This window comes from Pseudoalteromonas luteoviolacea S2607 (assembly GCF_001625575.1).
In the GTDB taxonomy this organism is placed as follows: domain Bacteria; phylum Pseudomonadota; class Gammaproteobacteria; order Enterobacterales; family Alteromonadaceae; genus Pseudoalteromonas; species Pseudoalteromonas luteoviolacea_E.
In genome coordinates, this window is the sequence record NZ_AUXV01000003.1 from 57,672 (window position 1) to 115,342 (window position 57,671).

42 protein-coding genes (1 of these 42 only partly in view) are annotated in these 57,671 nt (G+C 40.8%); 15 read left to right on the forward strand and 27 right to left on the reverse strand.

The window, feature by feature from the left end; translation table 11 throughout:
• Positions 1 to 248: 248 nt before the first annotated feature.
• The 6 genes from N480_RS02550 to N480_RS02575 all read right to left on the reverse strand — a co-directional run bounded on the left by N480_RS02550 (position 249) and on the right by N480_RS02575 (position 8,974).
• Entirely contained in the window at positions 249 to 1,109 is an 861-nt protein-coding gene (locus N480_RS02550) for a LytR/AlgR family response regulator transcription factor (protein WP_063370965.1), read from the reverse strand.
• Positions 1,110 to 1,299: 190 nt separating this feature from the next.
• Entirely contained in the window at positions 1,300 to 2,652 is a 1,353-nt protein-coding gene (locus N480_RS02555; RefSeq protein ID WP_063370966.1) for a DUF1501 domain-containing protein, read from the reverse strand.
• An 11-nt stretch (positions 2,653 to 2,663) separates the two neighbouring features.
• Positions 2,664 to 4,610, reverse strand: coding sequence for a DUF1800 domain-containing protein (locus N480_RS02560; protein ID WP_063370967.1), 1,947 nt, complete (start codon positions 4,608 to 4,610; stop codon positions 2,664 to 2,666).
• Positions 4,611 to 4,722: 112 nt separating this feature from the next.
• Positions 4,723 to 5,964 (reverse strand): sensor histidine kinase, encoded by a 1,242-nt coding sequence (locus N480_RS02565; RefSeq protein ID WP_196761437.1) that lies wholly within the window; start codon positions 5,962 to 5,964, stop codon positions 4,723 to 4,725.
• Between the two features lie 130 nt (positions 5,965 to 6,094).
• The gene (locus tag N480_RS02570; protein WP_063370969.1) at positions 6,095 to 6,772 is read right to left on the reverse strand and encodes a response regulator transcription factor; all 678 of its coding nucleotides are present in this window, start codon (positions 6,770 to 6,772) and stop codon (positions 6,095 to 6,097) included.
• Between the two features lie 147 nt (positions 6,773 to 6,919).
• Positions 6,920 to 8,974 carry an alpha/beta fold hydrolase gene (locus N480_RS02575; protein WP_063370970.1) on the reverse strand — a complete coding sequence of 685 codons (2,055 nt, stop codon included), beginning with the start codon at positions 8,972 to 8,974 and terminating at the stop codon, positions 6,920 to 6,922.
• A gap of 136 nt (positions 8,975 to 9,110) precedes the next feature.
• Here N480_RS02575 and N480_RS02580 point away from each other — a divergent pair, with 136 nt between their 5' ends.
• Complete coding sequence (locus N480_RS02580) at positions 9,111 to 9,626, forward strand: DUF2975 domain-containing protein (RefSeq protein ID WP_063370971.1); 516 nt, start codon at positions 9,111 to 9,113, stop codon at positions 9,624 to 9,626.
• 2 nt (positions 9,627 to 9,628) lie between these two features.
• The gene (locus tag N480_RS02585; protein ID WP_063370972.1) at positions 9,629 to 9,838 is read left to right on the forward strand and encodes a helix-turn-helix domain-containing protein; all 210 of its coding nucleotides are present in this window, start codon (positions 9,629 to 9,631) and stop codon (positions 9,836 to 9,838) included.
• A 163-nt stretch (positions 9,839 to 10,001) separates the two neighbouring features.
• Here N480_RS02585 and N480_RS02590 read toward each other — a convergent pair whose 3' ends face one another.
• Both N480_RS02590 and N480_RS02595 read right to left on the reverse strand, forming a co-directional pair.
• Positions 10,002 to 13,283, reverse strand: coding sequence for a two-component regulator propeller domain-containing protein (locus N480_RS02590; protein WP_155732744.1), 3,282 nt, complete (start codon positions 13,281 to 13,283; stop codon positions 10,002 to 10,004).
• 334 nt (positions 13,284 to 13,617) lie between these two features.
• The gene (locus tag N480_RS02595; protein WP_063370974.1) at positions 13,618 to 14,187 is read right to left on the reverse strand and encodes an HD domain-containing protein; all 570 of its coding nucleotides are present in this window, start codon (positions 14,185 to 14,187) and stop codon (positions 13,618 to 13,620) included.
• A 106-nt stretch (positions 14,188 to 14,293) separates the two neighbouring features.
• On the opposite strand from N480_RS02595, the gene N480_RS02600 reads away from it, so the two are divergent.
• The 10 genes from N480_RS02600 to N480_RS02645 all read left to right on the forward strand — a co-directional run bounded on the left by N480_RS02600 (position 14,294) and on the right by N480_RS02645 (position 26,073).
• The gene (locus tag N480_RS02600; protein ID WP_063370975.1) at positions 14,294 to 15,235 is read left to right on the forward strand and encodes a GlxA family transcriptional regulator; all 942 of its coding nucleotides are present in this window, start codon (positions 14,294 to 14,296) and stop codon (positions 15,233 to 15,235) included.
• Positions 15,236 to 15,407: 172 nt separating this feature from the next.
• A complete protein-coding gene (locus N480_RS02605) occupies positions 15,408 to 16,160 on the forward strand; it encodes a MipA/OmpV family protein (protein ID WP_063370976.1) in 753 nt (250 codons plus the stop codon).
• Positions 16,150 to 17,238, forward strand: a complete 1,089-nt coding sequence (locus N480_RS02610; protein ID WP_063370977.1) for an efflux RND transporter periplasmic adaptor subunit — start codon at positions 16,150 to 16,152, stop codon at positions 17,236 to 17,238. The genes N480_RS02605 and N480_RS02610 overlap by 11 nt, the downstream gene beginning before the upstream one ends.
• A complete protein-coding gene (locus N480_RS02615) occupies positions 17,231 to 20,269 on the forward strand; it encodes an efflux RND transporter permease subunit (RefSeq protein WP_063370978.1) in 3,039 nt (1,012 codons plus the stop codon). The genes N480_RS02610 and N480_RS02615 overlap by 8 nt, the downstream gene beginning before the upstream one ends.
• 17 nt (positions 20,270 to 20,286) lie before the next feature.
• Positions 20,287 to 20,952 carry a response regulator transcription factor gene (locus tag N480_RS02620; RefSeq protein ID WP_063370979.1) on the forward strand — a complete coding sequence of 222 codons (666 nt, stop codon included), beginning with the start codon at positions 20,287 to 20,289 and terminating at the stop codon, positions 20,950 to 20,952.
• Complete coding sequence (locus N480_RS02625; RefSeq protein ID WP_063370980.1) at positions 20,949 to 22,325, forward strand: sensor histidine kinase; 1,377 nt, start codon at positions 20,949 to 20,951, stop codon at positions 22,323 to 22,325. Before N480_RS02620 ends, N480_RS02625 begins: the two co-directional genes overlap by 4 nt.
• Positions 22,326 to 22,355: 30 nt before the next feature.
• Positions 22,356 to 22,805 carry a GNAT family N-acetyltransferase gene (locus tag N480_RS02630; RefSeq protein ID WP_063370981.1) on the forward strand — a complete coding sequence of 150 codons (450 nt, stop codon included), beginning with the start codon at positions 22,356 to 22,358 and terminating at the stop codon, positions 22,803 to 22,805.
• Between the two features lie 200 nt (positions 22,806 to 23,005).
• Positions 23,006 to 24,133 (forward strand): glycosyltransferase, encoded by a 1,128-nt coding sequence (locus N480_RS02635; protein WP_063370982.1) that lies wholly within the window; start codon positions 23,006 to 23,008, stop codon positions 24,131 to 24,133.
• Positions 24,134 to 24,252: 119 nt separating this feature from the next.
• The gene (locus N480_RS02640) at positions 24,253 to 24,933 is read left to right on the forward strand and encodes a hypothetical protein (RefSeq protein ID WP_063370983.1); all 681 of its coding nucleotides are present in this window, start codon (positions 24,253 to 24,255) and stop codon (positions 24,931 to 24,933) included.
• 144 nt (positions 24,934 to 25,077) lie between these two features.
• The gene (locus N480_RS02645; protein WP_063370984.1) at positions 25,078 to 26,073 is read left to right on the forward strand and encodes a substrate-binding domain-containing protein; all 996 of its coding nucleotides are present in this window, start codon (positions 25,078 to 25,080) and stop codon (positions 26,071 to 26,073) included.
• A 50-nt stretch (positions 26,074 to 26,123) separates the two neighbouring features.
• On the opposite strand, the gene N480_RS02650 is transcribed toward N480_RS02645, so the two are convergent.
• The 8 genes from N480_RS02650 to N480_RS02685 form a co-directional block, all read right to left on the reverse strand.
• Entirely contained in the window at positions 26,124 to 26,993 is an 870-nt protein-coding gene (locus N480_RS02650; protein ID WP_063370985.1) for a 2-phospho-L-lactate transferase CofD family protein, read from the reverse strand.
• A gap of 194 nt (positions 26,994 to 27,187) precedes the next feature.
• Positions 27,188 to 28,510 carry a Na+/H+ antiporter family protein gene (locus tag N480_RS02655; protein WP_063370986.1) on the reverse strand — a complete coding sequence of 441 codons (1,323 nt, stop codon included), beginning with the start codon at positions 28,508 to 28,510 and terminating at the stop codon, positions 27,188 to 27,190.
• Position 28,511: 1 nt separating this feature from the next.
• Positions 28,512 to 30,461 (reverse strand): transglutaminaseTgpA domain-containing protein, encoded by a 1,950-nt coding sequence (locus N480_RS02660; RefSeq protein WP_081231716.1) that lies wholly within the window; start codon positions 30,459 to 30,461, stop codon positions 28,512 to 28,514.
• Positions 30,451 to 31,401, reverse strand: a complete 951-nt coding sequence (locus N480_RS02665; RefSeq protein WP_063370987.1) for a DUF58 domain-containing protein — start codon at positions 31,399 to 31,401, stop codon at positions 30,451 to 30,453. The genes N480_RS02660 and N480_RS02665 overlap by 11 nt, the downstream gene beginning before the upstream one ends.
• Positions 31,401 to 32,312, reverse strand: a complete 912-nt coding sequence (locus tag N480_RS02670) for an AAA family ATPase (protein WP_063370988.1) — start codon at positions 32,310 to 32,312, stop codon at positions 31,401 to 31,403. The genes N480_RS02665 and N480_RS02670 overlap by 1 nt, the downstream gene beginning before the upstream one ends.
• Entirely contained in the window at positions 32,309 to 32,692 is a 384-nt protein-coding gene (locus N480_RS02675; protein WP_063359116.1) for a response regulator, read from the reverse strand. Before N480_RS02675 ends, N480_RS02670 begins: the two co-directional genes overlap by 4 nt.
• Before the next feature lie 224 nt (positions 32,693 to 32,916).
• Positions 32,917 to 33,807 (reverse strand): hypothetical protein, encoded by an 891-nt coding sequence (locus tag N480_RS02680; protein ID WP_063370989.1) that lies wholly within the window; start codon positions 33,805 to 33,807, stop codon positions 32,917 to 32,919.
• A 259-nt stretch (positions 33,808 to 34,066) separates the two neighbouring features.
• The gene (locus N480_RS02685; protein ID WP_231102215.1) at positions 34,067 to 35,350 is read right to left on the reverse strand and encodes a dicarboxylate/amino acid:cation symporter; all 1,284 of its coding nucleotides are present in this window, start codon (positions 35,348 to 35,350) and stop codon (positions 34,067 to 34,069) included.
• Between the two features lie 596 nt (positions 35,351 to 35,946).
• Between N480_RS02685 and N480_RS25195 the strand changes: the two genes are divergently transcribed.
• Together N480_RS25195 and N480_RS02695 are read left to right on the forward strand one after the other, a co-directional pair.
• Positions 35,947 to 36,102: a hypothetical protein gene (locus N480_RS25195; RefSeq protein WP_155732745.1), complete on the forward strand. Its 156-nt coding sequence runs from the start codon at positions 35,947 to 35,949 to the stop codon at positions 36,100 to 36,102.
• A 2,130-nt stretch (positions 36,103 to 38,232) separates the two neighbouring features.
• Positions 38,233 to 38,946 (forward strand): hypothetical protein, encoded by a 714-nt coding sequence (locus tag N480_RS02695; RefSeq protein ID WP_063370992.1) that lies wholly within the window; start codon positions 38,233 to 38,235, stop codon positions 38,944 to 38,946.
• Between the two features lie 451 nt (positions 38,947 to 39,397).
• On the opposite strand, the gene N480_RS02700 is transcribed toward N480_RS02695, so the two are convergent.
• The 3 genes from N480_RS02700 to N480_RS02710 all read right to left on the reverse strand — a co-directional run bounded on the left by N480_RS02700 (position 39,398) and on the right by N480_RS02710 (position 46,099).
• On the reverse strand, positions 39,398 to 41,476 hold the full coding sequence (locus tag N480_RS02700) for a hypothetical protein (protein WP_063370993.1): 2,079 nt from the start codon (positions 41,474 to 41,476) through the stop codon (positions 39,398 to 39,400).
• Positions 41,477 to 41,713: 237 nt separating this feature from the next.
• Entirely contained in the window at positions 41,714 to 42,898 is a 1,185-nt protein-coding gene (locus N480_RS02705; RefSeq protein WP_063370994.1) for an aromatic ring-hydroxylating oxygenase subunit alpha, read from the reverse strand.
• A 78-nt stretch (positions 42,899 to 42,976) separates the two neighbouring features.
• Positions 42,977 to 46,099: a YncE family protein gene (locus N480_RS02710; RefSeq protein ID WP_081231717.1), complete on the reverse strand. Its 3,123-nt coding sequence runs from the start codon at positions 46,097 to 46,099 to the stop codon at positions 42,977 to 42,979.
• A gap of 969 nt (positions 46,100 to 47,068) precedes the next feature.
• On the opposite strand from N480_RS02710, the gene N480_RS02715 reads away from it, so the two are divergent.
• Positions 47,069 to 47,494: a hypothetical protein gene (locus N480_RS02715; RefSeq protein WP_063370995.1), complete on the forward strand. Its 426-nt coding sequence runs from the start codon at positions 47,069 to 47,071 to the stop codon at positions 47,492 to 47,494.
• Between the two features lie 53 nt (positions 47,495 to 47,547).
• On the opposite strand, the gene asd is transcribed toward N480_RS02715, so the two are convergent.
• The 8 genes from asd to N480_RS02755 form a co-directional block, all read right to left on the reverse strand.
• Entirely contained in the window at positions 47,548 to 48,657 is a 1,110-nt protein-coding gene (gene asd, locus N480_RS02720) for an aspartate-semialdehyde dehydrogenase (RefSeq protein ID WP_063370996.1), read from the reverse strand.
• A 777-nt stretch (positions 48,658 to 49,434) separates the two neighbouring features.
• On the reverse strand, positions 49,435 to 52,149 hold the full coding sequence (locus tag N480_RS02725) for a TonB-dependent receptor plug domain-containing protein (RefSeq protein ID WP_063370997.1): 2,715 nt from the start codon (positions 52,147 to 52,149) through the stop codon (positions 49,435 to 49,437).
• 81 nt (positions 52,150 to 52,230) lie between these two features.
• Positions 52,231 to 53,862, reverse strand: coding sequence for a hypothetical protein (locus N480_RS02730; RefSeq protein WP_063370998.1), 1,632 nt, complete (start codon positions 53,860 to 53,862; stop codon positions 52,231 to 52,233).
• Between the two features lie 196 nt (positions 53,863 to 54,058).
• Positions 54,059 to 55,363: a tetratricopeptide repeat protein gene (locus N480_RS02735; protein ID WP_063370999.1), complete on the reverse strand. Its 1,305-nt coding sequence runs from the start codon at positions 55,361 to 55,363 to the stop codon at positions 54,059 to 54,061.
• 20 nt (positions 55,364 to 55,383) lie between these two features.
• Complete coding sequence (locus N480_RS02740; RefSeq protein ID WP_063371000.1) at positions 55,384 to 55,989, reverse strand: energy transducer TonB; 606 nt, start codon at positions 55,987 to 55,989, stop codon at positions 55,384 to 55,386.
• A 9-nt stretch (positions 55,990 to 55,998) separates the two neighbouring features.
• The gene (locus N480_RS02745; RefSeq protein ID WP_039610430.1) at positions 55,999 to 56,409 is read right to left on the reverse strand and encodes an ExbD/TolR family protein; all 411 of its coding nucleotides are present in this window, start codon (positions 56,407 to 56,409) and stop codon (positions 55,999 to 56,001) included.
• Between the two features lie 16 nt (positions 56,410 to 56,425).
• Positions 56,426 to 56,953 carry a MotA/TolQ/ExbB proton channel family protein gene (locus N480_RS02750; protein ID WP_063371001.1) on the reverse strand — a complete coding sequence of 176 codons (528 nt, stop codon included), beginning with the start codon at positions 56,951 to 56,953 and terminating at the stop codon, positions 56,426 to 56,428.
• Between the two features lie 3 nt (positions 56,954 to 56,956).
• Positions 56,957 to 57,671, reverse strand: partial view of a MotA/TolQ/ExbB proton channel family protein gene (locus tag N480_RS02755; protein WP_063371002.1) — the 3' portion only. It continues 653 nt past the right edge of the window; 715 of the gene's 1,368 nt are visible here — the last part of the coding sequence; the start codon falls outside the window, past its right edge; the stop codon is at positions 56,957 to 56,959.

The following is a 57,671-nucleotide window of genomic DNA, read 5'->3' on the forward strand; positions in this document are numbered from 1 at the left end:
GCCACTGGATTAAGTTTGGGGCGTTTTACCAACATCCTCCATTCGTCCCAATAGCTATTCTTTGATTTTTATAGATATATTTTTTGAAAGGGCAAAAGCGCTGTTAACCAGTACTCGCAATATTTAGTTACAGCGTGTAATAAAGTGTATTATTTGTCATCAATTACAGAGGCCGATTTCAGCGCTAAAAAAACTGTAATCTAGCGATAATAAATGTAAAAGGTATGGGCGATGTCAGAATGTAGGGCTTAACTAAGGGCATCACGCACTGTGGCGCGTTTGCTTTTGCTAACAGGCACCACTTCGCCATTCGACAAACATAAATCACCGTGACCCGAGCGATGGTTCTTAAGTGAATGGCTCTTAGATAGGTTCACAAGGTAAGAGCGGTGACATCTGACAAACTGACCATCATCAAGCAACTGCTCCAACTCTTTTAGCGTTTTCCTAACAAGGTGTACGTTATTATTTGTTTTGATCTCAAGGTAGTTTCCACATGCTTGAACAACGTAGATTTCGTCTTGATTAAGCTCGATGCTTGGATTATCTAACTTCAGTACACTTTGACTGCCTTGATTTGACGGCGCCTGTTCATAGGTTGAAGCTGGCAAACAAGGTGCATTAGATGTTTTTAGTTGTAACTGGTGCGTATGTGCTGGTTTATCGGAAGCGGGCTGCGTTTCTCCGTCAATCCCACGCATCATTTTCCACACCACGACAATCGCAACAAAAGCAATTACATGCTTATGCCAGCTATAAAACAAGCTTTCTTGCCAATGCAACTCTTCAGTGTAAACATCAACAAATGTACTTACGAATAGTGCAAAACCAATTGCGTAAAAACCTGTCACCGTATAATTTAATATCGGTCTTTGCTGATTACGGGACGCATTCAAGACAAAACATATAGGGGGAGTCATTACAAGCCAAACACCAAACTCCTTTAAAGACCAGCCTATGGAAGAGATGATGTCTACTTGTTCTTTTGCAATGAGTAAACTGTGGGCCGTGCAATTTAGACATACTGCGGCTAGCACAAAGAGCCAACCGATTAAAATCAATTGATAATCTTCAAATCGTCTTAGGTTGTTTAGAATCGAATGCCCCATTTTCGCCCCTGCTATCTATTTTTCCAAAACCATTAGATGAACAGAGCCAGTGTACCTTTTTATTGAAAAGTAACAACCTAACTCAGTATTTATTAATTTAGCGTCAAATAGCGGGCTAAAAATAGCCCGTGGCGGAGTTTAAATATTATATAACTGCACCAGCGTGGGCACAGTTATATAGCTTGACGTGTTAAGCTAACAAATTAGGGATTTGACCAAATTTGCTCAAGTTTGGAAAAACATCGTTTAACGTTGTGTCGTCCAAACCAAGCCAACGCCCTAATGAGGCCGCATATTGATCCACAGCCATGGTGGGGATCAAACGGCCACTGCCGGCGTCGAGTTCATGATTGAACTCAGCTTGAGGAATATCACCGAAAATCGTTCCGCCATTTATTGCCCCTCCCATTAAAAAGTGATGGGCTCCCCATCCATGGTCAGTGCCATCGCCATTAATAGCCAACGTTCGACCAAAATCAGATGCAGTGAATAGCGTCACATTATTACTTAATCCCATGCTTTCCATCGCGCCATTAAATGCGGTCAGTGCGCCATCAAGCGCGGCTTGTAGCCTAGGGAGGCTTCTGACTTGTTCAGAGTGCGTATCAAACCCACCCATCGCAACCACAAAAATTTGTCGCTTGGTTTGCAGTTGGTCTCGAATTGCAATGGCTCTTGTAACAGACTCTAGTTGACGACCAAGCGACGTTTTTGGAAACTCTGCAATATTAACCGTTTGACCAGAAATCGCTTGGTTGTACATTGCATTGGCCTCAAATGATTGATTTATTTTTGCACTTAAATCTTGTTCGAGGATGTTATTGGTTTGATGTCCAAGTGCACTAAAATGGGCTTGCACCTCATCATTTCCAGCAAACTGTGCCAACACATCAATGGTCGCAGCCTTGCCATCCGTTACATGATAAGGCGTGGTGTTTGTTCCTGTGACTAACAAGCCAGCGCTTGAAGTTGTGATTGCAGAGAACGTATTCGCCTGCTGTGCGCCAGAGTTAATCAAGGCATCATTGAGCTTACCGGCCCAACCAAACTGTGCACCCTCCGCTTTACCAGACATCCAAGTACTTTGCTGATCATTATGCGAAAATAACCTTGATGGTAACTTGGCGGTCTCAGCTTGTATTTGGCTTGCAGTCACAGGCTCAAGTAAAGGGCCAACATTACCTACAATTGATAGCTTGCCTTGCTGGTATAAATTTGCGATCCCCGCCATTTCTGGAGGTAAAGCAAATTGCCTCCCTGCAAATCTCGCTGGCGTGTTAATTGGTTTTAACCCCGCCAAATCACGTTTGGTTGTATACTGATTTAGTAATGGCTGTCTAATTTGTGCCCACTTATTATAGCTGTCAGTATCGAACGGAATAACCGTATCATGATTGTCCATTCCACCATATAAAAATACACATACTAATGCGCGGTACTCATCACCTTCTACCGCAGTATTTGCCAAAACTTCTCCCATGTTCAAAATAGAAGAAGCAACTACACTTGCACTCGCACATTTCAAGAAATTACGTCTATTCATAGTATTACCTCCTATTTTTGAACCAAATAATCAGGCGAAGACATCACCATAAGAATTGCTAAATGAACACGAGGCAAAAAACCATCATCCTCATCGCTTGGGATTTTGGATAGCGCAGTCGTGATATTTTGTTTAGTTTGATCACTTAACTGCTGAGCACACAATAGCAAGTCTAAATAGGCAACTAACTCAGTAGGGGAGTCTGCAATTTCTAGTAGTGGGTCATAATTGGGTCTAAAACTCTGCAACGCCTCCTGGAGATCGAACTCCACACCTATCTCATCGAATTCCTCTTTTAGTTCATCAACATCGGCTTCTTGTTGCTGACCCATGACAAAGTAGGTCATGAAGTTTATATAGCCGGGAATGGAGCTTGCGTTTGTAATTTGCAATTCAGGCGCAACTAAGCCAAGTTCTGCACTTTTACTGCCCGGCGCTTTATATCCCGGACGAAAGTAATTAAACACGCTCGGAGAACGATAGGGATGTTGTCCTAAATCTGCTGTTGCACCCGTCTCCCATAATTGCGGAATATATTTAGGTTCAATATTTTCCACATTGAATGCCCTTGCCCAATGGGTAAAGCGTAAAATAGGCTCACGTATTTTACCGCCATTTTCTGCCGCTTGCGTTCGAGCTTCTTCATCAAACAAAATTGCGGCGAATGTTGCTGCGAGATCGCCTCTACCTGATGACCCGACACTTGAACCATCAGGTAACTCAAAACTTCCAGACTCAAAGGCATTTACCACGCGCGAAGTATATTCTGGACTTGGGTTTGAAGTAACAAGCCTTTGAATCAACTGTTTACTTACAAAAGGCGCTAAGTTTGCGTGATTAAATATATGATCTAATGCTTGTGTGATAGAGGCCTTTGCACCGGTTCCTGCGGGGATGGTCAACCCTAAGAATACTTTTTCTTTTTCTGAGTGGGATTCAGGAAAGATTTGCATCGGCTTGGTAAATCGCGTGTTGATCAGCTCTTCAGGATCATCCTCATTTAGATTTAAACCCGTAAACACTCTCGCCAAACCAGTAATGTCAGTGTTGTTGTAAAGCTCCACCGGAGCGCCTTCACTATTCAGTTTTACACTGCCATCTTTATTAAGCGCAACGATGCCAAGCGTGAACAGTTGAAGCAATTCTCGAGCGTAATTTTCATCAGGCATCCTGCCTGTTTGTTCATTTCCTTTTTCACTCCCCATATAAGTTAAGTAGTGTCCCATAGCAGGAGAGTAAGTAACCAACTCTAGTATATGGCGATAGTTTCCAAAAGCATTTTGAATCAAAATGTCTTGATAAGCTGCAACGGCTTCTGGAATGTCAGTTAACACTTCACCACCAGCATTTGAAACCACTAAGAGCTCTGACAAAGCAAACGCCACTCTCTGCCTGAGTTGATCTTCACCTGCGATGCTATTTCGCCAAAAAGCCAATGATGTTTGTTCTATGTGAAATAAATTAAATCCATCGTCTGGGTCATCTGGTGCTGCTGCGACTACCGAAGGCAAAACTAGGCTAGCAGGTTGTTCCATTTGCGCTTTGAGCCAATCAGAAGCACTCTTTTCATGCAAGGACACGATTTGCGTAGGTGTTGCGCCAAATGTCGCCTGCTGTATGAACCGAGAAACTTGCTGTTTTGATGAAAAAGTCTCGTCAGACTGAGTCGAATCGCTCTGATCTCCGTTATCCTGATCGGAGCCACCTTGGTTGGAGCCACCTTGGTCGGCATCCCCCTGATCTCCTGAAGAATCTCCGCTGTTATCAGTGTTGCTATCACCCCCTTGACTGTTGTTATTATCGGCATTATTTTGCACTGAAGTTGAGTTTTGGTTAGATGCGTTGTTTGAAACATTACTATTGTTGTTTTGCTCACTGCCTCCACCGCCACCGCAGCCTGTTAACTGGCTGATTAATAGCGCAAAGGTAAAGTACAATATGGTACTTTTTACTGTCATGATCTGGCCCCATGCTTATTATTGTAACTTTAATAAGTGTAGAGCCATATGCCGGTTTTGTGTTTTACACTTGTCATACAACAAGCATACAAAATTGTATTATTAGCAATTATTAATTAGAAGTAGGTACTTCTATGTTAAAAACTGCACCTTTTTGTTCAGGCAATAAATCAAGCCTTGCATCATGAACCTGACAGATTGCCTTAACAATGCTCAGCCCTAAGCCATTTCCGGGTTTGGAGCGGCTAATGTCAGCGCGGTAAAACCGCTCAAAGACATGAGGCTGATCGATTTTCGCGATACCAGGTCCGTTATCACCTATTTGCAATAGCGCAGAGCCGGTGTGGCTTTGTAAGCGTACCCATACATGCGCATCATTGTTACTGTACTCAAGTGCGTTTTCTAACAAATTACAAATCAACTGACTAAGTAAGTCTGCATCGCCAAAGCAAATTACATCATTCACTGTGGAAATTTCCAATATTCGCCCTGAATCTTCAAAAACAGGTAAATAGCTCAGTGCTAAATCGTATATAAGCTCTGATAGATTAAGCTTTACGAACTTTTCTTTATGCTGGCCCGACTCAATGCTGTTAAGACGAACTAAATTATTAAAGGTTGAAATAACGGCAGATAAGTCATTGCTTGCATGGTTCAAATGCGTTTCAATTAAATTTGGATCATTTATGTCATGCTGCATGCTTTGCAATCGGTTTGCCACTCTCGATAACGGTGTTTTCAAATCATGCGCAATGCCCACTGACATCGTTTTCATATTACCGTGTAAATCAGCTATCGCATCCAACATAGCATTTATGCTTTCAGCAATATCGCGATCACAGGATGCTCTTTTGGGCACGGGTAATCGCGTTGAATCAGGAGCTTTTGCAATTTCTATTAGCGCCTTTTTGGTTTGGCTCAATTTTGCCTGATTTTGATACTGTATAAATAAAATCGTACACACCACAAAAACGACAAACAGACTAATGAAATAAAAATATAAACGCCAAATCGCAGCGGCAATAAAACGACTTTCATAGCTCTTTGGCTGTAACATAGTTACATGCAGTGCATCGCCTAAGTCAATCCGAATTGTGAGCACATCAAATTGCTGAGGGCTATCGAAGCTTATTGTTTGCCATGTAGGGTTATCATCCGCATTAAAGCTAAGTTGGCTGCCCAACAACAAACGGTTCGCCTGAACAACTTTAAATAGATTGTCATGTTCGTCTAACCGCTCTAGGCTTTCATTACGACCCCAAATAGGTCTGTCGTCTAACTCTAAGTCATCTAGTATCCAATCCAAACCATGTTCTTCGTACTGGGATTTAAGCTCTTCGCTTAGCTCTGCCAATTCTAATTCCTGCTCTTGAGTAATAGAATTAACAATGAAAGTGCCGCATAGAGCAAAGAGGGCAGAGCAGATGATAAAAATCACACCAGTAAACAAACAGGCGTTTTTAAAGTCGTAGGTTTTTAATCGATTAGTCATGATCAGAAAGAATGTATCCGCTACCACGAATGGTTTTTATCAATTCAGTTTCAAAAGGTTTGTCAACTTTATTTCTCAAACGAGAAACATGCGTTTGAACAAGGCTCGTTTTAGGGTCAAAATTAAATCCCCAGACCTTTTCTAATAACATGGTTTTGGTAACCAATTGCCCCGGGTTCATCATTAAATATTCGAGGATTTGGTATTCCTTAGGGTTAAGATCTAGCGCTTGACCACGTCGTGAAACTTTACGAGCAGTGCGCTCAAGCACCAAATCACCAATGCTGAGAGAGAGGGCTTCTTGCTTAAGGGGCTGGCGTCGCGTTAACGCTTTGAGTCTTGCATATAGCTCTGAAAAATCGAACGGCTTCACTAAATAGTCATCTGCGCCGGCATCCAAACCTGATACGCGATCTACGGTTTCGCTTAAAGCCGTTAACATAATGATAGGCGTCGCAACGTTACTGCCTCTCAAAATACGGACTGCGTCGATCCCATCCATATTAGGTAGCAATCGGTCAAAAATAATGACATCAAACTCTTCAGAGGTCGCAAGTATCATACCTTGTTGAGCGGTACCTACATGATGTGCTACATCACCATTTTGTTCTAAACCACGCTTAATAAAGTCAGCGGTATCAAAATCATCTTCAACAATTAGTACTTTCATATCATCATTAGTTTTCTTTTTTTACAGTGTAACCGATTAAAACCAATGACAGAGATACAATTTTGTATGGAAGGAAAATAAAAAGGTCAGCGTATTGCTGACCTGCATGCGTATTTTGGCTTTTTGAGTTAGCTTTACAATTGACTGTTACAACTTGCTCGTGTCGACTTTTAAAGACGCTAAGTGCGCTTTAATTTCCATATCTACATTTTCCGACTTGGTGCCACCTAAATGCTTGGCAAAGAAGGCTTCCATCGCGATGACTGTTGCAACTTTATTGCTGTGCTTTTTAAAACCGTGTCCCTCATCTTTTGCCAATATGTATTCAACGTGACGACCAGTTTTATGCAACTCTCTAGCTATGTTGTCCGACTCTATTTGCGTTACACGGGGGTCATTTGCGCCTTGGATCAACATCAAAGGGGTTTTAATTCGATCAACGAAATTAATCGGCGAGCGGGATGCCATGTCAACTCTATCTGATTCAATTAGCGGGTCACCAACCGCCTTGAACCAAGTGCCTAAGTAAGGACGGTACACTTCTGGCCAAGACTCAACCAATGTAATTAAGCTAGACGGTCCAACATAGGAAATCGCGGCTTGATATAAATCCGGTGTAAATGTGGTACCCGCCAGTGCGGCATACCCTCCATACGAGGCACCCATAATACCGACACGTTTCGAGTCGACGATCCCTTGTTTGATTAAGAAGTGAACGCCATCGGTTAAGTCCTGTTGCATTAACCCAGTTCCCCAATTACGCTCGCCCTGCATTGTAAACTGCTTACCAAACCCTAAAGAACCTCTGAAATTTGGCTGTAATACGGCATAACCTCTGTTAGCAAAGAAATGAGCGAATGGCACAAAGTAATCACTACTATAACCCCAGTAATCCCTATGCCATGGGCCACCGTGTGGTAATACAATCAAAGGCAAATCAACTTGTGATTGTCGAGGTAGAGTCAAGTATGCTTGGATCTGCTGGCCATCGCTTGCGGTGTAAGTAATACTTTTTCTTTCACCTAACAAGTTAGGATCAACCTTTGGTTTTTGATTCAGTAAATCGATAAATTGTTTACTACTCGCAGAATAAACAAATTTGCGTTTGGGCCTTTGAGCTGATGACACCGAAATATGCCACTGGTTTTGCTGGTGGTCTATCTTGTCGACCAAGATATCAACGTCTTCATCAAAATTAGCATGAATTTGCGACAGCACATTTGTCGCAGTTTCAGTCAACGGGTAGTTTCTTAACCTTCCGCCATAGTAAGAAGCAATCAACGGCTTTCCACCTTGATCAAACACAATATGATGTAAATCTGACTGGTCTAGTGGGTCTTTGTGCGCTGTCGTGATTTTATCAGTAGACAAATCAACTAATAACAGCTCTTGCTTGTCTCTGCCCTGTATATCAGCGCTGATATATGCCGTATTTGAGTCTTTGTCGTAGCTATGAAAATCGAACGTTTCTCCTGGCAATGTTGTCATCACTTCCACCCACTTGCCGTTGCTAAACTTATAAAGTGTACTGGAATTATCCCGGTTTAAATTTGAGCCCAGAATTGTTTGACCTTCGTCATTGATAAATTGCCCATTGAACCCGAGCTTATTTTCGAAGACATTGGTCATTTGTTTTGTTTTCATATTCAAGTGAAACAAATCAATTCTACTTTTATCGTCATGATTAGCTCCTATCACCAGCATTTCTGGAGACGCGCTAAGTTGTGCCTCGAATTCATAATTAACATCATCATGGGGCGTTAACCGCTCAACGGTAGGGGGCAGGGTTAACTCTTCTTTGAAATTTAAACGAAAAATTTGGCTATTCTCATTTCCCTCGAAGTCTCTGAAAACAATTAACTCATTTTTCCTTGAGGACCATTGAAAACCATCAATGCCATCGCCGTAGTTAGTCAAGGGGATTGCCTGACTTAACGCGCCCTCCTGCGGCACCACAAAAAGGTTTTGTGCGCCTTCATGCACTTTCATAAAAGCTATCCATTTACTGTCTTTAGACATCGAGACGCCAAAAATCTCACTTTTATCGAATATTACTTCGACAGGTACCAGGGTATGTTTAGCAGCTTGAAATTCAACCGGTTTCGCCGAGTCAGATGTCGTGCCACAACCAGATAAAAGCAATCCGGTACACACCGCTGCGCTGATAAGTGACTTTTTAATCAAAGAAAATTTGTCTGTCATAGTGAGATACTCCGTAATCAACCTAAAAACATCATTGCATGAATATTTATTATTGTAAAACGATAATTTTATGTTTTTTTACAGCAATATTTTTATGTGTTAATATAAACTGAGTGAAAGTTAGGAGTAGATGTATATGTCACCATACGCATATAAAGTGCAAAAGCTCAGCAAAACCGTCAGATGGTCAATGCTCGGAGTTTCCGCAATTGTGCTGCTTTTTATGGGCTACCAACTGATTTTAAATGGGCAAGTCAGATACATTGATAGCAGCCCATTTATCGCGTTGTGGGAGTCAAATGATGTCAGTCGGACTATCTTGTTTTTACTTTCTGCACCAACACTGTTTTTGGTGTTTTTCAGTATTTACTGGATGAACAAATTACTATTAGAGTTTCAACGTGGTGACTTTTTTAGTCATACATCTTTTCGCTGCTATATCGGGTTTGTTTGGACCAAAATTACTTCCATTTTGTATGGGACGTTGCTTAATTTCGCAATGGGTATGTGGCATTCAAAGTTCTACGCATCGACAGACATAGTTGTAAAGGTAGAGTTCGGATACCTCACTACGCTGATCTTGCTAGCGATTATTGCGCATCTACTCAAAGCTGCAAAAGAACTTGAAGACGAAAACAAAGAGTTTATTTAGTCATGGAAATTATCGTAAATCTTGATGTGATGATGGCCATGCGCAAAGTATCGTCAAAAGAGTTGGCGAAGGCCATTGGTATCACCGAAGCGAATTTGTCTTTATTGAAGCGAGGCAAAGTAAAAGGCGTTCGATTTGAAACGCTTGCAGCAATTTGCAACTACTTAGAGTGTCAACCTGGGGATATCTTAGCGTTTAAAAAAGACGTGTGAATACATTAGCAAGAAACCAAAAAGGCAGTCTACATCTAGCCATTAGTATGCATCAAGTACCACATAGGCTGTTTTTGTGATGGCTTATGTGGCTGCCTTGTATGGTCGCTCCACTTTAGGTGCATTGTCAGTTTCTAAATATCCAGCTGCTAAGCACGTTTACTTACTGCAGTGTATCCAGCCTAATAATGACACTTAATCCCCCAAATTCACTGTGCTGAGCAACAATACTTCCACCGTGACGCACGACTAAGTCCTGACAAATGGCTAAACCCAAGCCGGTTCCACCTTTATATAACGACTTATTCTTCTCACTCTGATACATTCGCTCAAATATTGATTCCAGCTCGTTTTCTAATACACCTGGCGCACTATCAGATAACGAAATTAGTAATTGTTGCTGTGATAACTTCGCCGCAAATTTTATTTTTGCGGGCGACGCGGTGTATCGAAGGCTATTTGATAAAAGATTTGTAAGCACTTGAGTAAGTCGATCTCTATCAGCACTAATAGTTGTGGAACTGGGTAAGTCTAGATCGGTTTCAAAGTGATACCCATGCTGCTGAGATACTCTTCCTTTAGCGTCATTACACCATGACTCTAACCATGATTTAACCAATACATCTTCTAGGTTTAATGCGCGCTCATCGAGCTCTGTACTGGCTAGCTGATCAATATCTGCAACCAGCAAGTTAATATCTCCGATCCTGCGATGCAACAATTGATACGTTTTTTCGGAGTCTTCAAGCAGATTGTACTCGAGACCTTCAATAGACATTTTCAATACACTTAAAGGTGTACGAATTTCATGAGACACTTCTGCTAACAATTGTTTTTTTCTTTCTAATAACGCCTCTGAAAACTCAGCTCTGTCTTTAATTCGCTGTTGCTTTGCCAAAAAGCTAAATCGCCACTGAATAACGACATAAATAAGCAATATAGTAGTAAACAGTAGTAATGAATAAGCCCACCATGTTTGCCACCAAGGCGCTAACAAGATAAACGAATAACTTGTCGGCTCACCGGTCTCGCTCGAAGTAATTGCCCTAACTTGGAATTCATACTGTCCAGGGGTCAGGTGGTTATAGGTAATTTCACTCAAAGAAGCAGGCTCACTCCAAGCTTCACTACTTCCCAGTAAGCGCGTTTGATATAAAACTCTCTCAGGTGTTGCCCAATCATTGTGACTGAACTTAAAAAATATCTGCAATGTGTTGGGGGAAAACTCGACAAACTGCTCAACGGAACTTTTACCAGGCGCATGTTGATGAGGCCCAGAGTCACTTAAGGAGAAAACCTCTAAGATCCTGCTTTGTAAACTGGCATTTAAATCTAAACTGCTCGGGTCGAAATAGGTCACGCCACTACCTGAGCCCCAGTAAAAAGTGTTATCTAAATACACTGCTGTATTTAAAGTAGCGTCTACAGCCAAATAGCCATTGTCATAGGCAAACGAGTCTATTCTTAACGGTAGTGCGTTATCAAATATATGCTCCGTTTTCAGTCGATTATTCCCTCGTTCTGTCCCAATCCACAGGTAATCGTTGTGAACCTTCAACCCCAAAACAATATGGCTGCTCAACCCTTCAGTCATACCAATATGTCTGCCTCTCCACGTTCTTCCTTGCGATTGCAAAACCAAGACACCTCGGCGAGAACCAATATACATAGTGTTATCGTCACTTTGAGCAATACTATATGCCCAATCACTTGCTAAACCAGTCGCTTCTGTGAACCTGTATACATAATCATTTTCGAGGTAGTAGGTCCCGCCACCGTTGGTCACAAACCAAATTCGCTCACTTTTATCTGAAAACACGTCAATAACGTATTCTTCTTTAGCAAGATCCAAAAACTGTAGCGTATTATTACAACTTCTATAAAGCCCTTTCGCCGTTGCCATGTACATACACTGATTTGGCGCCCTAATAATTTGATGGACTATATCTGCTTGTAGACCGAGATCATGCCAAAGGTGCAATATACGCTCATTGCCTAGTACCATTGCGCCTTGTCTACTGCCAACCCAAACTCGGCCCTCATGATCTTGTGCAATAGAGTGAATATATTGATTGTCCAATTTAAGGCTGGGTTCTAACCACTGACCTTTATCTAAGACCTGAATGCCCGTACCGTACTGGCCAACCCATAATTTGGAGTCTATATTGGCTAACGCACTAACACGTTCACGTCGTAAACCGCTGCGCTTTGTTAGCAGCCTAAAACCATTTTCCTTAATTCTATTGATACCTGCACCATAAGTAGAGACCCAAATATGGCCCTGCGCATCTTGCATTAACCCGCGAATATGTTGATCGCTCAAGCCGTTTTGTTTGTTGTAAACGTAAGCACTTTCATTCTTTACCTTAACAACGCCTTTGCTGTCGTCGCCAATCCAAAGTGTATTCTGTATTTCATCAAAAAACAGGGCGGTGACATTGAGTGAGCCAATACCTGATAAATAATGTACGTCTTGGCTCGCCTTATCCAATGCACAAATACCATCGTTGGCTACAGCCACCGTTATTCTATTTGTTGTGTTAGTTATTGACGTGACTGCACCATCACAGCGATTTTCAAAAACAACAGTAGACAGTCGATCTTCCGTAAGACGGTACAATCCGGTTGTCGAAGCAATCCAGAGCTTGCCATTGTCCACAACCAAATCATTTATCTTGCCTATAGGTTTAAGTCCATTAACTTTTACCAGTGTATTATTTCGGAATTTATATAGTGCAGCATTGCTTGAAAAATAGAAGGTATCGCCTAGCACAGCGATACGATTAATCTTTTCTTTAAAGCCTGCTTCCTCAGCCTTTAGAGTGTAAAAAAACTTGCCATCAAAAGTATTTATGCCTCTGTCTGTCGCCAACAAAAATAACCCTGAGTCGGTCATTTTTATATCCCAGACACGGTTATTGCTCAAACCATGCACATCGGTAAAGCACCTAAAATAGTCGGCGATATACTGGCATACTCCCTCACCATTTGTTGCTAACCAAAGTACTCCCTGTGCATCTTGCGCTACTTTGTATACCGATCCCGTAGGTAAACCTTGCCGAGGAGAAAAGTGTCTAATATCAGACAAAGTATTGAGTTCATATTGAGCTGACTTTACTTTGCTCCAATGATTGAAAGGCCTTGCAGGCGTAACTTGATCAAACGTCGCGTTGGGAATTAATTCATATGATATTGTATTGTCTTTAAACTCGTATCGATTTGCGTCTATCCAGCCTACCGATTTTGGTCTATCCAAATCTATTTGTGTTGCAAGTTCAAGAGAGGGCTTACCCGATGGTAATGAAAGCGTTGACACATTCTGCCAAACAGCGGTTTGGACTTTATGTACTTTTACTTCAAAAACAGCGTCGTCGACAGACGTACTTTGTGCCGCAACAAAACACGACACCATCAGACACAACAAAAATACGGCTAGTTGATACAAAAATAGAGTTCCCAAAGCAGGTTGCTTAACATTTATAAGTCGAGTCGTAGCACTAAGTATCTGTATACTGGCCCTTTTTGATGATTTAGTTCTATTCTAGCCTCTTATAGAAGAAATAATAAAGATCAAGCAAAAGAAAGGGAGGCATACTACGAAGAGATATAGTATCACATAAAATTATTTAATAAATGGTAAGGATATCAGGGCAAAGCTTAGTTTTTTGGGTGTGTTTAAACGCGCTCATATGTATAGCAGCTTGCAAATTAATTAAGCGCGCTTGGGCTAAATACGTCTCAATCGATTGCTCGTTTGAAAACCCTCAGCGCTCTCTGGGTTAATTAGAAGATCTATTATATAGATTTTTACAACGCATCATAGGAAATGGATCCCAGGGTTTACGTGATAACTGAATGAGTGTGAATCGCATTAGAGTTTTATGAAACCCCGCGTTAGGTAAAGCTGCTTTTACTGTTTTAATAAAACTTGGCGCTATGCCAAATTTAATTGCACCACCAGAGAAATCCACAAGATCGGCTTTTCTAAATACCTCGGTTAATTCCTCATAGGGGCCGTGGTAGGTTTTAATCAAATGGTGCATATCAATGATGATTTGTACTTCATCAGCAATATTTTCCTGATCGTTGCTCGCCAAGTACGCTCTACATTCATTGTATGAAGGCACGAGATAGTCGACACGCTTGTGGGTCCATAACGCAATATCATGAAACGCAGCTGCTATTTGTAATTTTTCGCTCTGTGCTTGATCTAAATTCTCATGTAAATAATGACAATAATTAAGCATACGCATAACGTGGTTTTTGTAGCCGGTAAAATCTTCTCCAATCGTATTTATGTATTTAGACAAAATTTTGTCTGCTACCGGATAACTCTTTTTTACTCTCATTTTAAGGCCCGTTAAAAGCTATTGATTTGCTATAGAAGTGTACATACGCCAAAAGCTCTGCAACAATGGCCATAAAGACACTTACCATTACTATTTGGCCATATTTATGAAGCATGTCGCGATTGTAGCTTTTGAAGGGATGAGCATGTTTCATCTGTCAGTTCCACTGGCGATATTCTCCGATGCCACTTTCGATAAAAACAGTTTTTCTGTTAAAGTTTGTGCCGAACATAAAGGTCCTATTTCGGTCTCCGGCGGGGTAGATTTATTTATATCGCATACCTTTGAGGCAGCTGCGCAAGCAGACATTATTATTGTTCCTAGTTGGCCACCTGAACAAGAAATAGCAAGCAGCTTTCGTCACCTTCTACTCGATGCTTATAAACAAAAAAAACTCATCGTTGGATTATGCTTAGGCGCCTATGCCTTAGCATATTCAGGTTTATTAGACGGTAAAAAGGCAACAACGCACTGGAAGTTTGGCAGCGATTTTAAAAAACGGTTTCCTAGTGTAGACCTAGATACCAACCCTTTGTTTGTAATCAACGAAAACATAATTACGTCAGCTGGCAGTGCGGCAGCAATTGATTGTTGCCTTCATATTGTAAAAAGTATTTATGGGGTCAAATTTGCAAATCAAATTGCTAGGATGATGGTCTCGCCACCAAGTCGAACAGGTGGCCAAAATCAGTTCATAGAAAGCCCTGTTGTGCACAAGCCAAGCGATACCCGGCTTGCCAAACTAGTTGATATCTTTCAACAAGATTTATCCGATAGCATAACGGTTAAACAAGCAGCGAGCCTGTGTTCGATGAGCGTACGCACATTTACGCGTCACTTTAAGGCCAACTACGGTACAAGTTTTGTTTCGTGGCAAATTATGATGCGTTTGAACGCGAGTCTCGAACTACTGGAAACATCTCAAACGAGTATTTCTACCATTAGCGAAACGCTCGGTTTTAGCTCTGAACAAAATTTTAGGAAACACTTTAAGGCGCAGTTTGATTGTTCTCCTCAAGCTTGGCGAGCGCTCTTCAACAGCAAATAACTAAAGTTACCGTTTAAGGCCAACCCATGCTCTGGCTCCTCTCTGCCTTGGTATTTATAACCCCGGCTTGAAAAAATTTCTGGCTGTAAGTTTCGAGAAAGTTTGTCCCTTTATCCTCTTATTCGTAGACAAATTAAGCCCAACAAACTTATCAAAAAACTAAGGAGAACTTATGAAACTATCTGTATTGGCTTTGGCATCGACATCCGTAATCGCTATCAGCACAGCGGCTATAGGCCAAGAGCAGGACGAAGAGCTTCGTTTTGGCCTCGGGGGCGCAGTTGTAACACAAGATGAAGGTTACAAAGACGTCGGTAGTGAAACACAATTTGTCCCTGCGATAGCAATTGAATATGGTGATTTTAGATTGCTAGGTCCGTACGCGTCATATACATTTTTTAAAACAGATTCATTTGAACTTGCCGCAACCGGTATGCTTCGCCTTGATGGTTATGAACAAGCTGACGGCGATATATTCAAAGGAATGGAAGATAGGGACATGAGCTTTGACTTTGGGCTTGAAGCAGAAATAGACACAGATTTCGGTGAATTTGGCTTAAAGTACACACAGGACGTCACCAATACGCATGAAGGATACGAAGCGACGCTTTCTTATGGCCTGCCAATCATGGTAGAGAAAGGACGAATAGTCCCTTACATTGCTGCAAGTTATGCCAGTGAAGATTTGACCAACTATTACTATGGTGTAAAAGCAAATGAAGCAACTGCAGATCGCACCTTCTACCAAGTAGATAGTGCAACAAACTTTGAAGTCGGTGTCAGTAGTGACTGGTTTTTTGGCCAAAACCATATGATTAAGGCCGATATAAGTTACACGTCATTTGACAGTAGCATTAAAGATTCTCCCCTAGTGGACAAGTCAGGGACTTTCCAAGTTCTTCTGGGGTACGTTTATGTCTTTTAGCCAATTTACTAAAAGTACACTGATTTCCTTAAACTATTTAGTCTTCGCTGCCGTGTTGCAGGGCTGCGAAGACAAAACGGAAATCGTGCCAGAAAAAAAAGCCGTGCAAGTTCGTCATGCAATCGCATATGCAGTTCCAGTCCCACCGCCCAGTAAGGTATTTTATGGCAAGGTACAAAGCAGTAAAGGTTATGAGATAGCGTCATTCAGTAATGGCAGGGTAGAGTCAATGCCTGTAAAAGAAGGAGAATATGTCAAAAAAGGCCAGTTACTTGCTAGGCTATATTCGCCTTCTTTAGAGGCCATAGTATTGCAAAAAAAAGCCCAGCTAAGCGCAGCTTTTGCTGCGTCGGACGACGCACGAAAAGAACTCAAACGAGTCACAAACCTTCATACGCAAAACTTAGTCCCTGTTGCCACGTTAGAGCAAGCTCAAAAAGTAGCTAAAGTGTCTGCTGAGTCTGTATTTGAAGCGAAGGCTTCGCTGTCACAAGCCCTCAATCAACTCGAGGATATTTCAATTTATGCTGTTGAGGATGGTCTAATTGCAAAGCTCTTTGCTAGGGAAGGTCAATTTGTGTCTGCCAGCGAGCCTATTATCAGACTTGAAGAGACTGGTAAGCAAAAAGTTTTATTTTCAATTCCTGAGCAAGACGCTCTCAACCTCAATGTGGGCGATACTGTACACGTTTTAGTGCGAACTTCGAGCCAGGTGCTTACCGCTAAGGTAACAGAAAAAGGCATCCCAAAAATCTCTGGTCCTGCTTTGTTTTCAGTCACTGTTGAGTTAGAAAAAAGTACCGTTCAATCACTAGGCTTGACCGCGAAGCTTATAATCCCGCTAACTGACAGCCGAGTTTACAGTATTGCTGCCAGCGCTGTGCGTTTCACAAGCGAAGGGCAAAGCTACTTGCTGGATAACAGTTTGTACCATTATAAAATAAATTTACTTGCGACCCGAGGTGACAAATTATTGATAAGCGCGGCCTCCTTGCTTGAAGGCGTCGCATTTAATACCGCACCAGAATCAACCCTTGAAAAAAACTTAATGATCGCTAAAGAGGGCGAATATGAGTAGTACGAATGACATAAACGAGCCTTGGTACCAAAACCCTCGGCTCGTTTTAGGGATTATTAGCATCTTTGTTCTCGTCGGTATCGCAGGATGGTTCACTGCGAGTGAGCAAGAGGACCCGCAGTTTCCATATCGAAACGGTTTTATTTCACTCAATGCTAACGGAATGACTATTTCGCAAATTAGAGACAAAGCAGTTGTTCCGATAGAACGTTTGCTCAGTGAAATTGACGAAATTCGGACTTATCAAGCTCGTATAAAAAACGGTAATGCCACAATTGACATCGAACTTGATGAACACATATACAACACCGACAGCATATGGCAGAGAATTAAAAGTGATATAGCAGGCCTCGAGGGGAGTATTGCCCCAATCAATGTATCTGTAAACGATAGAGCTCAAGATACGCAAGGAATCGTGATAGCGATTAACGGACCTCATACACTTGCAAAAAAACGAGAACTGGCCCTAAAACTACGCTCTGAAATAGAGCAAGTTCAAGCTATCAGGAGCGTCAAGTTGGTTGGCGACCCTCAAGAGCAAGTAGTAATAGATTACTCAATGCAAACAATGCACGACACAGGCTGGTCGCCTTTTGAAATCGCTAGTCTATTTGAAAACCCAGAAGGAAAAGCCGCAACATTACAATCAAATGGACTGACTACAAACCTGAGTCCAGTAGGAAAAGTTGACAGCGTTGAAAAAATTAAAAATACACAATTACAGCTACCAGATGGCAGTGCCGTTCCCCTTTCAAGTATCGCAGACATTTATTCCAGAACAAATCCAACTGCACCTGAACAGTTTATTTTGAGAGGGGAACAAGTCGTTGGATTAGCAATTTCTTTGCCTGCTAATACCGTACGGGTGACCGAAGTCGGTGAGCAAATTCTAAAGACAATTGAGCGATTCAATGCGCGTTATACTGACCCCCCCGCTGAAATCGTATTGTTTCAACCAAGATGGACAGATGAGCGAAAATCGGGCTTGTTGACGTCACTTGCTACCGGTTGCATTGGGGTCGCTATTGTATTGATGCTTATGATGTCTGTAAGAACTGCATTTGTCGTTGTGGTTTCTATCCCTACAATCGCACTTTGCGCTCTCGGTGTTTTTACGGCGGGTCAGGGCGTTATTCACCAAATGACCATTGCTGGCATGGTACTTTCTTTGGGCTTGATGGTGGATAACAGCATCGTTTTAGCCGAAAAAATCCTCCAACTCATTGAGCAAGGCAAATCAAAACTCATCGCGTGTAAGTGGGCTGTAAAGGAGCTTTACAAGCCACTTGCAACAGCTACGGTAACTACGATAGCTGCTTTTTTACCGATGCTATTGGCGACAGGTAACGTCGCCGATTTTATTGCTTCGATCCCTATCTTAGTGATCCTGTGCATCAGCTTCAGTTACTTGGTAGCGCTAACGCTTGTTCCCGTTCTAGCTAAGTTTACTTTTAAGTCTGCCCATGTGAAACAACAATCAAAACCCTTCTTTAACATTTGGGGTAGAAACATCTGTGGTTTTGCATTGGAAAAGCCAAAAACGGTTTCCTTGATGTTCGTGGCTACCTGTGTCGCGATGCTTGTTTTGCCTTCTAAAAATGGCGAATTTTTCCCAAAAACCAGCCGCAATCAAGCTTATGTAGACATTCTACTTCCATATGGGACCGATATAGTGCGCACTACGCAAACCGCTACGGCCGTAAGCAAAGCAATTGATTCATTTGCAGAAGTAACCAACGTATTTTCATTTAGTGGATCTTCTGGCCCGCGTTTTTACTACAACTTGGTCCAACAGCCTGGCGAGCGCAATGTCGCCAGAGTTGTATTTGAGGTGACGCCAGACGCTGATGTTTCAGATCTTGTCGAGCGCCTTAATCACTTTTTGCCAGAACAATTTCCAAGTATTTTGGTTGTAGCCAGAGAATTGGGTCAAGGCCCGCCAATTGAAAGTCCTATAGAGCTTAGGTTAATTGGCGAGCAACGTGTTGATTTATACCACGCTGCTGAGCAAATGTTGGCGCTGTTAATGTCTAAACAAGAAACTCAAAATACTAGACGCGCTTTCAGTTATGGCGTACCTCAACTTACAATGCAAATAGACCAACAAGCTTTGAAATCTGTTAATTTAACTGAGCAGCAAATCGCCACATTTATAGCATGGCAAGGGAGTGGACTACATGCATCGACCCTTTTATATAAGACTGAGCCGGTGGATTTAATCATACAAGACTCTAGCTCAACTCAAGATATCGAACAACTTCTTGCTTTAGATGTAATCAATGCGCAAAACGAATTTTTTCCTCTTTCTTTGATTGGTGAGGCACAAGTGAAAGGCATGCTAGGTGTAGAAACAAGGAGAAATGGTAGAGAAGAAATTAGAGTATTGTCAGATGTAAAAGTTGGTGTAGATGAGGAATCTCTGCTTCTTTCGTTACTGCCCGAATTGAGAGATATCGCCGAAAAACACAAGATAACGCTTGAACTCGGTGGCGAGTTTGCTGAATCAGAAGAAGCTAATAATGCTTTACTGCTGGCGTTACCTGCTGGGCTCGTATTGTTATTTATCGCCTTAATATTGCAATTTAATTCTTACCGACTGACATTATTGGTCATGGCAAGTATTCCTCTTGGAGCGATTGGTGCACCGACCATGCTAGCCTTAGTAGGTGTACCATTTGGGTTTATGTCTTTGCTTGGCGTCTTAGCGCTTACAGGAATTGTAGTGAACACTGCTATCTTACTTATAGACAAAGCCATCCAAGATATAAAACGAGGGATAGATAAAAATGTAGCAATCATCAATGCCGTAGAGACAAGGCTTAGAGCTATCATGCTTACTACAGTAACTACTATTGTGGGCATGCTGCCACTAACATCGTCCCAAAGCCCTTTGTGGCCACCGTTAGCCTGGGCTGTGATAGGTGGATTAATTACATCTACGATTTTAATGCTGGTCATTATGCCTATCTGGATGAATTGGCTAATTGATCCAAAAAGGTACATTCAACGAATTAATGAGTGCAATAAATAAAAGGACAGTCAAAGCATATGCGAATTTTAATCACTGAAGATAACAAACAACTTGCACAATTTATTCAACAAGCCATTTTGCAAGATGGGCACGCCGCAGATATAGCAAACTGCGCAGCACAGATGCACAGTTTATTCGACGGTTGGCAATACGACGCTCTTGTTTTAGATCTCGGGTTACCTGATACCGACGGCATAGACGTGATCCGCGAATTAAGGGCAAAAAACAACCCTATACCGATTTTGATACTCACAGCACGAGGTGGCGTTGAAGATAGAATTAAAGGGCTCGACTTAGGAGCAGATGATTACTTAAACAAGCCCTTCGCTATAGATGAGCTAAAGGCTAGACTCAGAGCAATCCTGCGAAGACCAGTCGAGTATGCGGGTAACATACTGACTCGCGGCAACATTGCTGTAGACACGAAGTCTCGACGTGTGCTTATTGACGAGGCCAACATCAGCATGGGTAAAACCGAGGTTGCGATTTTAGAATACATGATCAGACATGCCAGTTTAACTGTCAGTAAGGAGGCGATTTACGATGCCATTTACGCTTTGGGTTTTGAAGTCACAGACAACGCAATTCAGGTCGCGATGCATCGCATTCGCAAAAAGTTAGAACAGGCAGGCGCGAGTGCAGAAATAAAAACGATAAGAGGTATAGGGTACATCCTGTCATGAAACATATAGACATCACCAATACTGACTCACTTGCGCGTAAATTATTTCTGCTTTTTACCGTTTTAGGGTGTGGTGTGTTCGCTTTGATAGCGGGTATTCTATTTTTATTTTCCATAAACTTTGCCAATATTGCCGTAGAAAAAAGCATGCATGGCATGGCGGAAGATATTCCCGATACGCTGCATTTCAACAAAGACGGAGAGCTCATTTACACTGCGACTAACATGGCCAAAAAATGGGGCTACGATGCGTTGTTTAATAACCTCGCATTCAAAGTTTCGGATAGTCAAACTGGTGAGGTCTTACTTACATCGAATCCATATCAAGCAACGTCAGCGGCGCTACTGGCATTACCAAGGGAGATGCCCGAAGGATATTCATTTTCCAACGGTATTGATAGATACCGAATTGCGGCAGAAATACAGGGTAGAACACTATTTGTAGACCTAGCACGTGATGACATGATAGGTGAACTGGCTAACGAAGCCGTACTCCCAATGTTAGGTCAAGTGCTGACGTTGACAATGGTCTCAGCCTTTCTCATATTTATTTTCGTCGGGTATATATCTATCAAAGCTGTTGTTAAGCCAGTTAAGAACGTAGCAGCTCAACTAGACAGCATTGAGCCGTCTCAGCTCGATAGACGCTTGGACAATGAAGGTGTACCCAGTGAGATGTTACCGCTTGTGAACGCTCTAAACGAAACGATGGACAGAGTTGAGACGGGCTTCAATGAACAAAAACGCTTTGTTGCAAATGCGGCACATGAGCTAAAAACGCCATTAGCAGTTTTAAGAACTCGACTAGAGTTAGCAAATTTACCAGATAAGATCGGCTGTGAACTGATGGGTGACATTACCTATATGACTCGTGTCGTAGAACAACTATTAGACTTATCAAGAGCACAAAACCAAAATAGTTACTTGCATAAGCCTGTAAACGTCTCCGACATTGCAAAAGATGTTTGCATGCTCCTAGGGCCTCTTACTTTAACCTATAAGAAAGAGCTCGCTCTTGAAGAAATCGACGAAAATACAACAGTGATCGGCGACCAAGCAGCATTAATCATTATGCTTAAAAACTTACTAGAAAACGCATTAAAGCACGCGTCAGAAGGTGCGCAAATCATCGTCGAAGTCGCAAGTGACAGAATATCGGTCAAAGACTCTGGCCCAGGCATTAAGGAAGAGGACCGTGTAAAATTGTTCGAGCGGTTTTGGCGCAAAGAGCAATCAACATTAACCGGCAGTGGCCTTGGCTTAGCCATTGTCCATGAGGTAGTCGTTGCACATAATGCTCGAATAGATGTAGAGTGCAAAAACGACATGGGTGGTGCGACGTTCCATGTGTATTTTTATGACAAATCAGTTTAAGTAAATACCTCGCAGTAAAAGGAAGTAAAAATGGAAATTCGACAAGCTGAGCCGCAAGATATTGAACAATTAACAGAGCTTATTACGACTGTCTCTGAGCTTGATGTGCTCCCCCAGTTTAATACCCAAGGCCAGCAAGAGTATATGAATAGAGTCATTCCAGATATAGAAACAACCTTCAATACTAAGCTATTTGATACATTTGTCGCGGTAGAACTCGACAAGGTTGTGGGTTTTGCGGCATTAAGGGATAAAAATTACATTACCCATTTATTTGTCGCAAAGGAAGCACAAGGCTTAGGCCTTGGAAAAACGTTACTTGATAAACTCCTTTCACAAACTAGCGCCAAGAATATCTCTTTGCGCGCATCAATTAATGCACAGTATTTTTATCAACACTATGGCTTTGTTGCAACAGAACCCGAAAGCGAGTTTATGGGAATACGATTCGTGCCTATGGCATTGACCAAGCAAACATGATTAAGCAAGTCAAAAACTAAACTTATTAACTGCATTGGCGTCCTCAGGTTGGATTATTTTAGTACTTAAAATGCAATGCAAAATGAAAAGTGGGCCGAAATATAAATCGTATAGAAATGTAGCTTGTTGTTTTTTTTAGTTAAAAAAAATTGGTTCAATTCTTGTAAAGCCTTTCTTAATAAAACTTAAGAGGGGCCTGCATGAAACACATAGCGATTTACACCGATAGTCGAAACCTACAAGAAGTCGCGATACTTATCAGCGAAGCCAATGCACTGGCTGAAATGGGGCATCAAGTTACCATTATCACCAACGTTAAGTATAAAAATGTTAGAAACCTCAAACCAAACGTGACGTTGAAATATTTACCGTCAAGTGGCATATCTGATGTTGTCAGTTTGGCAGCAAATTTCAAAAGCGTGAAAAGCTGTTTGTCGGTATGGTACCAGTACAAGACAGGTAGTTTGTTTTCGATACTCAGCCGAGGGCTTACACTTGCCAAGGTACTCAAGGCCAACAATATCGATCATGTGCATTTTGAGTCCAGCGATAAAATGTATCCCGCGAGCCTAGCCAGCGCAAATTGTGTTGGTGCGTCTATCTCCAGCTTTACTGGCTTTAACAGCCAAAATAGACAGGCCCGATGGGTCTCTGATACATGCAACCTAACAGTATTAGAACTTGAAAGTATGAGACCGACCAAAAACAGAGACGCTATCGTACTGAAGCGAGGGATAGATTTATCCCAATATAAAACTACAATCAAAAACAAAAGTGCAATTAAACTGATATTTGTCGGCAACATCGTTGAAGGCTCAGGCCTGCTGTTCTTGCTAAAAGCCCTTGCCGCGCTCCCTGCTAGAACCGAAGTAGCAATAGATATAGTCGGTAACGGCCCAATGAAAAAGCAATTGGTCAACGCACTAATAAAGCTACGCCTTAATCAAAAAGTACATTTTTTAGGAGAGAAACCACGAAAGTGGTTATTGCAGAATTTACCCAAGTACAGCGGTATGATCACCCCGTACTGTTCTGATGCAGATGTTATTAGCGTCAATAACATTAATTATATTAAAGAGGCTATGGCCTGTAGTTTACCAATATTAACGTCAAACATTACCGTATGTGATGAGTTAACTAGCTCAAGTACTGGCATGAAATGTCCACCCAACAGCGTCGATGCTCTGAAAAACATGCTATTAGCTTTTTTGAAGTTGGGCCCATACCACCAGCATTTGCTCGGTGAGAATGCGCGTAAGTATGCTGAGAAAAATTATAATGTAAAGCACCAAGCGCGAACGCTTTCGCGTTGGATTCAAGCGCTATAGATATTGATTTGAACTATACTTGAGTGAAGTCTGCTCAGTTAATTAGTCACTATAAAGGGGTTTGTATAACCCTTTAGTGGCCAGCAGGGGATTGCAGACAACCATAAAAGGAGGTAGACATGTCTGACTCAATATATAGGGCACTTAAAGGGTTGAGCCGAAAGGAAAATATCAGTCATAACGCACATTCAAACTTACCAAATCAATTTGAGATAAAAATCTACCTTTCTTATCTCACCAGTATTATCGTTGCGATAGTTGTCGCATTTCTTTGGCAAATAACGCAATTAGAGCAATTCAAGCTAACTTCCTTAATTCTGTTGATGCTTGGCTACATCGGAATAATCATTCATCCCGCCATCATATTTTTTTTACGGCGAAAAGAAATAAGAGATAGCATCAAGAACCCACTTGCCGTACTTTACAACAATGCAAAACTAAATGACTGTTTTGATAAAAAGTATATGTCTTTTTTGCACTCAAAGAGTTTAGAAGATTTGGAGTTCACTTTATTAGAAGTAAAAGCAGAGAAAATTGCATTTGAGAAACGCACCTCTTTACTTGTGGGCTCTATAGAGAGAGTTGGCTTTGCGCCAGGTGTGCTTGCTTTGCTCATTTCACTAGACAAACTAAACGAAATTGAACTGGACTGGGTGCTATCTATTGCTTATGCTATTCCAATCCTTTACTTCTTTGGTGCTTTTAGCCATATACTCGCAACAAAACTCGGTAGGCACATCGCCATTATTGAACTTGTTATTGAAAAGAAAAAAGTACAGGTACATAGCACAAGAAATTAATTGCTCTTAGTCACATCAAACTTAATGTTTAGAGCAAAAAGCATACAGGCAAGATATGCACTTTTTCATTGCCTTAGTCCCAAAAAGCGTTAAACTCATAGCATGTGACGCAAGCTAATTGCAATTTTGTCAGGGACTTAGCATTTGAAAATTAGGTTTATTTACCTACTAGGCTGGAGCTTGTTGCCCCTACTGGTATACAGCTCAAACGTTTTTGCACAGCTGACGTTCGCCTTGATTGGAAAAACTAAAAATGACTCATTTTATGAGCAGTCTTTTAAGGGCTGCCAAGCATTTTCGCGTACTGTTTCTGATCTCACTTGTATATATGATGGAGCGGATGATTATCAAGATGTCCGAACACAAGTATTAATAGTCAAAGAGTACATCAATAAGGGTATCGATGGGCTTTTAATATCCACAACAGACTCTAATTTTTTGGTATCTGGCGCTCTAGAATTAGCTCGGGAAAAAGGCATACCGATTATCACCTTCGATTCAGATCTCCTTGAAAAGCACCATAAGTACCGGCTTGCCTATGTAGGCACTAATAACTTCGATTTTGGCGTTGCATTGGGAAAAGCTGCAAAACAGTTTAAAAAGCAAGATCCTCAACCTATTTGTATTCAATCGGGTCACAGAACAACACCAAATTTGAATAAGCGCATACAAGGTGTAAGACATGCGTTATCTGAAGGCAAGGGGGGGAAGCTAGATGGAAGTTCAGGATGGATAGAATATGACCGATGTCCTTTGTATACAATGGGTAGACGTGACGACTCTCTCAGCCAACTTATGACCATTTTAGACTATAAGCAGCCCCCAATATTTTTAGCTGTTGCCGGTTTTGCTCAATTCAATCCAGAGTACTTAACTAAACTCCTTCCTTACAAACAGCGTATTAAAAACGGCATCATCACCATCCTGTCAGCCGACACGGAACAAATCCAACTCAAAGCGCTAAGCAATAACTTATCAAGTATGAATATTGGCCAAAAGCCTTACGAAATGGGAAAGCAAAGTGCGGAGCTCCTTTATCATTATGTTAAAAAAGGCATTAAACCGCTGAATAGTGAATACTACCTTGATTTTCATTACTGTAATCAGTCTAACGTAGCTACTTGTACCGTAAACTATTAAAAAAGCGACTACCCACCTGAGTAGCCGCCCTCGCACGCACCATAAACTAGTTAACTTCTCGTAGGCTCCAAATTAATGCCTGACTGCTGGATCGCGTTAATCGTTGCCAAAGTTGGTACCTTGAACAGCTCGTCCATCATATCTAACGTGTTATTATCGCCAATGTCTTTGGGAGAGTCCGATTTGCTTTCGCGATAATGAAAGCTAAGGATATCCGTAAACTGATTCGATATTGCCACATCGAAAAACTGGTAACCAATCTGTTCTTTCATCCACTCTAAATATCGTGAAGCGCTACACCCTTTTAAAAGCAAGCTACCGGAAATCGGGGTATCAATTAATAATCTGCTCGCGGATGTTTCGAGTACTGCGTTTTTAATATCTTGTATAAGTAATAAAGGAAGAAGGTCGGTGATCGGATTACAGGGTCCAAAAATTAACAAATCGGCATTAGCAATTGCTTCAATGGCACCAACAGGTGAAGATACATCTTTTGATAGAAACACTTCGCGTGGGAACTCAGCCAAGGCGTCGATATTTTTGGTGCCCACAACCGTGTTACCACACTCTGTAATCGCCACCAGATCGGTCGCATAATCCGACATAGGATAAATGCAGCTGCCGCTATTCAGTGATTTGTTAAAGTAGCTAATGGCCTCCGACGGCGTATTGCACATCAGTGACAAAAGCTCTAGGTTTGCAGTATGCCTTGTCTCATCACGCTCTTTATTACAGCACAGTGCAAGACTCATATTTTGCAACGTTTCTAGCTGAGAATAAGATAAGAGTGCACATTTATTATCGATATCAAAACTCGCTTCTGGCGTTGCGCAAATCGCACTCATTGTTTGACATAAGGGCTTGAGCTTTTTCATTATCCCTAGCATTTCTTGGCCTGCGCCAATAAAAACGACCTTCATAGTGTCACCTTTAAAATTAGTTAAACTAACCTTGAATTGCACTATGCATGCCAATTAGTAAAGCGTTGTTTTAGCTTATATTTTATATATTTAAAAGAGGAAAATCGCAGTTTGCTTCTCAATCTGAAAAGTCAATTTTCGATTTAAGAATGAATAGAAAGAACCTTAAAAAAGAGCCCTTACGGGCCCTAGATTCACAATACCATTGCAGCTATCCAGCCAAAGATAAGTAACGGTATGTTGAAATGTATAAAAGTGGGGACTACCGAATCCCATATATGGTCGTGCTGACCGTCTGTGTTTAGACCTGAGGTTGGACCTAGGGTGGAGTCTGACGCTGGCGAGCCCGCATCTCCCAAAGCGCCGGCTGTGCCGACTAGAGCCACAGTTGCCATCGCCGAAAATCCGACCTCTAAAGATAAAGGCACAAACAACGTCGCTATAATAGGCACGGTAGAGAATGAGCTGCCGATACCCATAGTAATTAATAAACCGACTAGTAAAATCACGGCCGCCGCTAGAGGCTTGCTATCTCCAATAACGTCTGCGCATGCAGCGACCAAAGATGCCACGTCACCAGTTTCCTTCATAACAGAGGCAAAACCCTGAGCAGAAATCATGATAAAACCTATCATGGCCATCATGGCGACACCTTTAGTGAATACATCTGAACTTTGATCCCACTTTATTAAGCCAAATAACGCAAACATCATAACGCCAACTAAGCCACCAAGTATCATTGACCCACTCACGTTTTGCGCCAGTAGTGAGCACACAATAGCAATACCACCAGCAATTAGCACTTTCCGTTGGTCTTCGACTTGCAAGTCTGTTTGAGTGTTGCTTGGGCTTTCATCGCTATATTCTCTTGGTTTTCGATAGCTGATGAATACCGCTACGATTAAACCAACCAGCATGCCAACAGCAGGAATGATCATGGCATAAGGCACTGCCGTATTGATGATTTCAAGCCCATTGTCGGTCAAGTTCTTATGTAAAATTGAATATAAATAAATACCCCCAAAACCATAAGGTAATACCATGTACGAAGTTGCTAGTCCAAAAGTCAGCACACACGCAATAGCTCTTCTATCCATTTTCAACTTATTAAAAATAACGATCAACGGCGGAATTAAGATGGGGATAAAGGCGATATGAACAGGGACTAAGTTTTGTGAAGCGACCGCACACCCCATTATCACTAACAAAATTAGCATACTTAAATAAGAGGCCGAGTCTTCATTTTTACTGTTCACAAGGCCCAATAGCTTACTGGCGAGTATTAACGTTAAGCCCGATTTAGAGATAGCAACTGCAAATGCACCAAGCATTGCATAACTTAGAGCAATTTCGGCTCCACCCGAGAGGCCGTCATTAAAAGCATTTAAAGTTTGCTCTAGACCAAGACCAGCGGTTAACCCCGCGACTAAAGCACTCAATGTCATTGCGACAATTACGTTTACCCTATAGAGGGATAGGCCAAGCATTAAAATGACCCCAATAGCTACTGCATTCATATTATTTTATTTTTGCCTTTTTTATTATTTGCCTGTTTAGATAAGACAGCCTTTTGTATTGTGCCGGAGAAAGAGCAATGTTTTTATACCTTGCCGTTTCAAACAACTCATAAAACTCTGTGAGTTCATTTTCAACATCAGGGAGTTTTTGCTTTAATAACTCAACGGACTGCTTTGGTGTTAGACTGCCTGATTGTACCTTACCAAAGTCCAACAGCCTATTATAGAGTCTGATTTCTTTTGGTTGCTTATTCCAATTTCTAAAATTCAAATACGCAAACCACCCGCCAAAAGTTGTGATCAACAATATAATCACAGAAAGTGCGGGTAAGTAATTGTGTTTATTACCGAACAGCATTTTTAGTAAAGAAGACTGCTTCTTATCATCGAAATTAAGAACCCATTGTGTCCAACGAAAATCCAACTGCTCTAACTGTAAACGTAACCAGTTTATAGCTTGAATATTTGAAAATGACGCTAAGCTGATCCCGAGGTTATCCTGGAACTCCTGTTGCAAATCAGCTAAATCAGACAGCGAGCCAAACATTCTATCAGGCGCGACCCAAGATGTGGGATCTAACCTAAGCCAGCCTATTTGAGGCACATAGTATTCTACCCAAGCATGCGCATCATATTGATATACTGCATAATAATTACTTTGTTGATTAAATTCTCCACCCAGATAGCCAGATACTAAACGCGTCGGAATACCTGCTGTTCGCATTAAAAAAGCAGCTGAAGAGGCAAAGTGTCCACAAAACCCTGTCTGAGTAGAAAATAAAAATGCATCAACGTTGTGTTTCTCTGATATCGCTGGGGGCGTTAAACTATAATTGAACCCGCTAGAGACAAAAAATGATTTCATTTTTGTTATGAACTCTTGCGTGTTGTTGCTTTGTTGGTCCCACTGCTGAGCCAGTGCCACAGCTCTCGGGTTGTAACCTTGGGGCAATTGCGTATTAATACCGTATTCCCACCGTGTTAAACGTGCGTCGTCCAAGTCGACAGGCGATACTTCATATTGGGTAGGTTTGTTAGATAACTTTTTCTGGAATATTGTGCCAAAATTGTTAACTCCCATTCCTTTGCTTGCCGGGATCCCATCGCCTAATGTATATAACCACCGGGTACTCGAGGGCTCTGCAATTACAGAGTAGACAGATCCTTTTGGTTGATAAGTTCTTTGCAGGCCAACACCTTGTAATCGTGACATTTGCCATTTTTTACCGTCAAACCTGTCGTGTACTATCGCACGCCAGTAAAACGGTGGCTGAAACATGTCAGCCGAAGGTAACAATGCCCGAAAAGCAAGCTCTGAAGAACGAGACAGCTCTGAGATTTCAAACGGATCTACATTTTCCGACAGACCTGAATTCGCAGATTTCGCATTTGGCAATTGCCAAAATGGTGGAAGCTTGGGCACAAGCAAAACCATTGCAATCGCGAGCGGCAAACTAAAAACAAACTTTTTAACGGAGCTTTTATACGCATGCTTAATAGGTAAATTGTGGGAAATACTAAATAGTTGAGCCAAGTTAAAAAGCAGCAGGGCAGCTACAAACGCAAATGCCAAAATACCTTGTGAAAATAAATAAAAGCAGGGGTAGGTAAAAAAGTTAAGTATATAAGTCGATGTCGCTTGCTTGGTGCAGGTCACTTGCAACATTTTTAATGCGCACGCTCCTAACAACATAGCCACAAACATTTCGATCGTATTTTTCAATCCTAGCGACAGAAATACCACGACTATCACAGTTACGGCGAGTAAATTAACGACGAGCTTTGATGGGTGTTTAACAGCACCTAAAGAAGAGCTCAGTTTAAAAATAGTAATCAAAATAATAGAAATACAAAACACGTAGCCCAAACTTTGGAATAGCAACAGTGATATTGCGCAATAAATCAAAGAGGTTATTAACGTGTTTTGCTTTATAAATTCGTTAGCACTCACTCAATGCCTCCAAACACCGTGTTACATGTGATTCGCCAGACCCCATCTTGATGTATGCATTAGGCAACTTTAGTGCAAACTCGTGACCCTGCTTATCGGCCTCTAGCACTTGATAACATAACTTAGACAACTTGGTTTCTTTGGCACCTTCAACTTTGAAAAAGTCTAACACGTGGCTTATTGACTGCTCTTCGCCCTCGTAATCTTTAACCAATAGCTCTTGGCTCTTTGCAAAATGACGCCAAGATATACGGTTTTTACTCATTCCTTTTTGATATTTTGTGAGGCTACTAAAATCTTCAAAGCTGTCTGAACGCTTTGACTTCACGCCGGTATCGCTATCTGCTTCAAGTGAACTCTGAATATCGAGTTCACATTTGAGGGGAGCAGGGTATACATAAAATTGCTTGTTCGGAAGCAAATAACTCCATACATTCACGAGGCCAAAAGGATAGCTACTCTGAATTTTGAACTTTCCACTACTGTACTTACCCCTTCGTTCAAGGTGTAACTTGATTATCTGGTTTTGTGGTTTTACGTCGAAGTGCTTATTCTGAAAATCTAAATTATCAAACTCGGAGTGAAAGATATTTAGCGAATACACTTCAGCTGATGGTGTGATTCGAAATTTTGCTAAATTATGGTTACCAACAAAGTTGCTTTTAATATCTAGAAGCTCAAGTCGCATACCGTGTAGGTTCATATAACCATAGAATAATGCTGAAATTTGCAGCATTAACATAAGATACGCAACACCAAGTATGAGGTTATTCTGGTAGTTTATACCTATTACAAAATTTAACAGTGCGAAAAATAAAAATAAAAACCCACTTTTTGAAGGGACAACATAGATATTTTCATGGCTAAGCGTGATCGTATTTGCAGAGTGCTTTTTTGTTATAACGCTGTTCAGCCAGTCTTTATATGATCCCAATGCCATCACATAGGCACCGGAACTCGGTTGAAAATCGACTCAATGACCGGTGACTGCTCATTGCAGGGGATATTAAGCCTATGCCCTGCAACGGGGCCAAAGACTGCTTGCACGTCATCTGGTAGCACATACTCTCTGCCTGAGATCAATGCATACGCCCTTGCTGCCAGCCCCAATGCTATGCTCGCTCTAGGCGAAAGCGGATCCCCAAACTCCCCTGAGTCTCTGGTAAAGCTCACTAAATCAATAATGTATTGAACCACCGGCTCTGATAACTCAACAGTCATTACCTGATGTTGTAAATCAGACAACTGCTCTGTCGTTAACTCAAGACTCAAGTCTTCGGATTTTATTGCGCGATCATTGCCCGATAGAATTAAACTCTTTTCAGCTTCAGTATCTGGGTAACCAAGACTAATTCGAATAAAAAATCGGTCCAACTGGGACTCAGGAAGTGGATGAGTCCCAGATTGATGAAGTGGGTTTTGAGTTGCAATTACAAAGAATGGCTGCGGCAAAGCGTAAGTAGTGCCATCTACAGTCACTTGTCCTTCTTCCATCGCCTCTAACAAAGCACTTTGCGTTTTAGGACTGGCACGGTTTATTTCATCAGCTAACAACACCTGACTGAAAATAGGGCCTGAATGAAAATCGAAACTGTGCGTTTGTGTATTAAAAATGCTCGAACCAGTGATATCTGCAGGAAGAAGATCGCTTGTGAACTGAACCCGCTGATAACTTAACCCAAGTACATTTGCCAGCCCATGAGATAAGGTTGTTTTTCCCATCCCAGGTAAGTCTTCAATAAGCAAATGCCCTTTACTCAAGAGGCAGCATAATGCCAATTTAAGTTGCTCATCCTTTCCTAAAATGAGTTTAGAGAGTTTAGAGATTATATTTTGTGAGACTTGATTCATGCGATCATTTCTAATCTTTTCATTACTGTATCGACTTTTTTAGCATTGAATGGTTTAGCAATAAAACCTTTCGCTCCTAATTCCCATGTATTTTGCACATTTTCGAGACTATTATGCCCCGAACACATAATGACATGCGTATTTGGGTACTTATCATTCACATATTCTAAGATCTGCGTACCATCGGTGTCTGGAAGTTCTATATCCAAAAACAATACATTGGGTGCTTTTGACTGAAGTAGAGGTTTAGCTGAAGAAAAATCCTTGGATTCATAGATTTCTTCAAATCCGAGGTTTTCTAATATTTCGATTAAGTAACTGCGTACTTCTTCTACGTCATCTATGATGAGGATTGGTTCTAACGGTCTAACAAGTTCCATATTGTAATACTATCTAAAAACAACTGATTTAATACTAAGGCATGGCGCCAAGGAGAACAATGTTTTATTTCCATCTAAATTGCGTTTTGTATATCTCAACTCCATAATAAAACATTGAATACAATCTACATTTAACTTTAAAGTACAGATATCTTATAAATTCCATATTAAATATATAAATTTCATATAGATACTAAATATAAAAATAGAGTTGATACTTAACTTTATGCATTGTTCTTGATCACTTTATCTTCATAAAACTGCTTAATATACTCTTCGAGCGCAGAATGCTCAGTAGCAGGTAAGTAGTCAGTATGGGCTTCTATAAACTCTTGACTTAAATAAAGCTCTATTAGCACAGAGTTAACTTGCGCTATAAACTTTTCACTCAATGCATTTTTATTACACATAATATGACCGATCACAACTTTTGGTGCATTGGCGATATGATACGACTGAACAGGAAGTTCTTCATTGTTACTGTATCGGTGAAACTCAGCCGGGTAGCTCAGTAAAAAATCTACTCGTCCCAAAATAAACATTCTATGTACCGTTTCATAATGATCGCTCCCCCCACGAATAACCAAGTTTTGCCGATCGACTTTTCGCAATTGCGCATCCAAAAAATCACCATAAGAAAAGTTATCTGCAATCACTATCAATTTGTTTTGAAAAGCTTTGAACATTTCTGGCAGTGACTTTATCTCACCTTTTTCATTAAGGACTGCAGCCATGTTCGTCTTGTTATTGTTAAAGGTGTATAGCTTATGCGACCAATAGAAGTTAACGGGTAGGCTAAATAAAAATTTTGACGTGCGATCAACGGTATCTATTTTATTGACTGTACATGCTGGAAAATCAGCATTTTCCATAATTTTAATCGTGCGATTAAAGCTGGCTTTGGTGAAAACAACTTGCGTCTGCTCACCTAAGTAAGCAAAAACGAGTTTATTCGTTGCGCCAGCAATGTTTTCCGGTTTGCTCTTTGCATTTTTGAATAACTCAAAATCAAGCTGATCATCTAAGTAGATATGTACTTTTTGGGCAGCATGCGCATTAACACAAATACACAGCAGCAAAACTAACGTTTGCTGTATTTTGTTACACCATCCCACTCATTTTCCCCAATGCTGCCCACCTTCTATAAAGTGTAGTGTAAAATCAAAAAAGAGATACTTTTACTCTTAATCATATGAAAATGTTAAAAATAAAGCGTTTTAGATATCACAGCTAAAATAGCGTTCAAAGTTGTTTAATCATAGCAATAGTCAGCAGCTAAATTCCAGAGCGCTTTTATCCGATACAAATATTCACAGCAAGCATCTTGTGATTTATCGCTCTGTTTCACTATTTGCTTTTTAAAGTCAAACTATCTTACCCAACATGCTTTGCAAGCCAACGGTTCATGATAATGCAAGCAGTTAGATCACCTGTGACATTTAATGTAGTTCGGCACATGTCTAAAATACGGTCTACACCAAGTATTAGCGCTATACCAGAAGGGGGAATACCGAAACTTGCCAATACAGAAGCTAAAATCACGATACCTACACCTGGGGTACTGGGTGAGCCTATGGAAGCACCAACGGTTGTGAGCATCAACATGACTATTTGGCTATCTGAAAGGTGAATGCCGAAGACTTGCGTTAAAAATAAAGCCGCAATGACTTGGTAAAGCGCTGTACCATCCATATTTATCGTCGCCCCAAGCGGTACAATAAATTGTACTATTGGCTTCTCAACAGCGAGCTTTTGTTCTGCTATTTGCATTGACAATGGCATTACAGCGGCTGAGCTAGAGGTTGAAAAAGCGAGTAATTGCGCTTCTTTTATGGATTTTAAAAATTGGACTGGGTTGAAACGCCCCACCATACTGACCAATAAAAGATAAACAACCAACAATAAAACAAGTCCGGCGATTACTGTTCCAACGTAGGCTGATACACCCAATAATACATCTACCCCAATGCGAATAGTAATATCACACAGCAAGCCAAATACCGCAAAGGGCGCCAGTCGCATTGCCCAATTAACAATTTTCAACGACAAAGACTGCACTGCTTGAGTAAGATCCAATAGCAGTGTTTTTTGTTTGGCTATTAAAGTTGTTAACGCCACACCAATAAAGCCTGCATACATAACGACAGCAAACATATCTTTATCTAGTGTTGATTGAGTAAAATTAGCAGGGATCATTGCCGCAACTCTTTCGGGTATACTTATAGTTGCCGGCTCTTGAGAGAGGGCTAGGGCCGAGCTCACACCTAAACTGGACAGTAAATCACTATCAACATAACTACCTGGAGAAAACAGACTCACGACCGCGACACCTAAACAAACAGACACGAGCGTAGTGCCCACAAAGTAAGGAAAAATCCGCAAGCCGACCCTTTTTAAAAAGTTCGTATCTTTATTGCCTGCGATACCCAACACAATAGAGGACATAACTAACGGAATTACAACCATTTGAATTAGGGCTAGAAACAATTTCCCTGGTAAAGCCACCCACTGGGCCACTTGTTCTGCACTGCTTGGTCCCAATACCGCCATTCCCTTTGGTGACAATATCAAACCAATCACCACACCCAGTACTAAGGCGATTAAGATTTGAGCCCACAACATTTTTTTATCTGATACTAACCGTTTTAAGTCATTCATTGGTCGCCGCTCCATGTGTCTGCAGTACGGACTCTATCAATAAGTAATGCGTAATAAGTTGATGGTCATCAATGCAAAGAGAGATCATTGAAAGCGGGATCTATTCATGAGGTAAGTAAAGCGGCAGAGCAGTATGAGAACGCCTACTATTTCACAACCGTTCAAACTGAGAATCTGCTGAAATGCTAGAGTAATATTAAGGTAGCAATCTTTTTTTGGCTCCAAAAACAATGTATGCAGCAAAGTACAATTTACGAATACACAAAATAACGCTAACAGTTACATGGATTAGCCGAAGGTTTTTAGAATGGCATCGCAGTATATATGCCACAATCTAATTTTTAACTAAAAACGCAACAAATATGTGGCGTTTGTTTTTACTACACTCCTATTGCATTCATCAAAATTAGCGAGTAACGTAAACTGACAGGTTATTTTTTAATCAATTTACTTTGTGATTAAATCACTAACTTCGTAAAGCTTTAAGTAAACTGAACTTGACCTGCAAATAAAGTAGCCATAACAAGCACAAAAACACCAAGTCCGCATTCGGGCTTAGGGAATATTTTATTTTTACAACACAAAAGGAAAGTATCATGAAAATGCAATTATCCAAGAAGAGCCTAAAAAGCCTCACAAAAGATAGTAAAGCTTTGCCTGTTAATATGACACCTAATATTGCAGGTGGGAAGCCCAAAGACTCAGCTTACACGCATTTTTGTACGGCTCTAGCTGTTTGCCGCACTTACTAATCGACAGGTAAGTTAATAACCCACTTAACTAAGTGGGTTATTGTAATGTTGATACTATTTAGAATGTGCTATGAATAAAGTTTCGGTTTAATTCGATTGCAGTACCATTATGGGTACAATAAGTCATCATTAAATCAACCTATTTCCAATATCAAACAGGATGCGTACATAGGGGCTAAGGTGCGTACCGACAATTTAAGTTAAATTTTTTAACGACAACCTCAAAATCACTAATTGAACTTACCAATAAAAGCGCTCTCTGAGTAAAAATGCGTGAGTCATTTGATATGGATTTTTTATAAGCCATATAAAACAACAATTTATGAATACCATTTTAAAGAGGAAAACTACTACAGCGCGGGGGAGGTGTGAAAAGCTCACCCAAAAAATTGGTATAAGCTTCTTCTACTACAAACAAATTTTCAATAGTAACAAGCCTACGGTGACCTTCAACTACCATTCTTTTCAAAGTCCTTTATCGAATGAGTAAAAATCTAGTTAAACTATTTTGTGTAGGCTGAATTACTATAGCCTCTAAGCTTCAGCTAACCTCCTAGGTTGGATATTTAGTAATTCGTCAGCCGCTGGGCTTTCTAAGTAATGATTAAATATTGTATCAATAGATATATGAATACCATTTAGAGAGTCTTCTTTCCCTAAATTGTATGCATGTTTGAACGTATGTTCGATGATGTATCTTATTTCCTTTGTTTCCATGACAATACCGATAGTAGATTTTATTATTATGTCTTGCGCATAAAGCTAACTTCTATAACACGCAACTGCTTATTTATTGTAACTGACACTTGGGCGGCGTTAGTTACCACGATGCTTGGGTTAATATTATTGTTGATTCATCGCTAAAGCGCTCATTTATGATACTTTGTAACAGCGAATATTGGAATATCTAAAGCCATAAAAAAGTACTTAAAGTTGATATGTGGGAGCTGAGTCCAATCTAAACATACACTAAGCCAACCTTTGTATCGCTTGTCAGGCCGCGGCTTAAACTATAAAAACTACTTACAGCTCTGGACGATATGGCAACATATCAGTCTTCAACTTATAAAAAGGTCAATAAATATAGCAATTTAAATCAAACGAATTATGACATTCAACATTTTTTAGCTGCCACTCTCATACCTACTGAGCCATATATTAATACCAATAGTTTACTACTAGCTATCGCAAAACGCCGACTGATAACTTTTGATACTCTTAAGCCAGTTGGCAAGCACAGAGGAGGGTAGTGTTTTAACTCGATATAAAACTGCAATAATCATCAAATAAAAAGGTATCGTAAGTTGGAGAGAAAAACCCAAAATAGTTATTCGTCGAGCGGAGTGGTCTTGTGCAAAACGACAAATGCAGCGCTTCCAGCGTATGATAGTATGTACACCTTTTACACTAAAAAACTAACGAGTCCATTTTCGTTTTGTCTCACTCGTGAGATAATTTGCATCAATTATGAATATTTTAATTATCACCAATTACCTAGAGTGACTTCAAAGTGCTTTCAAGTGATGATGTTATTTCGAAAAATCTTCCGCCTATTTACTAAGCCGATTCCCACTCCAGTGTGAATTTGAATTAGGTAAACGACCTTAGCCTTTTAACAGGTTATTTTTATCAAATTGAGCTATAACAGCTTGCCTTAATCGATTAACCACGACAAACCGAGTTAGCCTAGCCGAAAGATGGCGATCTCGCTCATCAAACATTCTCAATTATGACTTGTCTTCATCAAGTACCAATTTTAAGCTGAAGTATTTAAACATACCAGCTGTTTGCTTTAATTTGATTTTCTATCTTATTGACATTAAATAACGTCGTTTAACATTGCTTTTTTAGGTTGTGTTGTTAGAGTGAAATAACGAATTATAGCGATAGGTGCAAAAGTAAAATTTACGTTTTATATCAGTGATATATAAATATAAAACTTCCTGTATTATTGAATAATAAGGTACTTTTATTGAAACCCTCAGCGCACTCTTTTTAAAAGTTTACAAACTAAGAGAAGTTTGAAAAGTGCAGGCGGTTGCGAGAAAATTCAATATGCATTATTTTATATTTTGCGACCACTATGAAAGTGGGAATATCAATTAACTGTCGTTTTAAAGGAATATTATCGTGAAAAAAACATGTACCATTTTACTTGGATTAATCAGCGCTGCCTCATTTTCAGCTTCTGCACATTATGCTTTTACCGCCTCCAAATACAATATAGAAGTGGGTGAAAGCACGACGCTAGATTGGCAAAATTATGCGACAGGAAAGTTCCCTGATCCTACTTTTAATCTCTACGTGACCAAACCCAACGGAGAGGATAGGTTTGCCTTTAGAAGGGGCTATAAACAACGTAGCTTTACTAGACTAATAAATATGAGTGGTGAGCATCTATTTGAACTTGAAATTTGTGACTCCAACGGACAAAACTGCTATTTGTCACCTTACGCAAAAGTGAGAATAAAAGTAGATCATGGATGTCAAAAAAAATCGAGTCACGACAGAGGTTGGTATGAGTGCAATGGCAGACAGGTAACCCAGTACACTTATACTAACTGGACAGGCGCAGCTGATTCTATTTCTGAGTTTCAAGTAATTGATAATAGATTGACGTGGAAATTCAGCGACCGCTCTGAGAGCACTTCAGCATATTTTACTGCTTGTAAAAACAACGGAAGTTATAGTCAAATAACGCAATTAGAAAACTACGGCATTGGCTTTCAAACCAGAGTTAGCAACTTTATCGCCAAAAAAAGTGGATATGCGACTTGGACATTTTGGAATGAATTTAGAAATGAAACGACTTCACACAATGAGTATTTAGGAGTTTGCTATTAACAATCCAAAAAGCGATGGTCAGGGATAACTTGTGAAGTAAAGACATTTAAACAGAAACTTACGGGCGAGGGTTAAGCCCGTAAGATTTTTTTGGATACCTTTACCATAGGTAAATGTTTAGGTAAAAATTACCAATAAAATAACCTTGAACTTGTAGTGTATTTATCTAGACTGTATTTAGTGAATTGCACCATAAAGTCCGATACTGTCTAGTACAGGACATAACAAGAAAAAAGATATATTTATTCATAATGTTAGAATAACACACTGAGCCTATCTCAATTCACAATTTAACATAACGTAAATTATGAGCTATTAAGAATTCATTCGTTGGAGCTACTTAAATACCCCCCACCTCTAGTTTGCCAACAATGAGACCTTACAAATTGACCTTGTATCATAATCAAATAAGCTGGCTAGTCCCAAAAAGCCCTAGCCATACTCCAATTATCTAGTTTATACGATAAACCTCTAAATCATCAAAATGGATTTCGCTATCAACTTGCCATTTGCTAGAGTACAAATAGATTTGCACAACATGCCCAGCAGTATTTGGCACTGTAAATTCCAAAGTTAGCGGCGACCAATCTCGGCTGGTAGTAATAACTTGTGCAATCGACTTTTTACTCGTTGCGTCATAAATCATTACGCGGCCATTTGCATCTCCAGAGAATACTCTAGCCATTGACTCTAACCTGTAAGTCGCGCCAGGCTCATAGTCAAAAACTTTTTGTGCAACTTGCCAACCGTATGTTGGTTTATTCTTAACCGTTAATCCTTGTGACCCGCTAAAAGCGCTGTTGGGGCTTAAAAATACGGTATCGGGAGTTGACTGCCAATGCCTCCAGCCTTCAGGTAATGCATTCGTTAAAGCAACATCAAATGGTTGCTCATAGACGTTGTATCCTTTTATAAGCTGCGCAATTGCTCCCATGTAATAGCGTTGCCCAACGCCTTGTATTGCATCATACATTTGGGTCAACTTAGCTTCAGAATCATGATAAATACTGGGTTTGAACTCAGCCAACTGCATCCACCACCTAAGAGATGTAAGCGACTCGGAGGCATAGCACTTGTTTACATGCATACTAAAGTTGTCACAGTGCGAAATCATGAAATCCGCAGTATTCGCAAAGTAAGACATTTCTACCGTATTAAAGCCAACTCCCGCTTTGTAGCTACTCACTGCTGCTGCAACATCTAGATTACCGTGACTAGTATCTTCTGTACCGGTCCAATTAAAACCATCGCTAATAGTATCTTTATCCGTCAGTATGCTCCAGTAACTCCATTCATATTTATTTGCTTGTACACCTGACTTAGTTTGAAAGCGCCCTAACGTCAAACTACTTTTAAACGCATCAATTAACGCTTGCGCCATATATTTGTGGTGCGGATCGCTGCCTTCGATCTGAGCAAGCTCAGCGTAGGTGCGCTGCAAAGCGAGATATTGGTTATGAGGTAAAGATTGGCCCGGCTTCCAACTAGAGGAATCGTCTGGAAATAAATAAACTAGGTGATTATCTAGCGTACTGTATAGGTCTTTCTCCCATTTAGGGAATATATGGTTGGCCAAAAAATCATAGTAACTATCTGATATATGGCTAAAACGTGAATCTAACCGCCCTGTCCTCGCCAGTTTTATGAATTTCGCTATGGGCGCTGTGATCATACCATCGTGCACCAGATACTCTCTCCAAGACTTAACTCGAATATTATCAAAATACACAGTACAATTTTTACGATAATCAGAAGCGTACAACCGAACTTGAACATCATTTGTTGCTTTTGAAGGCGTTATAAAGTCCGCAATATGATACTGATAACTCTGAGAATCTATGTACTTATTAAGCAAAACTTTTCTATCTGTAAAATCGTAGATTTGTACTAGACCTCGTACACCTTCTTCACAGTTTTCGATTTTCGCATGGAAATTAATTTGGTACTTGCTGTTGGGATCGTAGTTTGAATTGGGTTTGTATGGGTTTATTAAAGGTGACTGGAGAACGTGCCAGCGATTTGTTTCTGGTGCTGTTTTAACCGTAAAGGCTGCGATGCTTTTACCATCATCAACTTTATCAACCGTATTTCTATATGCCGTATCCGCTGTTGACTGCCACCGTCTCCAATTTGCTGGCAACGTGTTGTCTTGCATATCAGCGAACTCCGCGCCGAAATTTTGAATAGCGTCTATAGAATAGACCCACTCCCCCCACCCTGCATATCCATCTTCGCCCATACCGGTATTATCTTTCGCAAGGGCCAATGTTTTATTTACACGTGAAATAAACAAATCTAAGTACTTTTGATTGTGTGTGCCCAAGTACATTTCGATCAGTGCATCTAAATAGTAAGCTTCTGCCCAAGCTAAATTACTTGAACGACTGAAACTATCTGGATACTGCGCCTGATATTGCGCGCTTATTAAATCAAATTTTTTGACCCAGTCACTTTGAGTATATTCGGCACTTACCTTACATGCGCCTAGTAACAAAATCGAGAGTGAAGCCTTTTTTACCATCTTTTTCATAAAGCATCCTTTTTAAAGTGGGCATAATCTAGCCGATTATAATACCTTAAAGTATTTGCTTTAGAAGCAGCACGTCGATTTTGTTTTTAGTTGAATCCTAAACGCATATCCAAATCATATCACTATGCACCGTTGACGCATGAAATAGCGATATCCTCGATATTATGAAGCAACTTGATTTAAAACTACCTAGTCCATGTCACCTAGCATTTTAATAGGCACTTCACCTTTTATAACTTAATCTCCCTTGCCACTCTCACTCAAATATAATTTTGCTGCGGGCGCTTCGTAAAATTCACTCATGGCAGTGTTGAACAAGCGGTTTCCTAAAAACTGATGAAAGTCAGCAAGCACTTTTTCCATTGACACCAATTTACCACCTTGGGCGAGGGTTGAGCCCATACCTTTTTGTACACGCTCGCAAATATCTTTGTCCTCAGCAAAAAACGCATCTACGAAAGCTTTTTCTGTTTTGTCTTCACCATTCACTTTCACATTTGAAATACCGGCTGAACGGACGATACACTTTTCGCTACCTAGAGGTAACACTTGAACCCACGATAGACTTTCCGAGGTTAGTATCCCCACAAATGACGGGGGAATCGATATCAATATGTAGTTATCAAAAACTTTTGGGTAACTGCCTCTAAACCATTTAACCAGTTTACTAGAGGTATCTTTCATCTCACCCCCCGTTAAAGTCCATTCTGCATAACCCGCAATATCAAATGCCTGTCGTGTTGGTGTTACGGTTTCTAGCGTCGTCTTGTGGACCTTAAACAAATGATAGCTTTCCATTGCATTTTCAATTGCAAGCTTCCAGTTGGCGTTCCAAAGCTCACTTTTATCCGAACGGTAACCATGTTTAAATTCCGGAAGATCAAAGTGATGCAAATAGTCGTCAATGCCTTCGAGACGATCGCTGAGTGATTTGGCTGGGTTACCAAGATGAATGAATAACATTCCATGCCAGCTTTGCAGATGGAATTGCAATAAACAGTGTGCCTGTTTATCTACATGGACTTGACCCGTAAAAGGCGCGCCTTTAAACGCACCATTATCTGAATATGTCCATGCATGGTAGGGACATACAATGTTTTTCTCTGCTTTACCAAACCCATCTTCAAGCAGCAATGTGCCCCTATGCCGGCATAAATTAGAGAACGCTCTAACCTGTTGATCTTGACCTCTGATAATCACAATAGGCTCTTCAGCTAAAGTAAACGCGAAGTAATCTCCTGTTTCATCTAACTCTTGCTCACTGATAATAAATACCCACTCATTTTTGAAAATGTTGTCCATTTCGAGTGTATGTATTTCTTCATCTTTATATACCGCAAAAGGAAGTGAGTAGGCTTCATCTATCGGGGCTTGGGCTGTGCGCGCATAATCTGCCAACAGTTGCGTTGTGTACTTGCTCATAACATTACCTGCTTATCGGTGACTGAGTGTAAATATAGTTCGTTATTCATGCATTTAATCGCAAAATCTAAGTGGCACTTAACTTTCATCGCCATTCAATAAACCGTTTAAGTCATAATCAAGTGCTGCTTGCCAGCCTTTACCGGGAATGGTACAGGTAAAAGTCAAGCTGTTGTCTTGACTTACACCAATGGCCATTAGCTGCTCAAGGGTCAGCCTATTTTCAGAAGCTCTGTCACTTCTATAATTTCTTTCCGCTTGGTCATAGATATATCCTCGCTGCTCATCATCAACAACTCCCAATACAATCAGGTCACATTCTTTTACCTCTCCACCTAATAACTTAGACACAAAAGTTGTACTCGCGCGTTGCTCAAATAGCTTAATCCTTGGCTTCACCACTTCCAGCGTACTTCTCGTGAGTGTAATTTGCTGACCAACAATCGGCGCTAGATCGTTGTCAAATTCCATCATGTAATCAACTAGGCCTTGTCGTGTTTTTTCGTCGGGAATACCTATTTCGCCAGCATTAAAGTGGCAGCCGTACCTTTCATCAGCGCCTTCTGGGCAGCCCGTTTCTCCATTATCAAAAACCCCTCCTTTGAGAAAGTTGAGTAACTGATCGGTCGCACCATCATGTAAAAAGCCAAAGCCACGTATTTGGTCTCCTTGGTGTTCGTTAGTATGTGAAGGTAAAAAGCCTTGACGGTCTGGTAGTCCAAACATTCCGACACGTGTATATAAGTTCCTTAATTGAGGTACTTTTAATATTTGAATTTCTCCTCCATGCGCAATTTCACCACGGCTCCCGTAAAACCCCTGAGCATGATCTACACCATGGCAGCCCTCGCAATTGACCCCATCAACATTGTCACCATTTAATGGAGTGTCTTGTGCAGCACCGTCTGAACGTCTCTCGCCATGAAAGAATCGCTCCCCGATATCCGCCGAAGCTGACAAAGAGTTATCTAAGTTTCTGATTGGATTGGGCGGCAACGCAACTTTAAGCATAAAATCGGCAAACTTATCCATGTCTTGTTCCAATTTCAGCACGTCCACGCTTTTAACGTCTGCTTCAACAGATTCAGGAAGTACAATATCAAGGCCCATCAACCCCTCAAAAGCAACAATAAAATTCTTGAATGAGGTGCGTTCGTCTAGGGTTTGATTTGTATCGTTGCCAAAGTAGCCTACTGAGCGATCTCCACGCCAATGCATGTGGCCATGATGTTGCATTCCCCTCAAAGTTTGTGTGCCCATTGGCCCTTTCATGGCGGCAAAGCTACGTTCGTCTCCGTTGCCATTTATGATCTCTAAGAGTTGGCAACTTTCTTCGCCAGGGCCCACTAACAGACACCCTAATTCAGACAAGTTTTGAGTAGGGAAAGGCTGTGGGTTCTTTGTATTGTCGGCATCAGGATTACCTAGGTTCCAGCTTAAATGATCAGTGTCTCCAAAAACATGGCAACTTGCGCAAGAAGACTCGCCGTTGGATGAAGACCGATCAGCATCATAAAGCATGTGCCTGCCTGCCATATAGTCTTCTGGTTCAAGAGAAGGCATCGCAATGCGGTTTAATTCTTCACCATTGGTAAGGTTAAGATGGACAAGGCTATTATCAAACCGTGTAAATACATATAAGGATTTTTGCTCTTCATTCAACAAAAGCCCCATCGGGCCACCTTCTACAGATAAATAGCGTTCGCTGGCCGATTTGGGGTCAAACTCCGGCCCCTCATTGTCCCAATAACTTTCATTGCTCAGCTCTGATGTAGATAATATAGCGACTTTATCTGACCCCACTACCGCACTGTATAAAAGCTTACCATCACTACTCACTTCAAGTTGTAATGGGGTTGATAAGCTATGTTGCTTAATTGAACTATTGCCTTTTAAATCGCTATAATTTATGTGCCTGTTTAGGTGTCTAGCAGATACCGTTCCACTTGAAGGTTTTATAACGGTAATACGGCTTTTAGCAATATCACCTTGCACAGTAGAGCCTGCAAAATCACCAGCCCCTTCGAACCGACTGGCATTGTTCGCATCGGTATTTGAAACAAATAACTCCCCAGTTGTAGGGCTCACAGCAATATTGAATAGTGTTGTACCAACATGATTAAAGCTTGCTACGGCCCTATGTGTTTCTGTATTAATTTCAAAAACATCATGATCTGGAAGGTGAAAACGAACCCCATTTGAGAAATTACGCCCTTTGGTATCTTGCCACTGACCTGATGCACGGTCGTACTTTACAATCATACTTGTCCAAGGTTGATATTCACCCTTTGCATTAATGCCCGGTGCAGTTCTGCCGCCTGGTAGGTAACCATCAGCCAACCCTTTTGGAGAAGTTACTTCGTCTAACACTTTACACGGCACGGCGCCATATTCATCATCTTCGTACCCAGGACACATCACAGCTTCATGTACAGCGGTAGTTTGATTCCCGGAATTAAGTACAGCGGCATATACACGCTCTTCGTTCTTAGAAACAGCAAGGCCTCTCAACGTGTCACCAAACAATGAGACGATTTCGAGCGGCTTTCCTCCAAGGTTCTCTGCTAAGTGATTAGTATCGAAAACCCAGATATCAGCACGGCCTACATTAGATGTATGTAGCTGAGGGTCACCGGCACCTTTAACATTTGCCAATGCAGGGTTTAACCTCTGCTGGCCTCGGTGAGCGGTAGTTACAAAGGCCTTATTCTTTGCGAAAACAATATCTCTTGGCTCATCCCCAACCAGTAATGTGCGTATTACACGAGCAGGAGACAAAGATAAGTCAACAATACTTATTGAATCAGACAAATGGTTAACGACCCAAGCTTGATTTTTTATCACTGCTACAGACACAGGCTCTAGCCCAACATGAACACTTTGCGAAAATGTAATTTGGCCACCATTTCCAATAGTGAATACCTCAAGGGTATTGTTGGAAGTATTAGTCAGTAATAAACGCTTACCATCTTGCGTTTTGGCCAATGGTCTAACTGGGGCAGATTCAAAGCCTATGTAATCTGATTTTGCTATAGGCGGGGTGACCTTAATGGGAGCCTCAGGGGTTACTGGCACTTGAGGCGTGACAGTGGTTTCTGACGAGGGTGACCTTGGGTTATTTGATTCACTACTCGCACCACAACTTGCCAGCAACACCAATGATACAAAAGCCATGAGCTTGTTGTGCCTAAATCTATCCATTTTCTTTCCCATAAGTTTTCATATTGACAATTTACAGGTTAAATCAATTCAATTTAAATTGTCAATATGATAATTTATTAATACCTAACGATTTGAGCACCAAGTAAGCATGTGTTTATGTGGTACCAAAAGCAAAGCGAGTTGAATTTTTATGCTTATTGATGAAAAGTTGGAACTTTAGAAGCAAAGTGAGCTGGCGCTAAAAAAAACCCTTGATTTAGAATTTATATTTTCAACATGAAAATTTATTCGTTTATTAAAATGTTGCTTGCTAACAATCAAATGCTATGTAACTAAACGGTGCGATAAATAAGGGTGTAATTTGATTCGTACATTATGGTCAGGCTCTTTGGGAGTGAAAAGTTGAGCCCCTTTCAGAGGCAATGTCACTCTTATGACTCCTTGAAGCAATAAAACCATTCGAACTGAGTCTTAATTGGTGTATATACCTCTAGTATTAAATTCTCTTGTAGACAGTTTTTCCTCACAAAAAACCTCACTCTATTTATTGAACATAATACGTACAATTTATTTGTTTTTTTATAATAATAGCCTCGAGTTAGTAATAGTATAATAAACACCATCATGCCCTAACTTTTAAATTAAAAACCTAAAACTTTGTATACTTTTTATTACAAAACCTCTTTGTTCCTATTTTACTTTTAGTTCTCAGCAAGGAACTGCAAGTACAAACGTAATAAAAGTATATACTTCTCTAGTTCTTTATTAGAAACACATCCCTATTTTAGGTAATGCATGAAAATGTATTATTAAGCCTCTACTCCAATGTAAAAGTAATGTTTTTAGACGCATTAGTGCTTAATCCACGCACACGATAACAATGTGTACAAACGTAAAAAAGTAAACAACTTGTAACACACTTTGGGTGTTTTTCTACCCATTCTATTGGTATACATAGAATCAGTTATGTGGAAGTTCGTTTATTCAATTAAAAAGAAGGAGTTAGTTATGAAGAATACACTTTTAGCAAGTGCGCTGTTAGCATGCATAGGGAGCTTTGGAGCATTAGCATCAGAGCAAACTACACAGTCTGAAGATGGTGTACTGAAGTACGCTTACAATTTTGTTTATTTAAAATGTGAATCTGCATCTTGTAATGGGTTAATTACTCGCTGGCACCCCATGAAAGTCTACTACAAATCAATACCTGGTATACCACCCCATTCTGAGGCCCGACTGTACTGGAATAAAAATGTACCCGCAGATATTCCAGCAGGAAAAAGATTAGCTCACACAATCGGTGCCGAGTGCCCTGATGGCTCACATATGACCGCTAAATGGTTTTTAGATGGGGATTTCCAACCTGTCTCTGCAATAGCGACTGATTGTGATGGCGTAGAGCATACATACAGCGTACACGAGTTTCATTTTTAACCATTTGTGTACACTAAAAGAAACGCCTAGTTTTAAGACTAGGCGTATTCAATTCAGCCAGTGATAATACGCAGCATTCTGCGTAAGGGTTCCGCTGCGCCCCAAAGGAGTTGATCACCTACTGTAAAAGCACTGATATATTTGTCGCCCATCGATAGCTTTCTGATCCTGCCTATAGGAATATGCAACGACCCTGTCACATTAACAGGTGTCAGCTCTTGCTCTGTCACAGCCCGTTCATTCGGGATCACTCTCACCCATTCATTGTGCTCATCCAAAATCTTTTCAATTTCGCTGACTTCAATGTCCTCACGTAGCTTAATGGTGAGTGCCTGGGAATGACAACGCATCGCACCAATTCTGACACATAGGCCATCAACAGGAATTGGTTGCTTAATCGAGCCTAGTATTTTGTTTGCCTCGACCTCAGCTTTCCACTCCTCTTTACTCTGACCAGACTCCATAGGCACATCAATCCATGGAATAAGGCTGCCCGCTAGCGGTACACCAAACTGATCTTTAGGAAGTGAGTCGGATTTAAGTTTATCTGCAACCAACTTGTCTATTTCAAGGATAGCTGAGGACGGGTTCTCTAGCTGCGACTTAACACTGTCATGTATGTCACCCATTTGCGAGATTAATTCTCTCATGTTGCGTGCCCCAGCGCCTGAGGCCGCCTGATAAGTCATTGGGCTAACCCATTCAATCAAGTCTTTTTCGAACAAACCACCCAAAGCCAATAGCATCAAAGAAACTGTACAGTTGCCGCCGACAAATGTTTTAACGCCTTGCTCTAACCCTTGCTGAATAACATCGTTGTTGACGGGATCCAAAACAATGATGCTATCAGCCGACATACGAAGTGCTGATGCGGCATCAATCCAATACCCTTCCCAACCTGCATCACGCAATGGTTGATATACTTCCCTTGTATAGTCACCCCCTTGGCAAGACACAATAATATCCATTTTTTGCAAAGAAGGAATGTCAAAAGCATTATTGAGCGGTTTAGCTTCACCACCAAACGTAGGACCAAGTTGTCCAGCTTGAGAAGTTGTGAAGAAATGCGCGTTCAGATGAGCAAAATCACCTTCAGCTAACATACGCTCCATAAGAACAGAGCCAACCATGCCGCGCCAGCCAATAAATCCAACATTATTCATTACATTACCCTTATTTTGATTAAATTTCTCATTGCGTGAGGGGTACGTCTAGACGTCTAAAGTATCAGAATAAATCCACCAGCTCTAGTACTTTTTATCGCGAATTTTAAATCTCTACATCAAGTTCAATACTCGATGGTTAAGTGCGGCGTTATCAATTCAATTGTATTTGATACTTAACTACAGCGTTTTGCTCAAACAGTACAAAATACAGACATTGAATAATTGAATAGCTGTGGTAGGTAGGTGACAAAAAATTAAGCTAAATGCAAAAAGCACGTTTGTCGCCAAACCGGTACTTTTCTGGAGAATTAAAAAACCCCGCAATTAGCGGGGTTTGGATACAACATGTAAAGGTTGCGTCCGAGCTCGATGCTGCGCATCAAACTAGAACTCTGTACAGAAGAAATGTTTAATTAATGTTAACACAACTTCTAAAATCGGTAAGGATATGCGATAACCCTTTTGTGTTAGCTATTATGAGTCACTTTAATACTATTTTCAAGTAAAATTCTTTCATAAAATTGATCTAGGTTATAAAAAAAATCTAAATTTAATATATGTTTACGCTTACGTAAATGTCATATTTTTCACGTGAAAGTCTTTCTATTTATTAGCTTTTATTTTTCTCAATTTTAATGACGCGAACCAGCTTATTATATTTAAAGGATTTTTAAATATTTATACTAGAAATAATTGTGAATAATTAATTAATAATTGTTGGTTAATAAAAAAGCCGCTATAAAGCGGCTTTTTGTTAGCTGATATATTCAACAATTAGAATTCTATTGCAAAGTCTAAGCTAACTTGTTGCGCTGTCTCTTTTTGACGAATGAGCACATCGTTTTGCTCAACTTCAAAGTCTTGGTCTAGAAGATTTTTCACCTTAAAAGTGACCGTTGTGCTAAACGTTGGATAGTAGCTATAAACTAAATCCAGTGAGTTTATTGGTTGCTCGTAAGCATCATCAAACCCGTTAACACCAGCTGCTAAAATACGGTCTCCAAAGACGTTATAGATTACAGATGCCTGATGGTTACCATCATGAGAATCATAGTTTAGCTGCAAGTTAGCTACATATTCAGAATGGCCTGTCATACGACGTTTGAGATTGGTTAAATCACCACGTGCACTCTCAAGAATTTCAACCTCTGAATCACTCACTGTTAGGTTACCAGATGTGAAGAAAGCACCACCTAGGAAGTCAGAAGATAACTCCACTAACCATTCAGCTTCCACACCATACACATAGGCAGAATCGGCGTTCTCAAACTCAAGTGTAAAACGACCATCACGTTCGTTTAGCTGAGCTTCGATCGGTTTGTCGATGTCTTTATAGAAAGCACCTACAGAGAAGTTGTCACCGCTTTCAAAGTAGAATTCAACACGCACATCAAAATTATCTAAGTTACTTGACTCAAGCGTTGGATTACCTAACGTTCTGTAGTCAGTTAACGGATCTTGATATTGAACCGGCGTTAATTCACGAAGATCTGGTCTTACAATAGTCTGGCCCCAGCCCGCGCGAACTTGATAAGTTGGTTGGCTATAAGTCATCGACAATGAACCAAATGTATCGTCTTGCATTACCGTGGCTTCTTGAATTGCTTCTGCACTCAACTTGTCTTGAAGCAGCGCAGGATCAAAAGCAGAACGGGAGTAAGCAAGCGCTACTTGTCTAAAGTCTTCGTATCTCAGACCACCAGACAAACGCCAATCGTTTGCAAACACATAGTCAAAACTACCATAGTAAGCATCGATTTTCTGTGCTGCAATGTAGTCGTCGGCTGTTGGTTCCTGGAATTGGATTTCAATATCCGTATTATCTACTCGAGTATCATCTCTGAAGTAGCTACCAATACCCAGTGCTTCATTTCTATTTGTTGCAAGTGTTAATTCTTCAGACGGACCAAAACGATATTTGAAGAAATCAGTGCGGTATTCACGTGTTTTATCAACAAAGTAACCGCCGCCTTTAATTTCAACTTCAGATGAGTCAAAGTAAAACGCTTTAGATAGATTCCAACCGTAGTTTTCAACTTGGTCTTCCATGTCAACAAAGCGATATAGGAATGGGTCACCACCCAACGCACCACTTGTATAAGTCTCTGTGTAAACACCATCTGAATAACGATCCCTTGCGGTGATCTCTAACTCACTAGGGATATTAGTTGTCGCAGTTGAGTCTGTATATTGCCAGTCAAAACCTACACCTTTGATAAAGTCATACTCAATGTTGTGAGTACCACGAAACTGAACTACTTCTAGTTCACGTTCCTCAAAGGAAGTTAGATTTTTACGCTGAATTTCACCGGCAGCAATGCTTAGCGACTTAGAAGGCTCTTGGTAAAGCGAAATTGAAGCTTCGTCTTCTGTGTCTTTCAGTGTCATATAGCTTGCGTTTAAGTCATGACCGTCAAGTTTATAACCTAGGTTTAAAGACGTATTCAGCTTAACGTTCTTTTTAGTCGACTCTTTGTCGTTTCTAGACGAGTAACACTCTAAATCAGACTTACCGCAATCATCTGGGTTAACTTCTGTAGAAGAAAGTACCGCAGTATAGCCTTTACTATGACTCCACTCGTGATCGTATGCTGCAGAGAATAAAAACCCTAACGAACCACCAAAACCAAATACATCGTCAAAGCGGTCGCCGTAAACTAATTTTCCACCTACATCAGGGTCTAGGCTTTTTTCAACCATTCCAAAATCACGGTGCAGCGACTTGGTTAAGGTTTTATTTATCGCGATCGCATCATCTTGAGATATATCAGTACCACGAAGCTTAGACTCTACAGAGCGAATGTTTAGCACTGAAATATCTGAAACACCATTTACATAACGATTAAGTGCATCAGTCATGGCCTGAGGCATCGCTCTTAGGCCATCATCTTCACCCATCCAATCGTCGTCACTACCATTGTAAACAAAACCTTTGTCGTTGGTGTTTTTGTGTGCAACACCTACTTCAATCTTAATTACGCGATCATTCGGGATACTTTTTGTTCTGATATTTACATCACCACCACCAAATGCAGCAGGCATATCTGGTGAATATGCTTTTTGGACAGCAAGTGATTCGATGATGCTTGAAGGGAAGATATCAAGAGGTATAACGTTACGCGTTAAGTCTGGGCTTGGTACCTGAGCACCATTTAATCTCACACTTGAATATCGCTCACCAAGGCCACGAACATATATAAACTTATCGTTCACTAAGCTTAAGCCCGTTACACGGCGAAGCGCAGAAGCGGCATCACTATCACCCGTTCTTGAGATTTGCTCTGAACCCATGATATCAGCAACAAAAGCTTGATTTTTACGCTCTTCAATAACCGCGCTTGCACTTCCTTTTAGACGGCTACCTACAGCAACGACTTCTTCAATTTCTTGAGCAGTCTCCTCTGCCATTACACTTGCAGACAAAGGGCTCAAAAGAGAAAGCAAAGAAATGGTTATCAAATTTGTTTTGAACACTTTGATTGGTTTCATTTGTAATTCCTCTAAACCAAATATTTATTCACAAAGGGCGCTTTAAAGCGCCCATTAACTGTTTATTAGATATGGCTTAGATTATTGAGTACGCTTTACTGACTCAGCTACGAATTTAGCCCACTCAGTGTCAGTTTCGTCTTCACCTAGTGCACCGATGTAAGTTACGTCAGTGAAGAAAGAGTTGTCTTCGCTTAGCTTAGAAGACTCTACAGCTACGTTGTTACCATCTTTATCTTTGATAGTACCGTTAGTTGTAGCCATGTCTGCGCCAAGTACGTTTTCGAAGTTTGCAAAACCGATAAGCTGGTTACCGCCACCTGTGAACCACTGTGCGATGTCAAAGCTTGCTAGGTCACCTTGAAGTGGAGTATTGATATCTTCAAAGTTTTTAGCACATGCAAAGATTGAGCTGTGGAACTTAATGTCACCCGCTACAGCGTTAGCGTGGATACCAGCTGAGCTAGAAGCATCTTTCTCATTGTATAAATCGAAACAACCTGCACCGTCTTCAGTGCCTTTGCTTACAAATAACATGTTATGAAGTTGCGCTTTACCCCACTCTTTCATTTCCATGCCAGCGCCGTGACCACGAGGACCTTTAACACCGTTACTTACAACAGTTGCGTTAGCGATAGTTGGGTTCGAACCTGAAGTTGCACGGTCAGAACCTTCAGCTGATGTAGGGTCTTTCTTACCACCGTCAGTTTCGAAACCGTGGTTACCTTGATTAAGCGTTTGAACTAGGATGAACTGACCGTTACCTTTCCAACCTGTATCCCAGTCGATACCGTCATCCGCAGTATCTGTAACAACGATGTGCTTGATGTTAACTTGACCACCAAATAGCTCGATACCATCGTCGTAACCCTGGTGGATATGCACATACTCAACAGTTGTGCCTGAGCCAACTGCATTCAGCGTGATTGAGTTAAGCTCATCACCCTCTACACCGTTACCAGCGAATTTAACAACAACATGTTTTAGAGTACCACTATCATCAGTGTCATCATTACCACCGTAGTACGAAACAACACCTTCAGCAGCAACGTTACACATGCCCGTTTCTGCTTCAGTCTTAGAACATTCTACTGTTGTTGCCATACCGTTGATTTGAATGCCACCCCAGTCCTGCATTGCAGGCGTGGTAGAGTCGTCTTCATCAATTTCAAAAATTGAAGTGAATGTAATTGGCTTATCTACTTCACCAATCGCGTGAATGTTTGCACCACGAGCGATACGAACAAAGTTTTCAGCCTTAGTAAAGGCAATTGTTGCACCAGCTTCGATAGTCAATGTAGGGCCGTCCAGGTTTACAGAACCACCTTTTGAAGTATCAACATCTTTACCAATGAAAAGCGCGCCTTCAAAAATGTGTGCGCCATTATCTGGTAGTGCCTTGATAAGGAAAGAAGCATCAATGTCTTTTGCGTTGCTTGCGAAAGCTTGGCTGTACTTACAGTTTTTGCCGTCTTGCTCACCTTTGAACTCTGTACCGTCTAATGTATATGTAGCACAGTCAAGTGTAACTACTTTATCTGGATCAGGATCAGTACCCGTATCAGGGTTAGGAGTTGGGTTTGTTACATTATCTACAGAGTTATCAACTCGGTTATCGTTAGTAGTTGGGTTAACGTTGATATCGCCACCACAGCCAGCAAGTACAAGAGCAGAAGAAATTAAGCTTACTTTAAATAAACCAGAAAGGTTCATGTTGGTCTCCAAGAAATATAATTGTTATAACCGTATTTATTTATTGGAGCTAGGTTAGATTTAACGTGTTACAAATGGGTTACAGATTTTATAATTTAAAATGACAAATAGCATTATAATTAAAAATTTAATAATTATAAAAATAATAAAAGCCGCCCGAAGGCAGCTTTGGTGTTGCGAATATAAAATTATTTTATTATAAAGTTGCCTGTTTCAAACTTTCGTCATGCAACTTTTCTTTTTGTACATATTTAATCCACTGCCGTGCTAATTTTGCCGACTTTTTGTGTTTTTCAGCTTGTTCAAAAGCTAATATTGAAGCGTCAAAATTTTTCATATTATATTGTGCCATTCCAAGTGCAACATACGCATTAGATTCGAAACTCAAACTTCCTTTATCAAGTGCAACTCTAGCAGCATCAGCGGCATCATCATAGCTTTCCATGTTGATATAAACCTCTGCTAGACGTTGTTGAAAGTTTCCATGTTCAACCAGTTTGTCTGCTGCTTCGAAAAATTTAATTGACTTCTTGTCGTCCTTAGCTTGGACATATGCTTCGGCTATAAATGATAAATTCTTAGCTGAGCTTTCTATAATATTAGAATCTATACCAGATTTTAATGTTTGTGCAGCCTTAAAAGGTAAACCATTGTAAAGATAAACTTGAGACAACTGTAATATTTCAGTTTTAGTTTTAATAAAACCTCGCTGCTTGGCTGTTTCTAGTATTGCTAGTTGTTTTGATTCTTCACCTACTTCACCATACATACCGCCAAGCTGGATCCAATACTGAGGTTTATCAAATAACTTAACCATTTTTTCGATGGTTTGTATTACGTTCTCAGGCTGATTTAGAGAGTAATATAATGCTCGTTGTAAAACCAACCAGTTTTCTCTCGGCACCTCATTTTTAGACTCCGCCAAATCGATCGCACTATTTATATTTTCTAAGGCCTTCGCATAGTCTTTATTTTGATATAGAGCCTGTGCTTTTAGTGTATAAAAGTTACTCTTGATTGGTTGAGTATTTAACTTTTCCCAATCATCTAAATACCCAACTGTTCTAGCATAATCACCGTTTGCCATTGCCAATTGAGCTAAACTAAACGTTGTAGATAGTTTTAAAGACTCCGGGATTGCTTCTTCAGCAACCACCTTTTCAAAAGATGCAATTGCCTTAACAAGGTCATTTTCGTTGTAATAAATAAAGCCATAAAAATTATGCATCATGGCCACTTCATACGAGTTCATACTCGAGGCGCGCTCTTTAATGGAATCTAGAACCTCTAACCCTTCCTGAACGTTGCCTTCATCAGCTAATTTTTGGGCCCTTGCTAACTGGCTATATACTTTTTCACGTAGCGCAGGTACACGTTTTGTTTTGGTCTGTGCAAAAGCCGTTGCTATTGATACTTCTGGTGCCAGAGAAGTTAGCGTGACAGCCGCATTGACAGCCACCGCACTCACACTAAGCACAAGTAAATTCTTAATTACTTTCATAATTCAAACTCCTAATTCCACTATCCGTTAATTTGGAATGAAATTTTATTTTGAACGCCTGCAACTTCTACGGCTTCGCCATTTACTACACGAGGTTTATACTTAAACTTAAGTGCCGCTTCCAACGCAGCTCGGTCGAAAATATTTTCTGGCTCAGCCTGAAGCACTTTAGGATCACGCACAGTACCTTGCTTTGTCACCACAAATTCCACCAGTACATAGCCTTCAATCCCCCGAGACAGCGCACGGCGAGGGTAAACGGGAGCTACTTTTACGATTGGTAAATATTCACCATCACTGGACTCCAGAGCTAGGCCTCCCGCTAAATCAACGTCTGCATCAACATTGGCAGAAAAATCAAAGTTTGAAGCGCCTGCATCTAAGTTATTAGCCTGCATTTGAGGCGCATCCATGGGAGGTGGCGGCTCTTTCGGCGTAGGCGGCTTCTCTGGTTTTCTTTCCTTTTTCTGGACTGTTTCTTCTTTTTTCAATCTCACAAAATCAAGCACCTTGCCTTTTACTGGCTCAGAGGCAGTACCTTCACCGCCAGTGATCAACGCTTGCATTCCTAGAAATAAAAAAAATGTAACAACACCAGCAATCAATAACGCAACAATATAACGCATCGTTTTACCTTATGATTCTTGGGCGGCGATTGACACATCAAAGGCACCTGCAGCTCGTGACGCATCCATTACCTTGATTAATATCTCAGTAGTAGCTTTTTTATCAGCTTGAATTACTACACTACCTTGCGGATTTTCTGCTTTTAAACGTTCAATATTGGCCTGCACGGCACGAATGTCGATCTGACGTTTGTTAATCCAAATTTCACCCTTGTCAGAAATTGCTACTAAAATATTCGCTCTTTGCTTTTTAACTGCTGTTGCAGCCTCAGGGCGGTTGACGTCAATGCCTGCTTCTTTAACGAATGAAGCCGTTACGATGAAGAAGATAAGCATGATGAATACAACGTCCAACATTGGCGTCATGTTAATTTCTTCTGTTTCTTCTTCTTGAAAAACTTTTGCTAATGGAGCTCTCATTTTTACCTCAAATTCTTTAGTGATCTAACAGCAGCTTGTCTTCTAAAAGCTCTACTTCTCTTTTGGCTTTTCTTTGCAAATAGGTCGACGCAAATACACCAGAAAGCGCCGCTACCATACCCGCCATAGTCGGAATCGTTGCTTTAGATACGCCAGCAGCCATTGAACGCGCGCTACCAGATCCTGTTATTGCCATTACGTTAAATACTTCAATCATGCCTGTTACAGTACCTAGCAGACCAAGTAGTGGACACAGTGCCACCATAACGTTGATAAAAGGTAAGTTGGTATTCAATTCAATACCGGCTTTTGAAATCATTGCTTGACGGATTTGCTCTGCATTCCAGCTATTTCTTTCGCTGCGACCTTTCCAGCCATCAACAATTTGCTTTTTATAACTACGATATTTCCCAAAGAAATACATAAAGCGCTCCAAGATAAGCAACCACATGGCAAACGTGACCGCAGCAATGACCAGGAGAACCTGGCCACCCGTATCAAGGAACTCTTGTAGAGCAGTTATCGCATCTACTAGAAGTACCATGGATTACGCTCCCTTCTCGCTGCGCTCAGCGATGATTCCCGCACTTTGCTCTTGAAGAATCAGTAGTAGGTTGCGAGAGCGTGTATTTAGAATGGTGTATAAGAACACCGTCGGAATTGCTACCACAAGACCTAGTACTGTCGTAACGAGTGCTGTTGAGATACCACCAGCCATCAATTTAGGGTCGCCAGTACCAAAGAGTGTGATTGCTTGGAAAGTATTAATCATACCCGTTACTGTACCTAGGAGACCTAGGAGTGGTGCAACAACAGAGATGATTTTGATTAATGTTAGGTTGCGCGTGATTTTTGGCATCTCTCTCAAGATTGCTTCACTTAGTTTCAGCTCTAACGTGTCATAGGCAACATCAGGATACTGGTCTTTAACTTTCATTACGCGACCCAGTGGATTGTCATCTTTAGCAACCTTGTCTTTAAGTTGACGCTTGATTTTTGCACCCATTAGCATCAAAGAGACAAAACGCTCTAGTGCTATAAGTAACGCTAGCGCACCAACTGCTAAAATTACGTAACCAACAACGCCGCCTTGTTCAACTTGCTCTTTGGTATTTGGCGCTTGAACAAGTAGACCTAAAATAGAACCACCCGTTGGGTCTAAAGCAAAGTCGATCTTACCAGAAGCCGCTCCCTGTAAATCAGCTGCACTTTGTTGGAATCGTGCCACAGGCTGACGAGTTAACTCGGCGATTGTGTTTGTT

Bases quoted from the DNA above. Each gene is read 5' to 3' on its own strand.
- N480_RS02550 (WP_063370965.1), bottom strand. From the start codon at position 1,109: ATGGGGCATTCGATTCTAAACAACCTAAGACGATTTGAAGATTATCAA.
- N480_RS02555 (WP_063370966.1), bottom strand. From the start codon at position 2,652: ATGAATAGACGTAATTTCTTGAAATGTGCGAGTGCAAGTGTAGTTGCT.
- N480_RS02560 (WP_063370967.1), bottom strand. From the start codon at position 4,610: ATGACAGTAAAAAGTACCATATTGTACTTTACCTTTGCGCTATTAATC.
- N480_RS02570 (WP_063370969.1), bottom strand. From the start codon at position 6,772: ATGAAAGTACTAATTGTTGAAGATGATTTTGATACCGCTGACTTTATT.
- N480_RS02575 (WP_063370970.1), bottom strand. From the start codon at position 8,974: ATGACAGACAAATTTTCTTTGATTAAAAAGTCACTTATCAGCGCAGCG.
- N480_RS02580 (WP_063370971.1), top strand. From the start codon at position 9,111: ATGTCACCATACGCATATAAAGTGCAAAAGCTCAGCAAAACCGTCAGA.
- N480_RS02585 (WP_063370972.1), top strand. From the start codon at position 9,629: ATGGAAATTATCGTAAATCTTGATGTGATGATGGCCATGCGCAAAGTA.
- N480_RS02595 (WP_063370974.1), bottom strand. From the start codon at position 14,187: ATGAGAGTAAAAAAGAGTTATCCGGTAGCAGACAAAATTTTGTCTAAA.
- N480_RS02600 (WP_063370975.1), top strand. From the start codon at position 14,294: ATGAAGCATGTCGCGATTGTAGCTTTTGAAGGGATGAGCATGTTTCAT.
- N480_RS02605 (WP_063370976.1), top strand. From the start codon at position 15,408: ATGAAACTATCTGTATTGGCTTTGGCATCGACATCCGTAATCGCTATC.
- N480_RS02610 (WP_063370977.1), top strand. From the start codon at position 16,150: ATGTCTTTTAGCCAATTTACTAAAAGTACACTGATTTCCTTAAACTAT.
- N480_RS02615 (WP_063370978.1), top strand. From the start codon at position 17,231: ATGAGTAGTACGAATGACATAAACGAGCCTTGGTACCAAAACCCTCGG.
- N480_RS02620 (WP_063370979.1), top strand. From the start codon at position 20,287: ATGCGAATTTTAATCACTGAAGATAACAAACAACTTGCACAATTTATT.
- N480_RS02625 (WP_063370980.1), top strand. From the start codon at position 20,949: ATGAAACATATAGACATCACCAATACTGACTCACTTGCGCGTAAATTA.
- N480_RS02630 (WP_063370981.1), top strand. From the start codon at position 22,356: ATGGAAATTCGACAAGCTGAGCCGCAAGATATTGAACAATTAACAGAG.
- N480_RS02635 (WP_063370982.1), top strand. From the start codon at position 23,006: ATGAAACACATAGCGATTTACACCGATAGTCGAAACCTACAAGAAGTC.
- N480_RS02640 (WP_063370983.1), top strand. From the start codon at position 24,253: ATGTCTGACTCAATATATAGGGCACTTAAAGGGTTGAGCCGAAAGGAA.
- N480_RS02650 (WP_063370985.1), bottom strand. From the start codon at position 26,993: ATGAAGGTCGTTTTTATTGGCGCAGGCCAAGAAATGCTAGGGATAATG.
- N480_RS02655 (WP_063370986.1), bottom strand. From the start codon at position 28,510: ATGAATGCAGTAGCTATTGGGGTCATTTTAATGCTTGGCCTATCCCTC.
- N480_RS02665 (WP_063370987.1), bottom strand. From the start codon at position 31,401: ATGGCATTGGGATCATATAAAGACTGGCTGAACAGCGTTATAACAAAA.
- N480_RS02670 (WP_063370988.1), bottom strand. From the start codon at position 32,312: ATGAATCAAGTCTCACAAAATATAATCTCTAAACTCTCTAAACTCATT.
- N480_RS02675 (WP_063359116.1), bottom strand. From the start codon at position 32,692: ATGGAACTTGTTAGACCGTTAGAACCAATCCTCATCATAGATGACGTA.
- N480_RS02685 (WP_231102215.1), bottom strand. From the start codon at position 35,350: ATGAATGACTTAAAACGGTTAGTATCAGATAAAAAAATGTTGTGGGCT.
- N480_RS25195 (WP_155732745.1), top strand. From the start codon at position 35,947: ATGAAAATGCAATTATCCAAGAAGAGCCTAAAAAGCCTCACAAAAGAT.
- N480_RS02700 (WP_063370993.1), bottom strand. From the start codon at position 41,476: ATGAAAAAGATGGTAAAAAAGGCTTCACTCTCGATTTTGTTACTAGGC.
- N480_RS02705 (WP_063370994.1), bottom strand. From the start codon at position 42,898: ATGAGCAAGTACACAACGCAACTGTTGGCAGATTATGCGCGCACAGCC.
- N480_RS02710 (WP_081231717.1), bottom strand. From the start codon at position 46,099: ATGGATAGATTTAGGCACAACAAGCTCATGGCTTTTGTATCATTGGTG.
- N480_RS02715 (WP_063370995.1), top strand. From the start codon at position 47,069: ATGAAGAATACACTTTTAGCAAGTGCGCTGTTAGCATGCATAGGGAGC.
- asd (WP_063370996.1), bottom strand. From the start codon at position 48,657: ATGAATAATGTTGGATTTATTGGCTGGCGCGGCATGGTTGGCTCTGTT.
- N480_RS02725 (WP_063370997.1), bottom strand. From the start codon at position 52,149: ATGAAACCAATCAAAGTGTTCAAAACAAATTTGATAACCATTTCTTTG.
- N480_RS02730 (WP_063370998.1), bottom strand. From the start codon at position 53,862: ATGAACCTTTCTGGTTTATTTAAAGTAAGCTTAATTTCTTCTGCTCTT.
- N480_RS02735 (WP_063370999.1), bottom strand. From the start codon at position 55,363: ATGAAAGTAATTAAGAATTTACTTGTGCTTAGTGTGAGTGCGGTGGCT.
- N480_RS02740 (WP_063371000.1), bottom strand. From the start codon at position 55,989: ATGCGTTATATTGTTGCGTTATTGATTGCTGGTGTTGTTACATTTTTT.
- N480_RS02745 (WP_039610430.1), bottom strand. From the start codon at position 56,409: ATGAGAGCTCCATTAGCAAAAGTTTTTCAAGAAGAAGAAACAGAAGAA.
- N480_RS02750 (WP_063371001.1), bottom strand. From the start codon at position 56,953: ATGGTACTTCTAGTAGATGCGATAACTGCTCTACAAGAGTTCCTTGAT.